Origin of the sequence: Pseudomonas sp. SWRI111, from assembly GCF_014268555.1 — a bacterium.
Taxonomy (GTDB): Bacteria; Pseudomonadota; Gammaproteobacteria; order Pseudomonadales; family Pseudomonadaceae; genus Aquipseudomonas; species Aquipseudomonas hamedanensis.
Window position 1 is genome coordinate 57,672 of the sequence record NZ_JABWQQ010000016.1, and the last position, 56,441, is coordinate 114,112.

A 56,441-nucleotide genomic window follows, 5' to 3' on the forward strand; every position below is an offset into this window, starting at 1 on the left:
CAAAGTAGGTGACGGCATCGAGAAGCCGGTCGACAACTTCGCTGAAGAAGTTGCTGCCCAGCTGGCTGCCGCCAAGCAATAAGACGGTTTTTCAACTGTCGCCCGAGAGAGGCTGCCCGCTTACGCGCGCAGCCTCTTTTCAGATGGGTTACCAATTTTTATTTGGTTTCCACCCGGAACTGACTTACAAAGCCATGTTCCGATGGCGCTGCAGCAGCGCCAAGCTAGAGTGAACGCCAGCTGTAAACAGCTCGCAAAGAATTTTTTAATACGCCGCAGGAGAGATTCGCAATGGCTCAGCAGGGCAGTGGTTATCAGGCTCGCTATAAACGCATTCTACTCAAGCTTAGCGGCGAAGCCCTGATGGGCTCGGAAGAGTTCGGGATCGATCCAAAAGTGCTGGATCGGATGGCACTGGAAGTCGGCCAACTGGTCGGCATCGGTGTGCAGGTCGGTCTGGTGATCGGCGGTGGCAACCTGTTCCGCGGCGAAGCCTTGAGCAAAGCCGGCATGGATCGGGTTACAGGCGACCACATGGGCATGCTGGCCACTGTGATGAACGCCCTGGCCATGCGCGACGCGCTGGAACGTGCCAATATCTCGGCCATCGTCATGTCGGCCATTTCCATGGTGGGTGTGACCGATCACTATGATCGCCGCAAAGCCATGCGCCACCTGAACTCCAAGGATGTGGTGATCTTCGCCGCCGGTACCGGCAATCCGTTTTTCACCACCGATTCGGCAGCGTGCCTGCGCGCAATCGAAATCGATGCCGATGTCGTGCTCAAGGCGACCAAGGTCGACGGCGTCTACACCGCTGACCCGTTCAAAGACCCGCATGCCGAGAAGTTCGATCATCTGACTTATGATGAAGTGCTGGATCGCAAGCTGGGTGTAATGGACCTGACCGCTATTTGCCTGTGCCGCGATCACAAGATGCCGCTGCGCGTATTCAACATGAACAAACCCGGCGCCCTGCTGAACATCGTACACGGCGGCGCTGAAGGGACTTTGATCGAGGAAGGCCAACAATGATCAACGAAATCAAGAAAGACGCCCAAGCGCGTATGCAGAAATCCCTGGAATCTCTGAGCCATGCATTCGGCCAGATTCGCACCGGCAAGGCTCACCCGAGCATCCTCGGCAGCGTGATGGTGCCTTACTACGGCACTGACACCCCGTTGAGCAGCGTTGCCAACGTTACCGTGAAGGATTCGCGCACCCTGCAAGTCGTGGCGTTCGAGCGCAATATGCTCGCGGCCGTCGACAAGGCGATCCAGAGCGCCGGTTTGAACCTCAACCCGACCAACCTGGGCGAGTTGCTGCTGATCCCGATGCCGGCCCTGACCGAGGAGACTCGTAAAGGTTTCACCAAGCAGGCCCGCAGCGCCGCCGAAGACGCGCGTGTTGCCGTGCGCAATATTCGTCGCGATGCCTTGGGTGAGCTGAAGAAACTGGTCAAGGACAAGGAAATCAGCGAAGACGAAGAGCGTCGTGCCATCGCCGATATCGACAAGCTGACCAAAGAATCCGAGGCCCAGATCACCAAGGCTACGGAAGAGAAAGAAAAAGACCTGATGGCCGTATAAGGGTCGAGCGTTAAATGGACAAGACCAAGCAGTCTGCGCCGTCCGCGGTGCCGCGCCATGTCGCGATCATCATGGATGGCAACAATCGCTGGGCGAAAAAACGCTTTATGCCGGGTGTCGCCGGGCATAAAGCGGGCGTGGATGCTGTGCGGGCGGTGATTGAGGTGTGTGCCGAGGCCAAGGTTGAAGTGTTGACCCTGTTCGCCTTTTCCAGTGAAAACTGGCAGCGCCCGGCCGATGAAGTCAGTGCCTTGATGGATCTGTTCTTCAAGGCCTTGCGTCGTGAGGCCAAGCGCCTCAACGACAACAACATCAGTTTGCGCATCATTGGCGATCGCTCGCGCTTTCATCCTGAGCTTCAGGCGGCAATGCGCGAGGCCGAAGCCATGACGGCCGGTGCCAATCGTTTTATCCTGCAGATCGCGGCCAACTATGGCGGTCAGTGGGATATCGCGCAGGCGGCTCAGCGTCTGGCGCGTGAGGTTCAGGCCGGGCACCTGCGTCCGGAGGACATCACGCCGGATCTGCTGCAAACCTGTCTGGCCACCGGTGACTTGCCATTGCCTGACCTGTGCATCCGCACCGGTGGCGAGCACCGCATCAGCAATTTCCTGCTGTGGCAGCTTGCCTATGCCGAGCTGTACTTCTCCGACCTGTTCTGGCCGGACTTCAAACACGAGGCCATGCGCAATGCGCTGGCTGATTTCGCTTCGCGTCAGCGTCGGTTCGGTAAAACGAGCGAGCAGATCGAAGCTGGAGCCCGGGTTTAATGCTTAAACAACGAATCATCACTGCGCTGATCCTGCTGCCGATCGCCTTGTGCGGGTTTTTCCTGCTCAAGGGCTCCGGTTTCGCCCTGTTCATTGGTCTGGTGGTGAGTCTTGGCGCCTGGGAGTGGGCGCGTCTTGCGGGCTTCACCGCGCAATCGTTCCGTGTCGGCTTTGCAGCCGTCGTCGCCCTGATGCTGTTCGTCATGTACGTGCTGCCCGGTCTCGCGCCGTGGGTGCTGGGGGCGTCGGTGCTGTGGTGGGCTGTCGCGACGTACCTGGTGCTGACCTATCCGCACTCCAGCAAGCGCTGGTCCAGTGCCGCCACCAAACTGATGATCGGCTTGCTGATTCTGCTGCCTGCGTGGCAAGGACTGGTGCAGATCAAGCAGTACCCGCTGGGCAACTGGCTGATCATGGCGGTGATGGTGCTGGTCTGGGGGGCGGACATCGGTGCGTATTTCTCCGGTCGCAAATTCGGCAAGCGCAAACTGGCGCCGCAGGTCAGCCCGGGTAAAAGCTGGGAAGGCGTTTACGGTGGTCTGGCGCTGAGTCTGGTGATCACCGCCATCGTCGGGCTGGTGCGCGACTGGACCGTCGCCGAACTGCTTAAAGGCTTGATTGGCGCCGCGCTGATCGTCTTCATCTCGGTTGTCGGCGACCTCACTGAAAGCATGTTCAAGCGCCAGTCCGGCATCAAGGACAGCAGTAACCTGCTGCCCGGTCACGGCGGTGTGCTGGATCGCATCGACAGCCTGACCGCGGCCATTCCGCTGTTTGCCGTCCTGCTGTGGATGGCTGCACCGTGACTCGACCACAACAGATTACGGTGCTCGGGGCCACTGGCTCGATCGGTCTGAGCACCCTTGATGTCATTGCCCGTCATCCTGAGCGTTATCAGGTATTCGCGCTGAGTGGTTTTACTCGCCTGAATGAATTGTTCGCCTTGTGCGTGCGTCATGTGCCGCAATTTGCCGTGGTGCCGCACATCGAGGCTGCACGCCGATTGCAGGATGATCTGCGCGCCGCCGGGCTTTCCACCCGCGTGCTGGTCGGGGAGGAGGGGTTGTGCGAGGTTGCCTCTGCTACTGAAGTCGACGCGGTGATGGCGGCGATTGTCGGCGCTGCGGGCCTGCGTCCGACGCTGGCGGCGGTCGAGGCGGGCAAGAAGATCCTGCTCGCCAACAAGGAAGCGCTGGTGATGTCCGGCGCTCTGTTCATGCAGGCAGTGCGCAAGAGCGGTTCGGTGCTGCTGCCAATCGACAGTGAGCACAATGCGATTTTTCAGTGCATGCCGCAGGATTTTGCGCGTGGCTTGAGTTCGGTAGGTGTGCGAAGGATTTTACTTACAGCTTCTGGCGGCCCCTTCCGGCAGACGCCGATGGCTGAGCTGGTGCATGTTTCACCTGAGCAGGCCTGTGCGCATCCGAACTGGTCCATGGGGCGCAAGATCTCCGTGGATTCGGCGAGCATGATGAATAAGGGGCTTGAGCTGATCGAGGCCTGCTGGCTGTTCGATGCCAAGCCTTCGCAGGTTGAAGTGGTGATCCATCCGCAGAGCGTCATTCATTCGCTGGTCGACTATGTGGATGGCTCGGTGTTGGCGCAATTGGGTAATCCCGACATGCGCACGCCGATTGCCAATGCCCTGGCGTGGCCGCAGCGTATCGACTCCGGTGTGGCACCGCTGGATCTGTTTGCCATTGCGCGACTGGATTTCGAAGCGCCGGATGAGCAGCGTTTTCCTTGTCTGCGTCTGGCGCGTCAGGCCGCCGAAGCCGGTGACAGTGCGCCAGCGATGCTTAATGCGGCCAACGAGGTGGCGGTGGCGGCGTTTCTCGACGGACGGGTTCGCTACCCGGAAATCGCGAGTATCATCGAGGAGGTCCTGAATCTCGAACCGGTGGTCGCGCTGGATGATCTCGATGCCGTGTTCACGGCGGACGCCAAGGCGCGAGTGCTGGCGGAACAATGGTTGAGTCGGCACGGCCGATAGAATCAGCAACACAATGGCTGCACGCGACACTGAACAGGATTGCGGAGAAAGTAGATGAGCGCGCTCTATATGATTGCCGGCACCCTGATCGCCTTGGGAGTGTTGGTCACTTTTCACGAATTCGGCCACTTCTGGGTCGCGCGTCGCTGTGGCGTCAAGGTCCTGCGTTTTTCCGTGGGCTTTGGCATGCCGCTGCTGCGCTGGCACGACAAGCAAGGCACCGAGTTCGTCGTGGCGGCGATCCCGCTGGGCGGCTACGTCAAGATGCTCGACGAGCGCGAAGGCGAAGTGCCGGTCGATCAGCTCGATCAGTCGTTCAATCGCAAGTCCGTGCGTCAGCGCATCGCCATTGTCGCCGCCGGTCCGATCGCCAACTTCCTTTTGGCGTTGGTGTTCTTTTGGGTGCTGGCGATGCTTGGCAGCGAGCAGGTGCGCCCGGTCATCGGGGCTGTCGAGTCCGGCAGCATCGCCGCGAAGGCGGGTTTGACCTCGGGTCAGGAAATCGTTGCCATCGATGGTGAACCGACATCCGGCTGGGCGGCGGTGAATTTGCAGCTGGTCCGTCGTCTTGGTGAAAGCGGTTCGGTGCAAGTGGTCGTGCGCGAGCAGGGTTCAACCGCTGACTCGCCCCGTGAACTGGCCCTGGATAACTGGCTCAAAGGTGCCGACGAGCCGGATCCGATTCGTTCGCTCGGCATTCGCCCATGGCGTCCGGCGTTGCCACCAGTGCTTGCTGAGCTCGATCCGAAAGGCCCGGCGCAGGCGGCCGGGCTGAAGACCGGTGATCGCTTGCTGGCCCTCGACGGTCAGGCGCTGAACGACTGGCAGCAAGTGGTCGATACTGTTCGTACGCGCCCTGATACCAAAATCATGCTGCGCATCGAGCGCGATGGTGCTCAAATCGACGTCCCGGTGACGCTGGCGGCGCGCGGTGAAAGCAAATCGCCGAGTGGTTATCTGGGCGCTGGCGTCAAAGCCATCGACTGGCCGCCGGAAATGATCCGCGAGGTCAGTTATGGCCCGTTGGCCGCGATTGGCGAGGGCGCCCGTCGCACTTGGACCATGAGCATTCTGACGCTGGATTCACTGAAGAAAATGCTCTTCGGCGAGCTCTCGGTAAAAAACTTGAGTGGACCGATAACCATTGCTAAAGTGGCGGGCGCTTCTGCCCAGTCGGGCGTCGCTGATTTCCTGAATTTCCTTGCTTATCTGAGTATTAGCCTGGGGGTTCTGAATTTGCTGCCCATCCCGGTACTGGATGGGGGGCATTTGTTGTTTTATCTGATCGAGTGGGTGCGTGGTCGCCCCTTGTCGGATCGGGTGCAAGGTTGGGGGATACAGATCGGTATCAGTTTGGTGGTCGGGGTGATGTTGCTTGCTCTGGTCAACGATCTGGGTCGTCTGTAACGCTTCGCTGAATTGCGAATCTGCCGCATTTTGCGGCAGTTTGTTTATTGCCAGTTGGAATAAGAAAGGACTTCATGAAACGTCTGCTGCTAACTGCGGTTCTCACCGTATTGATGATCGCCGAAGTTCACGCCGAGTCCTTCACTATCTCTGATATTCGCGTCAATGGCCTCCAGCGGGTCTCCGCGGGTAGCGTCTTTGGTGCCTTGCCGTTGAACGTCGGCGAGCAGGCGGATGATCGTCGCCTGGTGGAATCCACTCGTGCGTTGTTCAAAACCGGTTTCTTTCAAGATATCCAGCTGGGCCGCGAAGGCAACGTTCTGGTCATCACCGTGGTCGAGCGTCCATCGGTCGCCAGTATCGAGATCGAAGGCAACAAGGCGATCTCGACCGAAGACCTGATGAAGGGCCTCAAGCAGTCCGGTCTGGCCGAAGGCGAGATCTTCCAGCGTGCCACCCTCGAAGGCGTGCGTAACGAACTGCAACGTCAGTACGTCGCGCAAGGTCGCTACTCGGCGACCGTTGACACCGAAGTGGTGTCGCAGCCGCGTAACCGCGTCGGTCTGAAAGTGAAGATCAACGAAGGTACCGTTGCCGCCATCCAGCACATCAACGTGGTGGGCAACACGGTGTTCCCCGAGGAAGACCTGACCGACCTGTTCGAACTGAAAACCACCAACTGGCTGTCGTTCTTCAAGAACGATGACAAGTACGCCCGTGAAAAACTGTCCGGTGACCTGGAGCGTCTGCGTTCCTACTACCTGGACCGTGGCTATATCAACATGGACATCGCTTCGACCCAGGTATCGATTACCCCGGACAAGAAGCACGTCTACATCACTGTCAACGTGACGGAAGGCGAGAAGTACACCGTTCGTGACGTCAAGCTCAGCGGTGACCTGAAAGTCCCGGAAGACCAGATCAAGTCCCTGCTGCTGGTGCAGAAGGGCCAGGTGTTCTCGCGCAAGCTGATGACCACCACCTCCGAACTGATCACCCGTCGCCTGGGTAACGAGGGTTACACCTTCGCCAACGTCAACGGCGTGCCTCAGCCGCATGACGACGACCACACCGTGGACATCCTGTTCGCTGTTGATCCGGGCAAGCGTGCCTACGTCAACCGCATCAACTTCCGTGGCAACACCAAGTCCGAGGACGAAGTGCTGCGTCGTGAAATGCGTCAGATGGAAGGTGGCTGGGCTTCGACCTATTTGATCGACCAGTCCAAGACCCGTCTGGAACGTCTGGGCTTCTTCAAGGAAGTCAACGTTGAAACTCCGGCCGTGCCAGGTGTCGACGACCAGGTTGACGTGAACTACGCCGTTGAAGAACAGGCGTCCGGCTCGATCACCGCCAGCGTCGGTTTCGCCCAGAGTGCCGGTCTGATTCTGGGTGGTTCGATCACCCAGAACAACTTCCTCGGCACCGGTAACCGCGTCAGCGTAGGTCTGACCCGCAGCGAATACCAGAGCCGCTACAACTTCGGCTACGTTGACCCCTACTGGACTGCCGATGGCGTGAGCCTGGGTTACAACGCGTTCTATCGCACCACTGACTATGATGAACTCGACGCCGATATTTCGAGCTATGCGGTCGACAGTCTGGGTGCTGGCGTCAACGTCGGTTACCCGATCAGCGAGACTTCGCGTCTGACCTTCGGTCTGTCGGCCCAGCAGGACAAGATCAACACCGGTCGCTACACCGTTGACGAGATTTTCGATTTCGTTGAGAAGGAAGGCGATAACTACCTGAACTTCAAGGCGTCGGCCGGCTGGTCCGAGTCGACCTTGAACAAAGGTGTACTGCCGACCCGTGGCCGTTCCCAGAGCCTGACACTGGAATCCACTATTCCGGGCAGCGATCTGTCGTTCTTCAAGCTTGATTACCGCGGCCAGCTGTTCCAGCCGATCACTGAGAATTACACCCTGCGTCTGCACACCGAGCTGGGTTATGGCGACGGCTACGGTTCGACCGACGGCTTGCCGTTCTATGAAAACTACTATGCCGGTGGTTTCAACTCGGTACGTGGCTTCAAGGACAGTACGCTTGGCCCGCGCAGTACGCCGAGCCGGGGCACCAACCCGGGGACCATCGCGGACCCGGACCAGGATCCGCTGCCGTTCGGTGGTAACGTCCTGATCCAGGGCGGTGTTGAAGTTCTGTTCCCGCTGCCATTCGTCAAGGATCAGCGCTCCCTGCGTACTTCGGTATTCTGGGATGTCGGTAACGTGTTTGACTCGCAGTGCAAGGACACTACGAACGCGAACGGTTCCTCGTCCAACACCAAGTGCAATGACATCAGCCTGAGTAACATGGCCAGTTCCGTCGGTGTCGGCGTGACCTGGGTCACCGCGCTGGGTCCTCTGAGCTTCGCACTGGCGATGCCGATCAAGAAACCGGATGAAGCTGAAACTCAAGTGTTCCAATTCTCCCTCGGCCAGACGTTCTAAGCGTCTGACCCAAGATAACGACAATGGATTTTGTAGGAGTGCATCGTGCGTAAGTTGACTCAATTGGTTCTCCTGGCCTCCGTACTGGTGGCAGGCCCGGCGTTTGCCGACATGAAAATTGCCGTGCTGAACTATCAGATGGCCTTGCTGGAATCCGACGCGGCCAAGAAGTACGCCGTGGATGCCGAGAAGAAATTCGGCCCGCAACTGACCAAGCTGAAAACCCTGGAAAGCAGCGCCAAAGGCATTCAGGACCGTCTGATGGCCGGTGGCGACAAGATGCAGCAGGGCGAGCGTGAGCGTCTGGAGCTGGAATTCAAGCAAAAGGCCCGTGACTTCCAGTTCCAGTCCAAGGAACTGAACGAAGCCAAAGCCGTTGCCGACCGCGAAATGCTCAAGCAACTGAAGCCGAAGCTGGACAGCGCTGTGGAAGAAGTCATCAAGAAAGGTGGTTTTGACCTGGTGTTCGAGCGTGGCGCAGTGATCGATGTCAAGCCTCAGTACGACATCACGCGCCAGGTTATCGAGCGCATGAATCAGCTGAAGTAACCCATGACCGTGACTATCAAGCTCGGCCAGTTGGCCGAGTACCTCGGCGCCACCCTGCGTGGCGACCCGGAGAAGCAAATTACTGGGCTAGCCACTTTGCAAGAGGCTGGCCCAGCTCAGTTGAGCTTTCTGGCAAATCCCCAATACCGCAAATACCTGGCCGGTTCGCAGGCGGCTGCACTGCTGCTCAAGGAAGCCGACGCTGAAGGTTTTGCCGGAAATGCGTTGGTGGTGCCGGATCCTTATCTGGCTTACGCGCGTATCTCGCATTTGTTCGATCCGAAACCAAAAGCGGCTGCGGGGATACATTCGACAGCGGTGATTGCAGCGGACGCGGTAGTCGATCCAAGTGCCAGCATCGGCCCGTTCGTGGTGATCGAAGCCGGCGCGCGGATTGGCGCAAACGTGACGCTGGGCGCGCATTGCGTCGTCGGTGCTCGCAGTGAAATCGGCGAAGGTGGCTGGCTCGCGCCGCGCGTGACGCTGTATCACGATGTGCGCATCGGCAAACGCGTGGTCATCCAGTCCGGTGCGGTGCTCGGCGGCGAAGGTTTCGGTTTTGCCAATGAGAAAGGCGTCTGGCAGAAAATTGCCCAGATTGGTGGCGTGACCATCGGCGACGATGTCGAGATCGGCGTGAACACCGCCATCGACCGCGGCGCGCTGGCCGATACCGTGATTGGCAATGGCGTGAAGCTCGACAACCAGATCCAGATTGCGCACAACGTCCAGGTCGGTGATCACACCGCCATGGCCGCCTGTGTCGGCATTTCCGGCAGCACCAAAATCGGTAAGCACTGCATGCTCGCCGGTGGTGTCGGTCTGGTCGGCCACATTGACATTTGCGACAACGTTTTCCTGACCGGGATGACCATGGTGACCCACTCGATTACCGAGCCGGGCGCTTACTCATCCGGTACAGCCATGCAACCGGCGGCCGAATGGCGCAAAAGCGCGGCCCGCATTCGTCAGCTCGATGACATCGCGCGACGGTTGAAACAGCTGGAAAAGCGCGTCGGGGAAGTGACCCCTGACGGTAATGCTTCATCTGATGGCTGATACCATTTCCATATCAAGTGTGCACAGCCTCTAGACTGCCTCCTTGATTTGCTAGAGGAGTGCGCGTCAGTCGCGCTCCCAATCTTTACATAGGCTTTCCCCTGAAATGATGGACATCAACGAGATTCGCGAATACCTGCCTCACCGTTACCCGTTCCTGCTGGTGGACCGGGTGGTGGAACTGGACACTGAAGGCAAGCGCATTCGCGCCTACAAGAATGTCAGCATCAATGAGCCGTTTTTCAATGGTCACTTCCCGGCGCATCCGATCATGCCGGGCGTGCTGATCATCGAAGCGATGGCTCAGGCTGCCGGGATCCTCGGTTTCAAAATGCTCGACGTCAAACCGGCCGACGGCACCCTGTACTACTTCGTCGGTTCCGACAAGCTGCGCTTCCGCCAGCCTGTCAAACCGGGCGACCAGTTGATCCTGGAAGCGACCTTTATCAGCTGCAAGCGCAAGATCTGGAAATTCGAGTGCCAGGCTTCGGTGGATGGCAAGCCGGTCTGCTCGGCCGAGATCATCTGTGCGGAACAAAAAGTATGAGTTTGATTGACCCTCGCGCAATCATCGATCCGTCTGCCGTCCTGGCTGACGGCGTCGAGGTCGGCCCGTGGTCGATCATCGGCGCAGGTGTGGAAATCGGCGAGGGTACCGTGATCGGGCCGCATGTGATCCTCAAGGGGCCGACCCGCATTGGTAAACACAATCGCATCTACCAGTTCTCTTCGGTAGGCGAAGACACCCCGGATCTGAAGTACAAGGGCGAGGAAACCCGCCTGGTGATCGGTGACCACAACGTCATCCGCGAAGGCGTGACCATTCACCGTGGCACCGTTCAGGATCGCTCGGAAACCACGCTGGGTGATCACAACCTGATCATGGCCTATGCCCACATCGGCCACGACAGTGTCATCGGCAACCACTGCATTCTGGTCAACAACACCGCGTTGGCGGGCCATGTGCATGTTGACGACTGGGCGATCCTCTCCGGTTTTACGCTGGTACATCAGTATTGCCACATCGGCGCCCACAGCTTTTCCGGCATGGGCACGGCGATCGGCAAGGACGTTCCGGCGTTTGTCACGGTATTCGGCAACCCGGCCGAAGCCCGCAGCATGAACTTCGAAGGCATGCGCCGTCGCGGCTTCAGCGAAGATGCGATCCATGCGCTGCGTCGCGCCTATAAAACCGTCTATCGCCAAGGGCTGACGGTCGAGCAGGCGTTGGCCGAACTCGTCGAACCTTCTGCGCAGTTCCCTGAAGTCGCCGTGTTCCGCGATTCGATCCAGGCGTCGACTCGCGGCATCACCCGCTGATTATGGCCAGTCTGCGTATTGCGCTGGTGGCGGGTGAGGCTTCCGGTGACATTCTCGGTGCCGGCCTCATGCGTGCGCTCAAGGCTCAACACCCGGCGATCGAATTCATCGGCGTCGGCGGTCCGCTGATGCAGGCCGAAGGCCTGACGTCGTATTTCCCGATGGAACGCTTGTCGGTCATGGGCCTGGTGGAAGTTCTCGGTCGGCTGCGCGAGCTGCTTAAACGCCGCAAGGACCTGATCGCCACGCTGATCGCTCAGAAGCCGGACGTGTTCATTGGCATCGACGCGCCGGACTTCACCCTCAATATCGAACTCAAGCTGCGTCAGGCCGGGATCAAGACCGTGCACTACGTCAGCCCGTCGGTGTGGGCGTGGCGACAAAAGCGTGTGCTGAAGATCCGCGAAGGCTGCGACCTGATGCTCACGTTGCTGCCGTTCGAAGCCCGATTCTATGAAGAAAAAGGCGTGCCGGTGCGTTTCGTCGGCCACACCCTGGCCGATACCATTCCGCTGGAAGCCGATCGCGCCGTCGCGCGTGCCGAGCTGGGCTTGCCCGACGGGCCGCTGGTGGCCCTGATGCCGGGCAGCCGTGGCGGTGAAGTCAGTCGCCTCGGCGCGCTGTTCCTCGACACTGCCGAACGCCTGCGCGCGATGCGCCCGGGGTTGCGTTTTGTGATTCCGTGCGCCAATCCTGAGCGTCGTGAGCAAATCGAAACCCTGCTGGCCGGTCGAGATCTGCCGGTGACGCTGCTCGACGGCAAATCGCATCTGGCCTTGGCCGCCTGCAACGCCGTGTTGATCGCCTCCGGCACCGCGACCCTTGAAGCGCTGTTGTACAAGCGGCCGATGGTGGTGGCGTATCGTCTGGCGCCGCTGACGTTCTGGATCCTCAAGCGCCTGGTCAAGAGTCCGTACGTCTCGTTGCCGAACCTGCTCGCCCAGCGCTTGCTGGTGCCCGAGCTGTTGCAGGATGATGCAACGGTCGAGGCTTTGGCGCAGACCCTGTCGCCATTGATTGACGGCGGTGAGGAACAGACCCGCGGCTTCGACGAGATCCACCGCACGTTACGGCGCGATGCTTCCAATCAGGCGGCGGACGCCGTCCTTAACCTGATCGGCGATAAACGATGAGCAAGGCAAGCATGCAGATGGGCCTGGATTTCACCCTGGTCGCTGAAGTCGAAGAATTGGTCGCCGGTGTCGATGAAGTCGGCCGCGGCCCGTTGTGCGGTGCAGTCGTGACGGCGGCGGTAATCCTCGACCCGAACCGGCCGATCCTTGGTCTCGACGACTCGAAGAAACTCACCGAGGCCAAGCGCGAAAAGCTCTACGACGAGATTTGCGAAAAGGCCCTGAGCTGGTGCATTGCCCGTGCCGAGGTCGAAGAAATCGACGAGCTGAACATCCTCCACGCGACCATGCTGGCGATGCAGCGTGCGGTGGCCGGCCTGCACATCCAGCCGAAACTGGCGATGATCGACGGCAACCGCTGCCCGCAACTGCCGATGCGCGCTGAGGCGGTGATTCAGGGCGACGGCAAGGTGCCAGCGATCGCGGCGGCGTCGATTCTGGCCAAGGTCAGCCGCGACCGCGAAATGGCAGCGTTCGAATTGATCTATCCGGGCTACGGCATCGGCGGTCATAAAGGCTACCCGACCCCCGTTCATCTGGAAGCGTTGGCACGGCTCGGTCCGACGCCGATTCACCGCCGCTCGTTCGCCCCGGTACGCCTGGCTTACGAGGCGCTGGAAAGCCTGACGCAGGTTTAGTCGCAAGGCTGATGTTTTGTTCGAGGCCCGGTACAATCCGGGCCTTGTTGTTTCCATGTAACTGGACAGGATCACTATGCCGGCTTCATTCGTTCATCTACGCCTGCACACTGAATACTCCCTGGTCGACGGGCTGGTGCGAATCAAGCCGCTGGTCAAGGCGCTGACGGGCATGAACATGCCGGCGGTCGCGGTCACCGATCAGAACAACATGTGTTCGCTGGTCAAGTTCTATAAAAACGCCATGGGCGCAGGTATCAAGCCGATCTGCGGCGCCGACCTGTGGCTGGCGAACAAGGATCCGGATGCGCCGCTGAGCCGCATCAGCCTGTTGGTGATGAATGCCAAGGGCTATCGCAACCTGACCGAGTTGATCTCGCGCGGTTTCATTGAAGGCCAGCGCAACGGCATGGTCATCGTCGAGCGCGAGTGGGTCGCCGAGGCCAGCGAAGGCCTGATCATGCTGTCCGCCGCCAAAGAAGGCGAGATCGGCATGGCCATGATCGGCGGCAACCCGGCCGAGGCCGAGGCCTTGGCGCGCGAGTGGATGGCGGTGTTCCCGGATCGTTTCTATCTGGAAATCCAGCGCACCAACCGTCCCAACGACGAAGAGCAACTGCACGGCGCTGTGGCGCTGGCCGACAAGCTTGGCGCGCCGTTGGTGGCGACCAACGATGTGCGCTTCATCAAGCAGGAAGACTTCGCCGCCCACGAAACCCGCGTGTGCATCGGTGAGGGCCGTGCCCTCGACGATCCGCGGCGTTCGAAGAATTACAGCGATCAGCAGTACCTGAAAAGCGCCGAGGAAATGATCGAGCTGTTCAGCGACATTCCCGACGCTGTCGAAAACACCGTCGAGATCGCCAAACGCTGCAACATCGAAGTCAAGCTGGGCACCCACTTTTTGCCCAACTTCCCGATTCCCGATGGCATGACCATCGACGAATATTTCCGCAAGGTCTCCTTCGACGGTCTCGAAGAACGCCTCGCGGTACTGCTGCCCAAGGACACCACCGAAGATTACGAAGCCAAGCGCCAGGTCTATGTCGACCGCTTGAATTTCGAACTGGATATCATCATCCAGATGGGCTTCCCCGGTTACTTCCTGATCGTGATGGACTTTATCCAGTGGGCCAAGAACAACGGCGTGCCGGTCGGTCCTGGCCGGGGGTCGGGTGCCGGCTCGCTGGTGGCCTACGTACAGAAGATTACCGACCTCGACCCGTTGGAATATGACCTGCTGTTCGAACGTTTCCTCAACCCGGAACGGGTCTCGATGCCCGACTTCGACGTCGACTTCTGTATGGACGGTCGTGACCGGGTGATCGACTACGTGGCCGAGAAGTACGGCCGCAATGCGGTAAGCCAGATCATCACGTTCGGTTCCATGGCCGCCAAGGCTGTGGTCCGCGACGTGGCGCGGGTGCAGGGCAAGTCGTACGGCCTGGCCGATCGTCTGTCGAAGATGATTCCGTTCGAAGTCGGCATGACCCTGGAAAAAGCCTACGAGCAGGAAGAAATCCTGCGTGACTTCATCAAGGTCGATGAAGAAGCGGCGGAAATCTGGGAAATGGCGCGCAAGCTCGAGGGCGTGGTGCGTAACGTCGGTAAACACGCCGGTGGTGTGGTAATCGCACCGACCAAGCTGACCGACTTCTCGCCGATCTACTGCGACGAGGCCGGCGACGGTCTGGTGACCCAGTTCGACAAGGACGACGTTGAGGCGGCCGGCCTGGTGAAGTTCGACTTCCTCGGTCTGCGAACCCTGACGATCATCGACTGGGCGCTGAAAACCATCAACCGCGACCGCGCCAAGGTCAACGAGCCGCCACTGGATATCGCGTTTATCCCGCTGGACGACAAACCGACCTACACGCTGCTGCAAAAAGCCGAAACCACGGCGGTGTTCCAGCTTGAGTCGCGGGGCATGAAAGAGCTGATCAAAAAGCTCAAGCCCGACTGCCTGGAAGACTTGATCGCACTGGTGGCACTGTTCCGTCCAGGCCCGCTGCAATCGGGCATGGTGGACGACTTCATCAACCGTAAGCACGGTCGCGCCGAATTGGCCTACCCGCACTCGGACTACCAGTACGACGGCCTCAAGCCAGTCCTGGCACCGACTTACGGCATCATCCTGTACCAGGAACAGGTGATGCAGATTGCCCAGGTCATGGCCGGTTACACCCTCGGCGGTGCGGACATGCTGCGGCGAGCCATGGGTAAGAAAAAACCCGAAGAAATGGCCAAGCAGCGCGGCGGCTTCATTGAAGGTTGTGCGACCAACGGCATCGACGCCGATCTGGCCGGTAACATTTTCGACCTGGTGGAAAAATTCGCCGGTTACGGCTTCAACAAATCCCACTCCGCCGCCTACGGCCTGGTGTCGTATCAGACCGCCTGGCTGAAAGCCCACTATCCGGCGCCGTTCATGGCCGCGGTACTCTCGGCGGATATGCACAACACCGACAAGGTCGTGACCTTGATCGAAGAAGTGCGCACGATGAAGCTGCGCCTCGACGCGCCGGACGTGAACACCTCCGAGTTCAAGTTCACGGTGAACGACGACGGCCGCATCGTCTACGGCCTCGGCGCGATCAAAGGCGTCGGTGAAGGCCCGGTGGAAGCGATCACTGAAGCGCGTCAGGCCGGTCCGTTCAAGGATCTGTTCGATTTCTGCGCCCGCGTCGACCTCAAACGCATCAACAAGCGCACCCTCGACGGTTTGATCCGCAGCGGTGCCCTGGATCGTCTGGGCCCGTACTTCCATGACGAGCAAAAGGCCTATCAGGCCAACATCGACCGCAACCGCGCTGTGCTGCTGGCGGCGATGGAAGAGGCGATCAAGGCTGCCGAGCAGACCGCACGTACCCACGACTCCGGTCACGCCGACTTGTTTGGCGGCTTGTTCGTCGAGGAAGACGCCGATGTTTACGCCAGCCATCGCAAGGCCAAGGAGCTGACCCTGAAGGAACGCCTCAAAGGTGAAAAAGACACCTTGGGCCTGTACCTGACCGGTCACCCGATTGACGAGTACGAAGGCGAGATTCGCCGTTTCGCCCGTCAGCGCATCATCGACCTGAAACCGGCCCGCGACACCCAGACCGTGGCGGGGATGATCATTGCCCTGCGGGTGATGAAGAACAAAAAGGGCGACAAGATGGGCTTCATCACCCTCGACGACCGCTCGGGGCGGATCGAGGCGTCGCTGTTTGCCGAAGCGTTCCATTCGGCGCAATCGCTGTTGCAGACCGACGCGATGGTGGTGGTCGAAGGCGAAGTCAGCAACGACGACTTCTCCGGCGGCCTGCGCCTGCGGGTCAAGCGGGTGATGAGCATGGAGGATGCGCGCACCAATCTGGCGGAAAGCCTGCGCTTGAAGTTGCACACCCAGGATCTGAAAGGCGATCAGCTACGCTGGTTGGGCGAACTGCTCAAGCGTCATCGCGGCGCGTGCCCGGTGACCATGGAGTACACCAGTCCCGAAGCGAAGACCTTGCTGCAGTTCGGCGAGACCTGGCGCATCGACCCGGCGGATGCGTTGATTCAAGCACTGCGTGACCAGTTCGGGCGAGACAACGTCTTCCTCCAATACCGTTGACCGGCAAGTGCCATTATTGCGCTTGTGCACAACCTGAATTTTTAATCTCGACCTCAGCGCGCCTCTCCCTTAAGGTAGGGCGCGAATAGACAACCGGCCGGCCCAAGCTCATTTGGGACACGACCCAAGACGGACGCCTATGAACCCGAATTTTCTAGATTTCGAACAGCCGATCGCCGACCTGCAAGCCAAGATCGAAGAGTTGCGCTTGGTCGGTAATGACAATTCGCTGAATATCGGCGATGAGATCTCCCGCCTGCAGGACAAGAGCAGAACGCTGACCGAAGACATCTTCGGCAAGCTGACCAGCTGGCAGATCGCACGCCTGGCGCGCCACCCGAAACGCCCTTACACCCTCGATTACATCGAACACATCTTCACCGAGTTCGATGAACTGCACGGTGACCGTCACTTCTCCGACGACGCTGCCATTGTTGGCGGTATCGCCCGTCTGGAAGACCAGCCGGTGATGATCATCGGCCACCAGAAGGGCCGTGAAGTCCGCGAGAAGGTACGCCGCAACTTCGGCATGCCGCGTCCGGAAGGCTACCGCAAGGCCTGCCGTCTTATGGAAATGGCCGAGCGTTTCAAGATGCCGATCCTGACCTTCATCGACACCCCGGGCGCCTACCCTGGTATCGACGCTGAAGAGCGCAACCAGAGCGAAGCGATCGCCTGGAACCTGCGTGTGATGTCGCGTCTGAAAACCCCGATCATCGCCACTGTGATCGGTGAAGGTGGTTCCGGCGGTGCGCTGGCCATCGGTGTCTGCGATCAGTTGAACATGCTGCAATATTCCACCTACGCGGTGATCTCGCCGGAAGGTTGCGCGTCGATCCTGTGGAAAACCGCAGAAAAAGCACCGGATGCCGCCGAAGCGATGGGCATTACCGCCGAGCGTCTGAAAGGCCTGGGTATTGTCGACAAGGTGATCGGCGAGCCACTGGGCGGCGCGCATCGTGATCCGGCGGCTGCTGCGGCGTCGATCCGTGCCGAGCTGAGCTCGCAACTGGCGATGCTCAAGCAGTTCGATAACGAAGCGCTGCTCAAGCGCCGTTACGATCGCCTGATGAGCTACGGTCTCTAAGTCGAGCGCTACCCCTTGTAGGAGTGAGCCTGCTCGCGATAGCGGTGTAACATTCAACCCATGTGTTGGCTGTACACCGCTATCGCGAGCAGGCTCACTCCTACATTCGATTGGGGCAAAGAGAAAGATATGGGCCAGTCCCCGATTGATTTGCCATCCCGGCTTCTGCTGAACCTTGAGCCCTGGCGCCACGCCACCCACTGGCGCATCGCGTTTTCCGGTGGCCTCGATTCCACTGTCCTACTGCACCTGCTCGCCACCCTGGCAAAAACCGAATCCCTCCCTGCGCTAAGCGCTATCCACATCCATCACGGTCTTCAAGCTGCGGCTGATGCGTGGCCGCAACATTGCCAGGACGTTTGCGATGCTTGGGGTGTGCCGTTGCAAGTGCAGCGGGTGACGGTGCAACCGGGGGCGAGCCTTGAGCGAGCGGCGCGGGATGCGCGGTATGCGGTGTTCAGTTCGCTGACGCAGACCAATGAGGTGCTGCTGACCGGCCAGCACCGCGACGATCAAGCGGAAACGCTACTGTTTCGGCTGTTGCGCGGTGCCGGTGTGCGCGGGCTTGGCGGGATGCCGCCGCAGCGGCCAGTGGGGCAGGGCGTGTTGGTTCGTCCGTTACTGGACGCCGGCCGCGCCGAGCTGGAACGTTATGCACAGGCTCATCAGTTGCGCTGGATCGAGGACCCGTCGAATCAGGATCAGCACTTCTCACGAAACTTTCTGCGCCAGCGGATCATGCCTGCGTTGACCGAGCGCTGGCCGCAAGCGCAGGCCAGCCTGTCGCGCACGGCTGCGCATCTGCGTGACGCGCAAGGCTTGCTGGATGAACTGGCGCGGATCGACTTGGCACAGGCCGAAACTGCCCATGAATTCGACTGGCTGGGTGTGCCATCGCTGGCCCTGGCGCCGTTGGCCGCCTTGTCCGCCGCGCGCCAGCGAAACGCCCTCAGTCACTGGCTCGAACCGCTGACTCGTCTGCCCGACACTGACCATTGGTCGGGTTGGACCCATCTGCGCGACGCGGCGCAGGATGCTGCACCGGTCTGGCGACTGGCCGATGGCGAACTGCACCGCGGCGCTGGCCGCCTCTGGTGGCTCAGCGGCGACTGGCTGCAAGTTCCAGCGATCGGCGGCGAATGGCAGGCCCCGGCGTCAGCGCTACGCTTGCCGGGTAACGGTCGCGTCATGTTCTGTGGGCAGCCTCCCCAGGGGCCGCTGCGGATTGCTTACCGGCAGGGCGGCGAAGTGCTGCGGCTGACCGACCGTGGTCGGCGTGATCTCAAGCGCCTGCTCAACGAGCGCGCGGTGCCGGGTTTCTTGCGTGGCAGATTGCCGCTGCTGTTGCGTGGCGATGAATTACTCGCGGTGGCCAACCTGGCGGGCCTTGATGGCGATACGCACGACAACTGGAAATTGCATTGGCAGCCAACAGACGAACATCAAGGTTTGAGATGAAAGGGGCATTCCGGTAGACTACGCTCCCTTCTTGATACAACTTCTGTGGATTCGCCTGAATCGCAGGAGTTGCCGATTACCAAGCAGTCTTTGCTGGGCGATTCCAAAAAATGTGTAGCGAGCAACCTACCGGTGTTTCATCTGCCGGTCTGTCCCAACGCGGCGGTTTTTTTGAAAGGTGCACTGTGATTAATGCAGGTGATCGGGGGCTTCGGCCTTCCTTCGCTTTCCCCGGCGGCTCGTACCGCTTTAACGCAGACTTCTAGGGTTTTTCATGACGCGCTACATATTCGTCACGGGCGGTGTTGTTTCTTCATTGGGGAAAGGCATTGCCTCGGCTTCATTGGCGGCCATCCTGGAGGCGCGGGGGCTTAAGGTCACCATGCTTAAGCTGGATCCGTACATCAACGTCGACCCGGGCACCATGAGCCCGTTCCAGCACGGTGAAGTGTTCGTCACCCACGACGGCGCCGAGACTGACCTGGACCTGGGCCACTACGAGCGGTTCATCCGCACGACCATGACCCAGAACAACAACTTCACCACCGGCCGTGTCTACGAGCACGTGCTGCGCAAAGAGCGCCGTGGTGACTACCTGGGTGCAACCATCCAGGTGATTCCGCACATCACCGACGAAATCAAGCGCCGCATCATCAAGGGTGCCGGTGACGCCGACGTGGCAATGGTCGAAATCGGTGGCACCGTCGGTGACATCGAGTCGCAACCGTTCCTCGAAGCCATCCGTCAATTGCGTTTCGAGGTCGGCGCCAAGCGCGCGATGCTGATGCACCTGACGCTGGTGCCGTACATCGCCACCGCTGGCGAGACCAAGACCAAGCCGACCCAGCACTCCGTCAAGGAACTGCGTTCGATCGGCCTGCAGCCAGACGTGCTGGTTTGCCGCTCCGATCACCCGATCGACATCTCGTCGCGTCGCAAGATCGCGCAGTTCACCAACGTTGAAGAGCGTGCGGTCATCGCGCTGGAAGACGCCGACACCATCTACAAGATCCCGGGCATCCTGCACTCGCAGGGTCTGGACGATTTCGTCGTCGAGCGTTTCGGTCTGCAATGCGGCAGCGCCGATCTGTCCGAGTGGGAAGCGGTGGTTGATGCCAAGCTGAACCCGGAACACGAAGTGACCATCGCCATGGTCGGCAAGTACATGGAGCTGCTGGACGCTTACAAGTCGCTGATCGAAGCGATGAGCCACGCCGGTATCAGCAACCGCACCAAGGTCAATCTGCGCTACATCGATTCCGAAGACATCGAGAACCAGGGCACTGCGCTGCTCGAAGGTGTCGACGCGATTCTGGTGCCGGGTGGCTTCGGTCTGCGTGGCGTGGAAGGCAAGATTACTGCCGTTCAGTACGCTCGTGAAAACAAGGTGCCGTACCTGGGCATCTGCCTGGGCATGCAAGTGGCGGTCATTGAATTCGCCCGTAACGTGTTGGGCTGGAAAGACGCCAACTCCACCGAGTTCGATCGTGCCAGCGGCCATCCGGTTGTCGGTCTGATCACCGAGTGGGAAGATGCCACCGGCGCTGTTGAAGTGCGTACCGAATCGTCGGACCTGGGCGGCACCATGCGCCTGGGCGCGCAGGACTGCCTGCTTGAGCCGGGCTCCAAAGTGCACGACTGCTACGGCAAGGACGTGATCGTCGAACGTCACCGTCACCGTTACGAAGTGAACAACAACCTGCTGCCGCAGATCATCGAAGCCGGCCTGAAGATTTCCGGTCGCTCCGCCGATGCTGCGTTGGTCGAAGTGGTTGAAGCGCCGGATCATCCTTGGTTCGTCGCCTGCCAGTTCCACCCTGAGTTCACCTCGACACCACGTGACGGCCATCCGCTGTTCAGCGGTTTTGTCAAAGCCGCGTTGGCTCAACACCAGAAGAAGGCGTAACCCGATGGCACAGAAGATTATCCGCGTCGGCGACATCGAGATTGCCAACGACAAACCCATGGTGCTGTTCGGCGGCATGAACGTGCTGGAAAGCCGTGACATGGCCATGCAGGTTTGCGAAGAGTATGTGAAGGTCACCGAAAAACTCGGTATCCCTTACGTGTTCAAGGCCAGCTTCGACAAGGCCAACCGTTCTTCTGTGACCTCCTATCGCGGTCCTGGCCTGGAAGAGGGCATGCGCATCTTCCAGGACATCAAACAGGCCTTCGGCGTGCCGATCATCACCGACGTCCACGAGCCGGATCAGGCCGCGGTCGTCGCTGAGGTCTGCGACATCATCCAGTTGCCGGCCTTCCTGTCGCGCCAGACCGATCTGGTCGTCGCGATGGCCAAGACCAACGCCGTCATCAACATCAAGAAAGCCCAGTTCCTCGCGCCCCAGGAAATGAAACACATCCTGAACAAGTGCGTCGAAGCGGGTAACGATCAACTGATTCTCTGCGAGCGCGGTTCGAGCTTCGGCTACAACAACCTCGTGGTCGACATGCTCGGCTTCGGCATCATGAAGCAGTTCGAATACCCGGTGTTCTTCGACGTGACCCACTCGCTGCAAATGCCCGGCGGTCGTTCCGACTCCGCCGGCGGTCGCCGCGCGCAGGTCACCGATCTGGCCAAGGCCGGCATGAGCCAGTCGCTGGCGGGTCTGTTCCTCGAAGCACATCCGGATCCGGACAACGCCAAATGCGACGGCCCTTGCGCCTTGCGTCTGGACAAACTGGAGCCATTCCTGGCCCAGCTCAAGGCTTTGGACGAACTGGTGAAGAGTTTTCCGACGGTAGAAACCGCGTAACGCTCGATTCTCCGGTAAAGTACCGCACGATTTGTCGCTCATGCCCTCGGGCGTGAGCGCTGTCGTCTGCAAGTCTGCCCGCTGTACTTCGCTTGCCGACGATAAAGATTTCCTCTAGCTGCGTCGTTTTCGTCAACTTTGGAGTGTTTACAACAATGGCAAAAATCGTCGACATCAAAGGTCGTGAAGTTCTCGACTCCCGTGGCAACCCCACCGTGGAAGCGGATGTGCTTCTCGACAACGGCATCATCGGCAGCGCCTGCGCGCCGTCCGGTGCATCCACTGGCTCGCGTGAAGCACTCGAGCTGCGTGATGGCGACAAGAGCCGTTACCTGGGCAAGGGCGTGCTCAAAGCGGTAGCCAACATCAACGGTCCGATCCGCGATCTGCTGCTGGGCACCGACCCAAGCGACCAGAAAGCCCTCGACCACGCGATGATCAAGCTCGACGGTACCGAAAACAAAGCGACCCTGGGCGCCAACGCCATCCTCGCTGTATCCCTGGCCGCGGCCAAGGCGGCTGCTCAGGATCAGGACCTGCCGCTGTACGCGCACATCGCCAACCTCAACGGCACCCCGGGTGTGTACTCGATGCCGGTGCCGATGATGAACATCATCAACGGTGGCGAGCACGCCGATAACAACGTCGATATTCAGGAATTCATGGTGCAGCCAGTCGGCGCCAAGTCGTTCTCGGAAGGTCTGCGCATGGGCACCGAGATTTTCCATCACTTGAAAGCCGTGCTGAAGGCCCGTGGCCTGAGCACTGCCGTTGGCGACGAAGGCGGTTTCGCACCGAACCTGGCGTCCAACGAAGACGCGCTGAAAGTGATCTCCGAAGCCGTGGCCAACGCCGGTTACAAGCTGGGCACTGACGTGACCCTGGCGCTGGACTGCGCCGCAAGCGAATTCTACGAAGACGGCAAGTACAACCTGTCCGGCGAAGGCCAGGTGTTCACCGCTGAAGGTTTCGCCGACTACCTCAAGGGCCTGACCGAGCGCTACCCGATCATCTCCATCGAAGATGGCCTGGACGAGTCCGACTGGGCTGGCTGGAAAATCCTCACCGACAAGATCGGCGAGAAAACCCAGCTGGTCGGCGACGACCTGTTCGTGACCAACACCAAGATCCTGAAAGAAGGCATCGATAAAAAGATCGCCAACTCGATCCTGATCAAGTTCAACCAGATCGGCACCTTGACCGAAACCCTGGAAGCCATCCAGATGGCCAAGGCTGCCGGTTACACCGCAGTGATCTCGCACCGTTCCGGCGAAACCGAAGATTCGACCATTGCCGACCTGGCTGTTGGTACCTCGGCTGGCCAGATCAAGACCGGTTCGCTGTGCCGTTCCGACCGCGTTTCCAAGTACAACCAACTGCTGCGTATCGAAGAGCAGTTGAACGGCAAGGCCAAGTACAACGGTCGCGCCGAGTTCCGCGGTTAAGCGCAACCTGATCAAAGGACACCGGATTGTGTCGAAAAAGTCGTGACAGCGATGGATTTGCCACTAATCTGATGCCTTAAGCACAAGCCTGGACCTTTCCAGGCTTCGTGCTATCAGATGCTTCAAAGTTGTGGCGTGGCTGTCTTTTTTCACTGGATACCTGATATTCGATGCGCAGTCCTTACTGGTTGTTTCTCGTTTTGCTCTTGCTGCTGGCCGGTCTGCAGTACCGCCTGTGGGTGGGCAATGGCAGTCTGGCGCAGGTCGCCGAGCTGAAACAGCAGATTGCCGACCAACATGCCGAGAACGAAGGCCTGCTGGAGCGCAACCGGGTCATGGACGCCGAAGTCAGCGAACTGAAAAAGGGCATGGAGACCGTTGAAGAGCGGGCTCGCCACGAACTGGGCATGGTCAAGGACGGCGAAACCCTTTACCAGTTGGCCCAATGATCGATTTCCTGCCGGCCTTCTGGGCCGTGATTCCTGCCGCGGGCGTCGGTGCCCGGATGGCCGCGGACCGTCCCAAGCAATACCTGCAACTGGGCGGGCGCACAATTCTCGAACACAGCCTCGGCTGTTTCCTCGATCACCCAAGCCTGAAGGGGCTGGTGGTCAGTCTTGCTGTTGACGACCCTTATTGGCCGCACCTGGCGTGCGTCAACGATCCGCGGATTCAGCGTGTCGACGGCGGGGCAGAGCGTTCCGCTTCGGTACTCAATGCCTTGCTGCATCTGCATGCGCACGGTGCTGATGACGAAGATTGGGTGCTGGTGCACGATGCGGCACGGCCCAATCTGAGCCGCGATGATCTCGACAAGTTGCTCGCTGAACTGGCAGATGATCCGGTCGGCGGACTGTTGGCGGTTCCCGCGCGCGACACGCTTAAACGGGTCGACAAGACCGGCCGTGTCGTCGAAACCGTGGATCGTAGCGTGATCTGGCAGGCGTATACGCCGCAGATGTTTCGCCTCGGCGCGTTGCATCGGGCGTTGGCCGACAGTCTGGTGGCGGATGCCGTGATTACCGATGAAGCTTCGGCGATGGAGTGGGCCGGTCTGGCGCCGCGCCTCATCGAGGGGCGGGCGGATAACCTCAAGGTGACCCGGCCTGAAGATCTGGAGTGGTTGCGCCAGCGTTGGGCTAATCGCCGCTGAGTGTTATGGCGCTTAACAGATTGCCTTCGCGAGCAAGCTCGCTCCCACAGTTGACCGCGTTCGACGGCTAAATGCATTTCCCTTGTGGGAGCGAGCCTGCTCGCGAAAGCGCTCACACAGGCAGTCCATAACTCAAACCCTGTACTCCGGCCGCTCAGCCAACCCGACCTTCAAGAAATCCACCAACTTGCGCACCTTCGGCGACAGATGCCGCTGCTGCGGATACAACGCCCACACCGCCGTATTCGGCGGCTGGTGCGCCTCCAGCAAGGAAATCAACGCGCCGCTGTGCAAATGTTCGAGCACGTAATAATCCGGCAACTGACACAACCCCACCCCTTGCAGCGCCGCGTCCAGTACCGCCTGTCCGCTGTTGCAACGCCAGTTGCCCTGCACCCGCTGGGAAAATTCCCGCCCGTTCTGTTCCAGTTGCCAGATGTCCGAGCTGCCAATCAGGCAATTATGCCGACTCAGTTCCGACAAACTGTGTGGGCGACCGTAGCGTTCCAGGTAGGACGGCGATGCGCACAGGTACATTCGCCGTGGTGCCAGGCGAGTGGCGACCAGCCGCGAATCCTGCAGTCGGCCGAGGCGGATTGCCAAGTCCAGACCCTCGTGCACCAGGTCCAGTTGGCGATTGCTCAGTTCGATATCGATGCGCAGTTGCGGGTAAAGCCCCATGAATCGCGTCACCAGCGGCACGATAAACCGCTCGCCATACGCCACGGCGCAGGTCATGCGCAGCATGCCTTTCGGTTCACTGGTCAGGTCGCCGACCGCGCGCAACGCCTCTTCGCGGCCATCCTGCAAGCGCTGACAATGCTGGAGGAAGGTCTGCCCTGCCTCGGTCAGCGTCACTCGCCGGGTGCTGCGATACAGCAGGCGCGTCTGTAAACGTTCCTCCAGCCGGACGATTTGGCGACTGACGTGCGAGGACGAAACCCCGAGTCGCTCTGCCGCTGCGGTGAATTGGCTGCATTCGGCGACGGCAACGAACTCGTCGATGCCTTCCCAACGGTTTTCCGACATGAAGATTGTCCCTGTACAGCAATAATATTTTGCATTTGTCCGGATTATTAATCACTGAGCGCTGAACTACACTGTTTGTCTGTTTTATATTCATTGGATTCACTGGAGAGTCAGCATGATCAAGTCACGCGCCGCCGTTGCCTTCGAGGCCAAGAAGCCGCTGGAAATCGTAGAAGTCGATGTCGCCATGCCCAAGGCCGGTGAAGTGCTGCTGCGCGTTGTCGCTTCCGGGGTTTGCCACACCGATGCCTACACCTTGTCAGGCGCCGATCCGGAAGGCATCTTCCCGTCGATCCTCGGTCACGAAGGTGGCGCCATCGTCGAGGCCATTGGCGAAGGCGTGACCTCGGTCGCTGTTGGCGATCACGTCATTCCGCTGTACACCCCGGAATGCGGCCAGTGCAAATTCTGCAAGTCGGGCAAGACCAACCTGTGTCAGGCGATTCGTGCGACCCAGGGCAAGGGCTTGATGCCTGACGGCACGTCGCGTTTCTCCTACAAGGGTGAGACGATTTTCCACTACATGGGCACCTCGACGTTCTCGGAATACACCGTGCTGCCGGAAATCTCCGTGGCCAAGATCGCCAAGGACGCGCCACTGGAAAAGGTCTGCCTGCTCGGTTGCGGCGTGACTACCGGCATCGGCGCCGTGCTCAACACCGCCAAGGTCAAGCCCGGTGACACCGTGGCGATCTTCGGTCTCGGCGGTATCGGTTTGTCTGCCGTGATCGGTGCGGTGAAAGCCAAGGCTGCACGGATCATCGCGATCGACATCAACCCGGCCAAGTTCGAAATCGCCAAACAACTGGGTGCCACCGATTGCGTGAATCCGAAGGATTTCGATCGTCCGATCCAGGAAGTCATCGTCGACATGACCGATGGCGGCGTCGACTTCTCCTTCGAGTGCATCGGCAACGTGCAACTGATGCGCGCCGCGCTTGAATGCTGCCACAAAGGCTGGGGCGAGTCGGTGATCATCGGCGTTGCCGGCGCCGGCCAGGAAATCGCTACCCGGCCGTTCCAGTTGGTCACCGGTCGCGTCTGGCGCGGTTCGGCATTCGGCGGTGTGCGTGGCCGCAGCGAATTGCCGAGCTACGTCGATATGGCCCAGAGCGGCGAAATCCCGCTGGACACTTTCATCACCCACACCATGGGTCTGGAAGACATCAACAAGGCTTTCGACCTGATGCACGAAGGCAAGAGCATCCGCACTGTCATTCATTTCTAAGGAGCAGCGACAAGCTACAAGCCATAAGCTGCAAGCAGGCGCAACGCCCTCTTGCAGCTTGAAGCTCGCAGCTTGCGGCTGAAGTGCTATGAATCTGGAAAACATTTCCTGTCAGAAGAGTTTCGGCGGTTGGCACAAGCGCTATCGCCATCGCTCCGAGGTGCTTGATTGCGACATGGTGTTCGCCGTGTACCTGCCGCCGCAGGCAGAGCAGGGCGGCAAGCTGCCGGTGCTGTACTGGTTGTCGGGTTTGACCTGCACCGATGAGAATTTCATGCAAAAGGCCGGTGCGATGCGCATGGCCGCCGAGCTTGGTTTGATCATCGTCGCACCGGACACCAGCCCGCGTGGCCCGGATGTCCCGGACGATGCGGACAAGGCTTGGGATTTTGGTCTCGGCGCCGGGTTTTATCTGAATGCCACGCAGGAACCCTGGGCACGCCACTATCGGATGCATGACTACGTCGTGCAGGAATTGCCTTCACTGGTTGAAGCGCATTTCCCCGCTTCCGACAAACGCAGCATCAGCGGCCACTCCATGGGCGGTCACGGTGCTTTAGTGTGTGCATTGCGCAATCCAGGGCGTTACCAGTCGGTTTCGGCGTTTTCGCCGATTACCCATCCGATTGATTGCCCTTGGGGTCAGAAAGCCTTCTCTCATTACCTGGGCGAAGACCGTTCCAAGTGGAAAGAGTGGGACGCCTGTGCGCTGATCGCGGAGGCCTCGGAGAAGCTGCCGTTACTGGTCGATCAAGGTGATCGCGACGATTTCCTCGCGACCCAGCTCAAACCCGAAGCCCTGCAACAAGCGGCAAAACAGGCGGGCCACCCGCTGACGTTGCGCCTGCAACCGGGCTATGACCATAGCTATTTCTTCATCTCAAGCTTTATTGACGACCACTTGCAGCATCACGCGCGCGCTCTAGGCGCCTAATGTCTGACAAAGCAGGTAGAATCACGCCCTGACAAAAATCGGGGCGTTTTTTTATGCGTATTGGCCACGGCTATGATGTGCACCGTTTCGCTGAAGGCGATTTCATTACTCTGGGCGGCGTGCAGATTGCACACAGCTTCGGGCTCCTCGCTCATTCCGACGGTGACGTCCTGCTGCACGCCTTGAGCGATGCCTTGCTTGGCGCAGCGGCGCTGGGTGATATCGGCAAACACTTCCCGGACACCGACCCGCAATTCAAGGGCGCCGACAGTCGAATACTGCTGCGTCATGTGGTCAGCCTGATCCATGCCAAGGGCTGGAAGGTCGGTAACGTCGATAACACCATTGTTGCCCAGGCGCCGAAGATGGCTCCGCATATCGAATCGATGCGCGCGCTGATCGCTGCGGATCTTCAAGTAGAGTTGGATCAAGTGAACGTGAAAGCTACCACCACCGAAAAGCTCGGCTTTGTCGGTCGCGAAGAAGGCATCGCCGTGCATTCCGTTGCCTTGTTGCTGCGCGCATGAATGAACTGCAATTGCTCGGCCCACGGGCTTACGGTGAACCCCTCGGCACAGCGGTACTGAAAGCCATTGCCGAAGATTTTCAGGTCGATGAAGTTCTCGATATCCCGTTCAGTGGCGACGGCGAACATCTGTGGATCTGGGTGGAAAAGCGTGGCTTGAATACCGAAGAAGCCGCACGGCGAATCGCCAAGGCCGCCGGCGTGCCCTTGCGCACTGTCAGCTATGCCGGCCTCAAGGATCGTCAGGCCCTGACCCGCCAGTGGTTCAGCGTGCAGTTGCCGGGCAAGGCCGATCCGGACCTGTCGGCGGCGGAAAACGACACGCTGAAAATTCTCAAGATCACGCGTCACAAGCGCAAGCTGCAACGCGGCGCGCACTCGGCCAATGGCTTCACCTTGCGCCTGACTCAGTTCGCCGGCGATGAGGCTGCGCTGGAACAGCGCCTGCAACTGATCGCCAAACAAGGTATCCCCAATTATTTCGGCGCCCAGCGTTTCGGTCATGACGGCGGTAACGTCGTCGATGCGCGGGCGTGGGCGGCGCGCAAGGCCTTGCCGGAACAGCGCAACGTACGTTCGCGTTTGCTGTCGACGGCGCGCAGCTTTCTGTTCAATCAGGTGCTGGCGGCACGTGTCGCCGATGGCACCTGGCAGCGTGCGCTGGTCGGCGATCTGCTCGCGTTCACTGACAGCCGCAGCTTTTTCCCGGCCGGTGAAGCCGAGTGCAGCGACCCGCGACTGGCGATTCTTGATTTGCATCCGACCGGTCCGCAGTGGGGGGCAGGTGACTCTCCGGCCACAGGAACAGTCCATGATCTGGAGCAGGGGATCGCCGCGCGTGAAGCGGATCTGCGTGATTGGTTGATTCACGCCGGCATGAGCCACGAACGTCGCATCCTGCGACTGCCCATTGGCGGGTTGACGTGGCATTATCCCCAGCCTGACATTCTGCAACTGGAATTCGTCCTCCCGGCCGGATGCTTCGCCACCGTATTGGTGCGCGAACTCGTTGATCTGGTGCCGGTGGGGCAGACGGACAGCCCATGCGTATTCTGATTTCTAACGACGATGGGGTAACCGCACCCGGTCTCGCCGCGCTTTATGCTGCGCTGGCGGATTACACCGAGTGCGTGGTTATCGCCCCCGAGCAGGACAAAAGCGGCGCCAGCAGTTCGCTGACGCTCGACCGTCCGTTGCACCCGCAATACCTGGCCAATGGCTTCATCAGCCTCAATGGCACGCCGACCGACTGTGTGCACCTGGGCCTTAACGGTCTGCTGGAGCGCGAAGCGGACATGGTGGTTTCCGGCATCAACCTCGGCGCCAACCTTGGCGATGATGTGCTGTATTCCGGGACGGTGGCGGCGGCCCTGGAGGGACGTTTCCTCGAACGTCCCTCGTTTGCCTTTTCGCTGGTCTCGCGTCAGGTGGATAACCTGCCGACGGCGGCCTACTTTGCGCGCAAACTGGTCGAGGCCCATGCCGGGCTCGATTTGCCGCCGCGTACGGTGCTCAATGTGAATATTCCCAATCTGCCGATCGATCACATCCGTGGCATCCAGCTGACCCGACTCGGCCATCGCGCCCGGGCGGCGGCGCCGATGAAAGTGGTCGACCCCCGTGGCAAGGCCGGTTACTGGATTGCAGCGGCCGGCGATGCCGAAGACGGCGGCCCGGGGACGGACTTCCATGCAGTGATGCAAGGCTACGTTTCCATCACCCCGTTGCAGCTCGATCGCACCTTCAACGATGCCTTCAGAAGTCTTGACGGTTGGCTGGGAGGACTCGGCTGATGGCGCGTGAACACGAAGATCGCCTGCGCAGCGGCATCGGCATGACGTCCCAACGCACACGCGAGCGCCTGATCCAGCGCCTGTATGAAGAAGGCGTGAGCAACGCCAAGGTGCTGGAGGTTATTCGGCGAACGCCGCGTCACCTGTTCGTCGATGAAGCGCTGGCCCATCGCGCTTATGAAGACACCGCATTGCCGATTGGCAACAACCAGACCATTTCCCAGCCTTATATGGTGGCGCGCATGAGCGAGCTGCTGCTGGAAGCGGGGCCGCTGGATAAAGTACTGGAAATCGGTACCGGCTCCGGTTATCAGACGGCGGTGCTGTCGCAACTGGTCGAGCGGGTGTTTTCGGTCGAGCGGATCAAGGTGCTGCAGGATCGCGCCAAGGAACGTCTGGTCGAATTGAATCTGCGCAACGTGGTGTTTCGCTGGGGCGATGGCTGGGAAGGCTGGCCGGCGCTGGCACCTTACAACGGCATTATCGTCACGGCGGTCGCAACCGATGTACCGCAAGCCTTGCTCGATCAACTGGCGCCTGGCGGGCGCATGGTGATTCCGGTCGGGTCGGGCGAGGTGCAACAACTGATGCTGATCGTGCGCGAAGAACACGGCTTTTCCCGCCACGTTCTGGGCGCTGTGCGCTTCGTGCCTTTGCTCAACGGGCCACTGGCCTGAGCATTTGTTTGCCGCTGTTGAATTCCTTTCAACGGCCTCGGTCTTACAGCGGCAATGTCGGATTAAACGTAGCGTATTGCCAGCTGGCAAACGTGTGCGCACAGCGATTTCGCTTCATTAAGGGTAAAGCCGGTTCTGCCCGTTATACTTGCGACATTTGATGCCGGGTACCGGTATCACACATTTTTCAGCCACCACAAAGGGAGCGGCGGGTGAGTCTCAGAGTCATTGCGCAGCGTATGGGTAACACGAGCTTTCAGCGCCTGGTGACTGGCCTTGTCTTGAGCACCCTGCTGGTCGGTTGCTCCAGCACCAAATCGAGCAACGTGAGTGTCGTCGATCGCAACAAGGCAGTGGCCCAGCGGCCGACCGTAACGACCGGGCAGTATGTAGTCCGTCCGGGCGACACGCTGTTTTCGATCGCGTTTCGCTACGGCTGGGACTACAAAGCCCTCGCTGCGCGGAACAATATTCCTACGCCGTATACGATCCACCCGGGTCAGACAATTCGCTTTGACGGGCGTAGCGGATCAACGTCGACAGCCGTGGTGAGAAACACCAGTTCTTCGCCTTCTTCGTCGAGCAAAACCACAGTAATCCGGCGCCAGGCCAATGGCACGACGACCACCACAACCACCGGTTCTGCCGGGGCTGTACCGTCCGTCGCGAACAAGCCAACCCCTGCACCATTGCCTCCGGCAGGGCCGGCCCCGACCGGCTGGGGATGGCCATCTAATGGCATTCTTATTGGAAAATTCTCTTCAAACGGTAGTTTGAATAAAGGAATTGATATCGCCGGAGATTTGGGACAGCCTGTTTTAGCTGCGTCTGATGGGACGGTCGTATACGCCGGGAGTGGCTTAAGGGGCTACGGCGAATTGGTCATCATCAAACACAGCGAAACCTACGTCAGTGCCTACGGTCACAACCGCAGGCTGTTGGTTCGGGAGGGACAGCAGGTCAAGGTCGGACAGACAATTGCCGAAATGGGGTCAACGGGTACGGACCGGGTGAAACTGCACTTTGAGATTCGCCGCCAAGGTAAACCTGTGGATCCACTGCAGTTCCTGCCAAGACGTTGATTTGTAAGCCAGCCTGTTCCGTCGCGTAGAGGGGACAGGCTCCAGCGCTGCCAAGGATAAAGGCGTCGCTTGAGCTTGGGGTCGAACTCACCAAAGGACTATAACAATGGCTCTCAGTAAAGAAGTGCCGGAGTTTGACATCGACGATGAGGTTCTCCTTATGGAGACCGGCATCGATTCGGATTCGATGTTGAATGATGAAGGGGCTGCTCCACCTTCCGTTCGTTCCAGATCCAAACACTCCGCTTCACTTAAACAACACAAGTATATCGACTACACGCGTGCACTTGATGCCACGCAGTTGTATCTCAACGAAATCGGCTTTTCCCCACTGCTCTCCCCGGAGGAAGAAGTTCATTTTGCGCGCTTGTCGCAAAGTGGCGATCCGGCCGGGCGCAAGCGCATGATTGAAAGTAACCTGCGGCTGGTGGTCAAAATCGCCCGGCGTTACGTCAATCGGGGGCTGTCGTTGCTGGATCTGATCGAAGAGGGCAACCTCGGACTGATCCGCGCGGTGGAAAAGTTCGATCCCGAGCGCGGTTTCCGCTTCTCGACCTACGCGACCTGGTGGATTCGTCAGACCATCGAGCGCGCCATCATGAATCAGACCCGGACCATCCGGTTGCCGATCCATGTGGTCAAGGAGCTCAACGTGTACCTGCGGGCCGCACGGGAGCTGACACAAAAGCTCGACCACGAACCTTCACCCGAAGAAATCGCCAACCTGCTGGAAAAACCGGTAGGCGAGGTCAAGCGTATGCTCGGCCTGAACGAACGGGTTTCTTCGGTCGACGTCTCGCTGGGTCCGGATTCGGATAAAACCCTGCTGGACACCCTCACCGACGATCGTCCGACCGATCCCTGCGAACTGCTGCAGGACGACGATCTGTCCCAGAGCATCGATCAGTGGCTGTCCGAGCTGACCGACAAACAGCGCGAGGTGGTGATACGCCGCTTCGGCCTGCGCGGTCATGAAAGCAGCACGCTGGAGGATGTAGGCCTGGAGATTGGCCTGACCCGGGAACGGGTCCGGCAGATCCAGGTAGAAGGCCTCAAGCGTCTTCGCGAAATTCTCGAGAAGAATGGCCTGTCGAGCGAGTCGCTGTTCCAATAAGCACTTGAGCGACCGCCCGCGAAAAGCCCCGCCTGGTTCGACCAGTCGGGGCTTTTTGTTTTTGCGTTGAGGAAAAGACCGACCCGGCACGAGCGAGGCACCGGACAAGCGGTCGGCACTTTCTGCGTTTGTAGTCTCCTGCTGTAAGCCATTGCTTACTGTGTCGTAAGTGTTCGTTATTTTTACACAGTGGCAGACGTCTATCGCGGCTGTCGGTATGGCTTAACCTATTGATTGTAATGGCTATTTTTTTAATGTTAAAGGCTGATGACACCGCAGTCGCGCGCTCAGCGCCGATTGCTCCCGCCGGGGAACTCTCTAATATCTGAGTTGTGTCGACGGACAGACACGCCCTTTAAGGATGAAGGGAACGGACATCGCAGGACGCGATTCATCAGGACGATGAAAAGGAATACAGGGAATAGGGAAAAAATGTGGGCGGGTCATACCGCCCCTTTTTTCGTCTGCAGAAAAGTAGAACCTTCAAAAAGCAAAAAGGCCCGCAAGGGGCCTTTTCATTCGAGCGCGGTCAGATCAGCGTTCGAGTTGTTCGATCTTGTTTGGCTTGCCATCCCACTCGGCAGAATCCGGCAATGGATCCTTGCGTTCGGTGATGTTGGGCCAGATATCCGCCAGCTCGGCATTGAGCTCAATGAAGTTTTCCATGCCGGCCGGAATCTCGTCTTCCGAGAAGATCGCCACGGCAGGGCACTCTGGTTCACACAGCGCGCAGTCGATGCACTCATCCGGGTGAATCACCAGGAAGTTCGGGCCTTCGTAAAAGCAGTCCACCGGACAGACTTCTACGCAGTCGGTGTACTTGCACTTGATGCAGTTGTCGGTGACGACGAAGGTCATTTCTAATTCTCTCCTCAGGCGGCGGCAGCGTTGCCCCTTCACGGTTGGGGTCGCCAGGTTCGGGAGCGATACCTGCCAGCCAGGCTATTAGCCGGCAGCATCCCAAACCGCGCGAGATTCTAACAGCTTGAAGCCGTTTGCGTTATATCCGCTTCTTTAGTGCTTATATCCGGTTCTTCAGTGCATAGAGCATTTCGAGCGCACGGCGGGGCGTCATGTCGTCCAGATCCACTTTTGCCAGTTCGTCGAGTACCGGGTGCGGCAGGCTGGCGAACATGTCGCTTTGCTGCGGTGTCGACGGTTTGCCTTTGGCGGCCGGTTTCGGCGCCTCATGAGGCAGGGCGGTGTCTTCCAGACGGCTCAAATGCTCACGGGCGCGCACGATGACTTCGCTGGGTACGCCGGCCAGTTGTGCCACCGCCAAGCCATAGCTCTGGCTGGCCGGTCCGGGCAGGACGTGATGCAGAAACACGATGCGCTCGTTGTGCTCGGTTGCATTGAGATGCACGTTGGCTACCAGAGGTTCGGCCTCCGGCAGTACCGTCAGTTCAAAGTAGTGCGTGGCGAACAGCGTATACGCGCGCAGATGCGCCAGGCGCTCAGCCGCCGCCCACGCCAGCGAAAGACCGTCGAAGGTGCTGGTGCCGCGTCCGACTTCGTCCATCAGCACCAGGCTGCGCTCGGTGGCATTGTGCAGGATGTTGGCGGTTTCGCTCATTTCCACCATAAAGGTCGAGCGTCCGCCGGCGAGGTCATCACTGGAGCCGATTCGGGTGAAGATGCGGTCGACCAGCGACAATTCACAGCTGGCTGCCGGGACAAAACTGCCGATGTGCGCCAGCAGCACGATGAGTGCGGTCTGCCGCATATAAGTGGATTTACCGCCCATGTTCGGCCCGGTGATCACCAGCATCCGCGTGTTGTCATCAAGGCTCAGGTCGTTGGCCACGAACGGCGTCGTCAGCACTTGCTCGACCACCGGGTGACGACCCTGAGTAATGCGCATGCACGGTTCGCTGACAAAACGCGGGCAGTTCAAGTCAAGATTCAGCGCCCGTTCGGCGAGGTTGCTCAGCACGTCCAGTTCGGCCAGTGCTCCAGCGGTGTCCTGCAGCGGTGGTAGCTGACTGATCAGGTCTTCAAGCAGCGCCTCGTAGAGCATTTTCTCGCGCGCCAGCGCCCGGCTCTTGGCCGACAGCGCTTTGTCTTCGAACTCTTTCAATTCCGGGGTGATAAAACGCTCGGCGCCCTTGAGGGTCTGGCGCCGGATGTAATCCGCCGGTGCCGATTCCGCCTGCTTGCTCGGCAGTTCAATGAAGTAGCCATGAATACGGTTATAACCGACCTTTAGATTCGCCAGACCGGTGCGGGCTTTCTCGCGGGACTCCAGATCAATCAGGAACTGGCCGGCGTTTTCGCTCAGCGATTGCAGTTCGTCGAGTTCGCTGTCGTACCCGGTTTTTAACACGCCGCCGTCGCGGATGACCGCCGGCGGGTTGTCGATAATGGCTTTTTCCAGCAGCGCGGCGAGGTCCGGGTAGGTGCTGGTGATCGTTGCCAGCGATTGCAGGTGCGGCGCTTCCAGGTCAGCCATTGCTACTTGCAGCTCAGGCAGGGCGCCGAGGGCATCGCGTAAACGGGCAAGGTCCCGGGGGCGCGCATTGCGCAAACCGATTCGCGCGAGAATTCGCTCGATGTCGCCAATTTCCTTGAGCTGCGGCTGCAGTTTTTCGAATCGATAGCCGTCGAGCAGGCAACGGATCGAACTCTGCCGCGCCAGCAGCACGGTGAGATCGCGCAGCGGGCGGTTCAGCCAGCGGGTCAGCAAGCGGCTACCCATGGCGGTCTGACAGCGATCCACCACCGATTGCAGGGTGTTGTCGCGACCGCCGGCCAGGTTGGTGTCGAGTTCCAGATTGCGTCGGCTGGCGCCGTCGAGCACCACGGTGTCATCAAGGCGTTCGTGACGCAGGCTGCGCAAATGGGGCAGGGCGGTGCGCTGGGTTTCCTTGGCGTAAGCCAACAGGCAACCGGCGGCGCCGATGGCCAGGGTCAGGTTCTCGCAACCGAAACCCTTCAGGTCCTGGGTGGAGAATTGCTGGCAAAGACTTTTCAACGCCGAATCACGTTCGAAATCCCACGGCGCGCGACGACGGACCCCGCGACGTTTTTCCGCCGGCAGGTCTTTCGGCCAGTCATCGGGAATCAGCAGTTCCACCGGGTTGACCCGCTCCAGTTCCGCCAGCAGGTTTTCCCAGCCCTTGATCTCAAGCACGCTGAAGTTGCCGCTGGTGATGTCCAGCACCGCCAGGCCGAACAGGCGCTCGTCGCCAAGCACCGCCGCGATCAGGTTGTCGCGACGCTCGTCGAGCAGCGCTTCATCGCTGACCGTGCCCGGCGTAATGATCCGCACCACCTGACGTTCCACCGGACCCTTGCTGGTGGCCGGGTCGCCGACTTGCTCACAAATCACCACCGACTCGCCGAGCTTGACCAGTTTCGCCAGGTAACCTTCCGCTGCGTGGTAAGGAATCCCACACATCGGAATCGCCTGACCCGCCGACTGCCCGCGCGCGGTCAGGGTGATGTCGAGCAATTTGGCCGCCTTCTTTGCGTCTTCGTAGAAGATCTCGTAGAAGTCGCCCATGCGGTAGAACATCAGCTGATCCGGGTGCTGGTTCTTCAGGCGCCAGTATTGCTGCATCATCGGAGTGTGGGAGGACAGGTCAGAGACGGCTTTATTCATCGGATTGTCAGGCAACTCGTTAAAAGATGTAGGGCAAAAGCAAGGGCAACGGCCGGGCTTTTCCGTGATGGAGGCAAGGTTACCATGGGCAGTCGGCGGGACGCAGGCATGACGGTCGGGTGACAGCTTTCTGCTTGAAAATGATGATTTATGCATCTTTTATGCAAATCAGCATTTGTCTTCCGCAAAAACTTCAAGCACTATGCGCGTTATGCAAAAACGCAACGTATCCTCCGTATTAAGAGCACTGCTCGATCAACACGGGATCTCCCCCACGGAGCTTCACCGTCGTACCGGCGTGCCGCAATCCACGCTCTCGCGAATTCTCAGCGGGAAGATCGTCGATCCTTCGGATAAACATATTTCGAAGATCGCCGAATACTTCAATGTAAGCACCGATCAGTTGCGCGGGCGCGCAGACGTCGCTCAGTCGGCGGCTGGCGCGCGCGATGACATGCATGCAGAACTCAAGGACATAAGCCTGTGGGACGACGATACCCCTGTCGATGATGACGAGGTGTCGGTGCCCTTTCTACGTGAGGTTGAATTGGCTGCTGGATCAGGAAGATTCGTTATCGAAGAGAGCGAACGCTCTAGCCTGCGCTTCGGCAAGCGCAGCCTGCGCCATAACGGCGTGCAGTTCGACCAGGCCAAATGCGTGACGGTGCGCGGCAACAGCATGTTGCCGGTGTTGCGCGATGGCGCCACGGTCGGCGTAAATGCGGGTAAATGCGGGATCGGCGACATCATCGATGGTGATCTTTACGCGATCAATCACAACGGCCAACTGCGCGTGAAGCAGCTCTACCGTCTGCCCACCGGCATTCGTCTGCGCAGCTTCAATCGGGATGAGCATCCGGATGAGGACTACAGCTTCCAGGAAATCCAGGAAGAACAGATTGTGATCCTCGGTCACGTCTTCTGGTGGGGCATGTACGCCCGCTAACCTTGGCGATTCAACTGAAACCTGCCGCCCGGCAGGTTTTTTTTCGCCTGCACAAAACCCTCCAACCCTTGCCCAACGCGGCCTTCATGCGCCAGCGCATTTATTTCGTATAAATAAATGCATTTACGCATTGACTGTATATGCATCCATGCATATTCTTGCCACCAAGCCGCTCGACAAAGCGGCTGGCAAGACAAGCTCTTTAGTTCCACAAGAACAGGCAGCGATGAACCGGCCTCAACGGTTCAGAGGGTTGGCAACTGACCCGGGTGTGCAGCGTAAAGCACCAGAAGCAGTTATCCGGCGGGCAGGGACCGCGGTCGGAAAAACAATTTGAATAGACTCGTACCGCGCCAGTAGCGCCGAAAAGTCAGCTTCCTTCTTGAACACAGGATTTGAAGGAAGGCGAAGGAGCGCATTACTGAAAAGCCCGGCGTGCAAGCGCCGGGCTTTTTGGAATGCCTGCCGGATCAAACGCGACATCCATATTGAAAAGAACCTCATAACAAGGAATGCCCATGAATCTCTATGCATTGGTTGAATACAACAGAGTCGTCCAACTGAAAGAAAGTGAAGTCATGCCCGAAGCTCCGGCTTCGCCAACATCGATCTGGGTTGACGTCACCGGTAGCACGGATATGCGGGTGGGCTGGGGGGCGACGTTCAACGGCATCTGGACCTTCTCGGCACCCACCGATGAAGAGCTGCGAAACGAAGCCGAACAACAAAAATGGCAACTTCTGAATGTCGCCGCCCACTGGCTGTTGATGAACTCATTGCAGTTCAAGGTTGATCTGGCCGTGGCCAGCGCAGAAGAGCAAGCCCGATTGCTGGCTCACAAGCAGTACTGCATTGCGCTGAGCGACGTCGATAAGCAGTCGGGTTACCCAACAAACATCATGTGGCCGGTTGCTCCTTACTGACGCATCCAGTCTGCCGTGAAAAAGCAGACCCATCGCTCAGCCTGGCTCTCTGAGCCAGACGACCCAATACACTTTTCCAAACCTGATCACGGATGAAAAACAAATGTTGAACAAGAAAATCGCTGCGCTTCTCGCTACCTTTGCACTGCTTGGCAGTACCAACGCACTGGCAGCCAATCTGCTTGTGAACGGCAGTTTCGAACAGTCAACCTGCGGTGCCGGCTGCATTCTGGACACTCCGGCAAAAGCCGATGCAATTACAGGCTGGACTACCTTTTTGTCGGGGGCCGAATACTTCAATATGCCCAACGCGATCGGCGGCTCTGTTGCAGCAGATGGCGTCATGATTGTTGATCTCGCCAACTACGTTTACGGCAATGGCGGCGGGATCCAGCAAAACTTTGCAACCACCGTAGGCGCTAAATATCGGTTGACCTTCAGCGCGGGCAACTCTCGGTTTGCCAGTCGTGCCGGGGATGGCGTCGTCCAGGTAAAAGTGGCCGGTCAAACAGCGACCTTCAATACGCCGACAGCGAAAGGTGTTGCCGTGGAGTGGGCCACCATCACCTACGATTTCACCGCAACCACCACGCAGACCACACTGGCATTTTCCAATGAACAAAACCCGAATGCCAACTTCGCCTTTATTGACAATGTCATTGTCGAGAGGCTTTGAGCTTCGAACATCGAGTCGTTTCGGTGACCTCTCGGAACATGACGGTGGCACCTGTGCGGTGGCATTCCCCATCCTGCTTACATCATCACATCCAGGAGGCGTGACATGACAAACGAGCAACAAGCGTTGGCAGACATGCCGATCTGGCTGGTCATCCTCCTTGCCGTGATCGGCGGGGTGTCCGGCGAAATGTGGCGCGCCGACAAGGAGGGCGCCCGCGGCTGGTCACTGCTGCGGCGTCTGGCCCTGCGCTCCGGCGCCTGCATGATTTGCGGCGTCTCGGCGATCATGCTGCTGTATGCCGCCGGCTTGTCGATCTGGGCCGCCGGCGCGTTCGGCTGTCTGACAGCGATGGCCGGTGCCGATGTAGCCATCGGCCTATATGAACGCTGGGCCGCCAAGCGCATCGGCGTCTGCGACGTTCCACCGCGCGATCCCCAGTAACTCTCTCACCTCCACGTCTCGCTGCATTAAACGCGGCGGGATCTCGTGTGCACCTTAAAAAAAGGAGGTCCTGCATGGCCGCACCGATCCAGCAGCCTTCGCAGCTGTACAACGCGATGGCGACAACCTTGCGTAACACGGCTGGCCTCTCTGTTCAGGTCGGTCATCCCGAAGATTTCATGGGTGCCGGTGCGCAAGCCTGGGCATTGATTGATTTCGACCGCAACGCACCGGGAGCACGTGCCGCTGACGGGCGTATCGCCCATGTCATGACGGTCTCAGTGCAGGTCATTCCGGCGACCGCCGCCAGCGCTTTTGCCGCCTGCGATCTGATCGCCGTGCTGAAAAATCTGATCACCGACAACCGCTGGGGCTTGCCCGGTGACCAATGCGATGTGCCGGTGGCTCTCGATGGTCTGCCATCGCTTCTTATGCGCGGCGATCAATCCTGGAAAGCCTGGACCCTGACGTTCACCCAAACGCTCTACCTCGGCCCGACCCTGCTCGACGACCCGCTCGGCATCCCGAAATTCGCCCGCACTTGGGAAGTCAGCGACATTGATGACCCCGACCAATACACCGCGCTGGAGGCCTGAGCCATGTTCGACGCATTACTGCGCATGCAGCTCGGTCCGATCATCGAGCGCCTGGCGGAAATGGAAGCGGAAATCGAAGACCTGCACCGCCGCGCCGAGAGCTTCTGCCGCATCGGTATCTGTCAGACCGTCGACGCGGCCAGCAACACCTGCCAGGTCAGCCACAGCGGTTTGCTCACGCCGGCGATCAAGTTTTTCAATCCCAGTGCTGGTGCACAAAGCGAGTCGCGGATTCCGTCGGTGGGCGAGCAATGCCTGCTGTTCAACTACGGCAGCGGCGAAAGCGGTGCGCAGAGCGTGGCGTTGTTTGGCTTGAACAGTGACCGCTTTCCACCCGCCGCCACAGTGCCGACGCTGACCCGTCGGGTCCATCAGGATGGCAGCGAAAGCGGTTACGACGACGCCGCGCACACCCTGCACTGGCTCAACGGCCCGGCCGCGTTCAGTGGTTCGCGCCAAGCGCTGGAGCTGAGCCTCGGCCCGGCGCGACTGGCGCTGACGCCACAACTGATCAGCCTGCAACTGGGCGCCGTCGGCCTGACCATCGACGCCTCGGGCGTGCACTTCAGCGGCCCGCTGGTCGATCACCAGGGCCGCGTCATAAGCCCCTGATTTGTGAGCCTTTCATGATTGGAATCGATAGAGACAGCGGGGCCACGGTCGACGACTGGCTGCAGTTTGTGCAGCGCGCGACCCGAGCCCTGACCACACCGCTGGGTACCCGGCAAAAACGGCCTTTGTATGGCTCGCTGATCCCCACACTGCTGGGGCAGAACCTCGGTGACGACGTTCTGCTTCTGGCGCAGAGCCATGCCGCGCAAGCGTTCTACAACCCGCAAAACGGTATCGATGATTTTCAGCCGCAAGTGATTGTCGCCACTCGTCAGGGCGCTGGCCTGCTGCTGCGTTTCGCCGGCACTTGGAAAAACCGTCAACAAACCTTCGAGGTCGTGACATGAGCATGTTGATCCCCGGTCAGAACCAACTGGCCGAACCCGCGCTGATCACGGTTGATGCGTTCGAGGACTTGCTCGCCGAGTTCAAGGCTTTCGTCGTTGAATACGTCGGTGCACGCTCGCCGGCCAGCGCTGCGAAACTCAACGCCAGCCTGGAAAACGAGAGCGAGCTGCTGACCCTGGCGCTGGAAGCATTCTGTGTGCGCCTGCAAACCCACGAACGCAAATACAACGCGCGCATCAAGCAGATGCTGGCGTGGTGGGCGACCGGCAGCAATCTGGATGCACGGCTGGCGGACATGGGCCTGGAGCGACAATTACTCGATCCCGGCGACCCGGCAGCCTTCCCGCCGGTACCCGCCATTTATGAAAGCGACGACGACGCCCGTCTGCGTTATTACCTGGCACCCCATGCGCCGGCCGCCGGCTCGCGTATGCAATATCGCCGCGAGGTGTTCACCCTCGGTGAGCGGCCAACGGTGAAGGTTGAGTCCAGCGATGCCGGTGTGGTGAATGTCACCTATACCTTCAACCCGGACGGCCTCGCTGCGCAGGTCAAGGATGGCAACGGGCGCCGCACGGCGCCGGGCGAAGTGCAGGTCACAGTGCTTGCCCGCGAAGGCGATGGCACACCTTCCGAAGCACTGCTGGAGGGCGTGCGCCAACACTTCGCTCGACCCGACGTGCGCCCTGAGACCGACCTCGTCACCGTCAAGGCCGCTGACATTCAGCGCTACAAAATCCGCGTCGTTGCGAAGATCAATTCGGGTCCCGATTCGGGCCTGACGCAAGTCGCTGCGCAAGCGCAATTGCAGGCCTACGCCGACAGTTGCCATCGCCTCGAAGGCCGGGTCGATCCGAGCTGGATCGACTACACGCTGCACAGCGCCGGCGCCGTGCAACTGCAGATTATCGAACCGCTGGCGCCGATCATCACCAATGCCTTTCAGGCACCGTACTGCACAGCGGTCGAAGTCGAGGTGCTGACGCTATGAGCGAAAAAACTCAGCGGCCAACCTTGTTGCCGGCCAACAGCTCGCCACTCGAGCGCGCTCTGGATCTGGGATTCGGCGCCTTGCTTGACCGCATCGCACCGCCATTCCCCGAACTGATGAACCCCAGTGAAACGCCGGTCGCTTTTCTACCGTATCTGGCCGCCGATCGTGGTGTCGCCGAATGGAGCAGCGATGCGCCGGAAGCGGAAAAACGTCTGACCGTCGAACTGGCCTGGCCCACCGCGCGCCAGGCCGGTACTCGTAAGGCACTGGAAAACGCCGCTAAGGGTTTGCAACTGCGCCCGGAAATCCGCGCCTGGTACGAACAGACAACGCCCGGCGCGCCCTACAGCTTTTCGGTGCGCGCCTTCACTGAACAACCCTACAGCGAAGCCATCGACGCCCGTCTCGACCGACGCCTGGCCGATGCGAAAAGCGAACGGGACGTGCTGTCGGTCTCGGTCGGCCTTAGCGCGTTCGGCAATCACGTCATCGCTGCCGCGACGTTCTGCGGCGAACTGACCACGGTTTATCCGGTGTTCATCGAAGGGCTTGAAGCCTCAGGTGAAGCGTTCATGGCGGCGGCGCTGTACACCGTCGAAACATCCACTATTTATCCTCAGGGGGCCTGAATGGCTGACTACTACACCCTGCTCACCAACGCAGGGATTGCCTACGAAACGGCGTGCAAGGCCGCGGGCGTGCCGATCAAGCTGACACAGATTTCCGTCGGAGACGGCGGCGAGGGCGGGGTCTACAACCCGGCCGCAACCGCCACCGCGCTGAAACGCGAAGTCTGGCGCGGACCGCTCAATGCACTGTTCCAGGATGAGAAGAATCCGAGCTGGCTGCTCGCCGAAGTCACCATTCCGCCGGATGTCGGTGGCTGGTATGTGCGAGAGGCGGGGCTTTGGACTGATACCGGGATTCTTTACGCCATCGTCAAATATCCGGAGTCGTTCAAACCGGTTCTGGCCAGTTCCGGTTCGGGTAAAGAGTTCTACATTCGCTCGATTTTCGAGACGAGCAATGCGTCGCTGGTGACGTTGTTGATTGATGACTCGGTGGTGAAAGCGACTCGAGCGTGGGTGACGGATTTTGTCGCCGAGGAGCTTGCCAAAATTGATGGCAAACAATCCGTACGAGTGGCCACTACAACAAACATTGTTCTGGCGTCCGCGCAAACTATTGATGGCGTCGCGGTCGTCGCAGGTGACCGTGTACTGGTGAAGAACCAGGCACTGCCAAAAGACAATGGATTGTATGTTGCTGCCAATGAAGCTTGGATTCGGACAAAGGATGCCGACTCGAACCTGAAGGTCACCTCTGGCCTGAACGTTTTTGTTGAGCAAGGCAAATCCCAGGCTGACACGGTGTGGCAGCTCATTACCGATGAGACCATTTCGCTTGGCAGTACATCTTTGGTTTTCCAAAACGTTACTTTCGGTTTTGCGCCACTGAATTCACCTAATTTTTCTGGAACTCCCAAAGCGCCAACGGTGAATTTATTCAGTGACGATGATTCGGTAGCAACCACGAAATTTGTTCAGCGAGCATTAGGCAGTTATGCGGGACAGACCAATTACGCGGTGAACACGGAACTGACGGTTGCCGACGTTGGGAAACTATCGATTTTCACTGAACCCAATTTGACCGCAACACTTCCTGGCTGGGAAAGCGTGCCCGCTGGCGCACTCATCACGATAAATAGCACTGCTGGTGTGAGGATTCGGGCAAAAAATCTGGAATCCATTGGTACCCAGCTTGGAGCAGTCGGGCCCTTTGTTATACCGGCCGGATCGCGCGCTGTATTCCGTCGATTGTTACTGGGAGGCGGTTGGAGTTTTGAAGACGGAGACGCCTTACTGAAATACTCGCCGCTGTTTTCAACCAACGGGGCAGTGACTGGATATATGAAACATCCGGGTGGGGCTATTGAGCAGTGGGGACAAGGCATGACCGATGCGTCAGGCAACGTTTACATCACATATCCACTCGCTTTCCCCAACGGGATGCGCGCTATTAACTGCACTCATACAGGTACATTGGCGCTGATGAGCTGCCTCGTATACGGCTCAGATGAGAAGTCGGGATGCACGCTTCGTATTCAAAACGGAAGCAATACGACTCTGGCCGGCTGGGCAATCTACTGGCGAGCTATAGGAATCTGAGCATGACCGACATTATTTATTTCAGCCCCAGTACATGCGGTGCCTATCTCCCAAGCGTCCACGAAGCCGACATTCCTGATGATGTCGTTGTCGTTTCCGTGCGCGACTGGGAGTCGTTGCTGGAGGCGTTGGCGAAAACACCAAAACGAATCGGTGCGGGGCCGGGCGGGCAGCCTGTTCTGCTTGCACCCGCGCCTGTTGAAAAAGAAGCGTTGGCGGCGAACGAAATCAATTGGCGAAACGCTCAACTATCGGTCTCTGACGGCTTGGTCGCACGGCATCGAGATGAACAAGAGAGCAGCACTGTGACAACGCTTACCACTGCACAGTATTCAGATTTGCAAAGTTATCGTCGACAGCTGCGCGATTGGCCGCAAGATGACGATTTTCCCTCGACTGAACATCGACCTCAAGCACCAGTCTGGTTGGTCGATTCGATCCGCTGATCGCCCACGACTCCGGGCATCTTCTTGCGCGTTAATACTATTTGACACCCGCCAAAGCCCCTCCCTTCCGAGGGGCTTTCCCGTTTATGGAGAAACGAAAAAATGGCAACCCGCCAAACCTACACCGTCCTCGTCCCGTTCCCCACAGGCCGTGGGCACTGGTCGAGCGTCGGTCAAGAACTTGATCTGCTCGACGTCGAGGCCAGCGCCTTGCACAGCGCTGGTCGACTTGCACTGAAAACCCCCATCACCCAGGCCAAAAAGGCCGCTGCCAAGAAGGCTGACTGAACATGGCTGAGGTTCTTAACTTCGAGCACAACGGCATTACCGTCAATGCCACCGAATCCCCCGAGGCCATGGGTGGCCTGGGTGACAACGTCATCGGTCTGGTCGGCACCGCGCCGAACGCCGATCCGCTGATTCCACGCAACGCGCCGTTTCGCATCAACAGCTTTACCACCCACGCGCTGCTCGATCCGAGCGGGGCGGAGGAGGGCACGCTGTACCACGCGGTGTACCAGATCCTCAAAGTGGTCAAGGTGCCGGTGTACGTGGTCATCGTCGAAGCAGGCGCGACTCCGGCTGACACCGTCAATGCGGTGATTGGCGGCGTCGAGCCGGCGACCGGTCGCAAGCTCGGTCTGGCTGCGCTGGGCAGCGTCCCGGAAGACTTGACCATCATCGGCGCGCCGGGCTTTACCGGCAGCAAAGCGGTGGCCGGTGAATTCGCCTCGTTCGGCAAGCGCATCAAGGCCCGTGTGGTGCTGGATGGTAAGGACGTTTCGGTGGCCGATCAGGTTCTGTACAGCCAGGAACTCGGTGGCGCCGAGCTTGGTTTCGACCGTTGCCTGGTGGTGCACAACATGCCAGCGGTGTACTCGAAAGCGGCGAAGAAAAATGTCTTCCTTGCACCGTCCAGTCTGGCGATTGCCGCGCTGGCCAAGGTCAAGCAATGGGAAAGCCCGGGCAACCAGGTGACCTTCGCCGAAGATGTTTCGCGGGTCGTCGAATACAACATCCTCGACACCTCCACCGAAGGCGATCTGCTCAACCGCTACGGCGTCAGCTACTACGCCCGCACCGTGCTTGGCGGCTTCTCGCTGCTGGGTAACCGCTCGATCACCGGCAAGTTCATCAGCTACGTCGGCCTCGAAGATGCGATCAGCCGCAAGTTGGTGAAGGCTGGTCAGAAAGCCATGGCCAAGAACCTGACCAAGTCGTTCATGGATCAGGAGGTCAAGCGCATCAACGACTGGCTGCAAACCCTGGTCGCCGACGAAACCATCCCTGGCGGCAGCGTGTATCTGCACCCGGAACTCAACAGCGTCGAGAAATACAAGAACGGCACCTGGTACGTGGTCATCGACTACGGCCGCTACGCGCCGAACGAACACATGGTTTATCAACTCAACGCCCGCGATGAAATCATCGAGCAGTTCCTGGAGGACGTTCTCTAATGTTTACCAACCGCGTAAGACAGGCCATCGCGGCCACCCTGCAAGGCCTGCCGTTGTCGGCGACCGTTGAGGAATTTACTCCGCCGAAAATCGAATTCGAGATGGAGAACATGACGGGTGGCCGTTTCATCATCGAAGAAATGGCCAAGAGCGCCAAAGCTTTGGGCGCCACACTCAAGCTGCAAGGCATGGGCGCCGAAGTCATGCTCGCGCTGGGCGTGAAGCTGGGCGACGACATCCTGCTGAACGTGCGTGAAGCCGGTCAGGATCAGGACGGCAACACCTGGTTCACCTACCACACCGTTGGCGGCAAGCTGAAATCGCTGGCTGAAGACGCCGTGAAAATGGGCGGCAAAGCCATCACCACGCTTGAGCTGTCCTGCCGCACCTACAACCGCCTGGAAAACGGCGTGCCGGTGATCGACATCGACGTGCGCACGCAGAAGTTCGTGCTCAACGGCGTCGACATCCTCGGTGATGCACGGCGTGCGGTGTTGATGCCGTAATCATCGGTTTACAGGCAATCACATAACCCTGTGGGAGCGAGCCTGCTCGCGAAAGCGGGCGTTCAGTCACATCACTATCGAATGTGCCAAAGCCTTCGCGAGCAGGCTCGCTCCCACAGTGGATCTAAACGAATCACCAAGGAATTCATTCATGTCGTGGATGCCACCCAAACACGAACTGCTGTCGCCGATCACCGGCGACGACGGTTCGCAGATCGAAACGATCCAGCTCAAACCGCTGCTCTACGCTGCACAAAAGGACGCACTGGAGCGCGCCGGCGACGATGAAGAAGATCAGTTTTTTGAACTGGCGCTGCTCGCCACCGGCCTCTCGGCCAAGGAACTCGATCAACTCAAACGTCCGGACTACGTGAGCATCGCCCAGTACGTCCACGAGATGTCGACCCGGCCGAGTTCGTACTTTCTCGAGCAGATCGAAGACGCCGAAAAGTCCGCCGACCCCGACCAGGTCCAACTGCTGCAGCCGCTCGCCGTGACGGGCCACACCGTGAGCTCGCTGAGCCTGGAAATGCCCGCACTGCGCGCCACCAAAGTGATGAAGAAACTGAAAACGGCCAAGGAACGCGCCGAGTTCATCACCGCCCATTGCACCGGCCTGATGATCCCTGATCTGGCCCAGTTGACCGTCCCCGACTGGACGCAGTTGCAGGTGCGCATCGACGATTTTTTAAACCAGCCGGCGGCCTACTTTCGGAACGCGACATCGAAGTAATCCTCGATATCGTCCCGCTCATTTACCCGGTAAGTGAAGCGGAGATTCTGGAATGGGACGCCGAAAAGGCGTTGCGCCGCTACGACATAGCGATCACTCGCCTTGGCGCGAAACAGGAGTAGAGCGGCATGGCAGAGAGTCAATATGCGCTCAGGCTGACCGATATCAATGGCAGCACCGGGTTCATCGACACGGGCCTGGACAGTGGGCAACCGGCAAGCGAAACGCTCGCCAAACCGCTGGCAGAGTTGAAACTGGCAATCGTGAATGTGGGTCAAGACATCCGGCTGCTGATCAAGGAGCAGATCAAGCTTCGGGAGGTGCTGGCCGCACAGCAGTCGCTTTCAAAGTACAGTGCACCGGCATCCGCGGCCGCGAGCGAACCGACTTCCAAGCCAAAGGCAGAGATGGAGCAACGGCCGCTTCCCGGTTTTCTCCAGTCTTCCGCGGCGCTGCAATCGGCCATGGCGCAACTGCGGCAAATCCCGGGTATTGGTAGCGACCTCAAGGACATGGAGCAGTCCAATCTCGGGTTGGCCGCTGAAAAATCGGTAGCGGCCAGTGGGGCCACTGTTGTCGATCTGGCAAACGTCGAATATGCCGCAGCAAGATCCGGTGTGGCGGCCAATCTCACCGGTGATGCGAAACAACAGGCACTGCTGGACTTCGGTCGTGACGCGGCAGTCAACGCGACGGCCTTCGGGATTGGGCTCAAAGACGCAGGAGAGATGCTGGCGGCCTGGCGCACCTCGCTGAAACTGGACCGCGAGCGAAGCCGCAATCTGGCTGACGCGACCAGTCATCTGGGCAAAAACTCCCTCAAAGCCACGGCGGCCGATATCGGCTCGGTGCTGCAAAACTCCGGTGAGGCCGGCATCACGGCAGGCATTGCTCCCGAGCAACTGGCGGCCCTTGCGGCAGCGTTGCTCAATGCCGATGCGGATAAGAACGCCGCCGGCAACTCGGTCAACACCCTCAGTGCAGCGCTGGCCAAAGGCGCCAAGGGATCCGCCGCCGAGCGAGCTGCCTGGAAGTCACTTGGATTGCAGCCAGACACCCTCACTGACGACGTGCCGCAAGCCCTGGCCACGGCGCTGCAAGCGCTGAAGAAAAAACCGGCCAGTCAGCAATCAGCGTTGCTCAAAACCTTGTTCAACGGTGATGAGGGCGTGCGCAAACTGCTGGAAAAACCGGAGGAGGTCGAAAAGGCATTTTCGATGATCACCGCCACAAAACCTGTCGATAGCCAGTCAGCACTGCTGAAGTCGCTGTCCTATGGCAGGGAAGGCGTGCGGTCGCTGATGAACGTGTCGGGCGACACGCAGGCGGCACCTTCACCGTTGCCTCTTCAAGGGCCGACCCACAGCCTCGAGCCGCAATACAAAGGTTCGGTGCAACGCTCGGCAAGTGAGGCGCAGGACACCACTCAATCGAGTGGGAACGCCTTGAACGCCAGTCTCAATCGTTTGGCGATAGCCGTGGCGCCGAATGCCGGCGCGAGCATGGACTTCATCACCGATAAGATTAATGGTGTGGCCGAGGTGGCCGAAGCCAACCCCAAAACGGCTTCGGTTCTGGCGGCGGCAGCGGCTGGGCTTAGCGCAATTGTTGCACTCTTGCTGGCAAAAGCTGCCGATAACTTCAGTGGCATGGTGCTCAAGAGTGCGGCGGCCAGGCTACCAGCAGGCCTTGGCAAATGGATTGCCGATTTGCCCAAGGCCGAACCGGCTGACGGATCGAATGATGAGTCGCAAAAGGGCTCTCCAACCAAGGAAAAGTCTGCAGGCCAGGGGTCTCGTGTAGCAGGTACAAAGCCGCGGACTGGACGCAAGGGCCGTGGCCGAGCCGCTGCCACGCGCGGCAATGACCTCACCCGTGCGCCTGAAGTCGCGTCTCCCTTGCTGCCTGGCAGCGGATCGATGCCCGGCGGCCTGATGTCATTCAGCGGCTCATCGGGTTTGCGTCCGCCAGTTGCGGCTCCGTTGTCCGGGTCGTATGCCAAGGCTGGTTCATTGCTCGCCAAAAGAGCGCCACCTCTGCGCTTGCTCAGTGCTGGTTATGAGTTGGTGAACGGCGTCATGCAGGGCGATACCCGCGCAGTGGTTTCCTCGGGTGCATCGTTGGCCGGATCGTCGGCTGGCGCCGCCGTCGGTGCAGCGCTGGGCACTTTGATCCTGCCAGGCGTGGGGACAGCAATTGGTGGCTGGCTGGGAAGCATGGCAGGTGGTGCGATAGGCGAATCACTGGGCGACAAGCTGGGAACGCAAGTCGACCGGCTGGGCTCTCCCGAGCAGGTCAGTAAAGAGCTGACGGGGAATCCGTTGTCACCTGCCAGCGAAACCGCCAATCAGCCTGTCACCTTCAATTCTACCATCAATATCAGTGGCCAGGATCTGGCCAGCGCCCAGGCACTCGCCAATCTGGTGGTGCAAACAACGATGGGGCAATTGGGCCAGATCATGCCGTCCAACCTCCTTGCCACCCGCCGCGACGCAGCCCTCACCGATGGAGCCGCCACATGAAACAACAAATGGTACTGGGCAGTTTCATCTTCGGCCTGTCGCGCGGCTTTGCGTATCACTCGTTTGCGCGCAAATCGGACGGCGGTTGGACCGAAATCCAGATCCTCACCAGCAAACCCAAGTCCAGTCAGACCGGACAAAAACCGCAAACACTGACCATCACCGGCAAATCGATGTACGCCGTGGCCATGGACCGGCTCGATGAATTGCGCGCCTTGCAGGCACTGCGCGTGCCGTTGCCGCTGATCGATGGTATCGGGCGCAACTGGGGCTTGTGGCGAATCAGCAATATTTCGGAAACCCAGAGCCAGATCATCGATGACGGCACGGCAATGGTGGTCGATTGGGTCGTCGAACTGGCGGAGTTCAACAATGCGTAAGGTACGAAGCGTGGCCGGTGATTCGGTGAATCTGTTGCTCTACCGGGAAACCGGGCGCAGCGATGATGCCGCCGAAGACGCACTGTGGAAGCTCAACCCGACCCTTGCCGAATACGGACCGATTCTGCCTGCGGGCGTCTGGGTCGTGCTGCCGGAACTGGATGTGAAACCCGCCGTGATCAAAGCGGCATCGGCCTGGGATTAAGGAGGTGGCATGGCACTGGGATTTACACCGGCGGTCAACATTTACGGGGACAACTCAGCGTTGATCAATCAGCGTCTGATCAGTTGGGAGCACATCGACGCCGCCGGTTTCGAGTCCGATCAACTGACGCTGACCATTGATCTGGAAGGGCTTGAAGGGTTGCCGAGTCTGGGCGGGAAAATCGGCCTGCAAGTTGGCTATCGGGAAAGCGCAATGGTCGATAAGGGCCTGTTCAAAGTGACGCGCCTGACGCCGACACTGTTTCCGTTTCGCCTGACCCTGGTCGCCACTGCGGCGCCGTTCAGCGCCGCAGACGAGACCGGCTTCAAAGAACGGCGCACTTCCAGTCATGGGCCGACCACACTGGGTGGACTGTTTCGTGGACTGGTCGAGCGGCACGGCTTTTCGCCGCGTGTCGCACCGGAAGTTTCGTTGATCAGGATCGCCCACGTCGACCAGTCCAACGAGACCGACATGGGCTTTCTGACGCGCCTGGCAAAGAAGTACAACGTGGTCGCCAAACCCTACGGCGACGTCTATGTGCTGGCGCGTCCGGGCCAGACCAAATCGCTGTCGGGGCAAGTGCTGCCCGACGTGCGTTTGTCGGTCACCCACAACAATCGGCCCGGCGACGCGGCGTTCATCAGCGCCACTTTGGAAGAGTCTGCCCGTGAGCAGGCCAAGGGTTGCAAGACGTGTTTCTGGGATGCGGCGGCCGGGTTGTTGCGCTGGGTCGAAACGGGAATTGCGCCGTTCAAGATCTTGCGCCAGAAGCAGCCCAGCGAAGCCGATGCCATCGCGGTCGGTGAGGGCGAAGTGCGCAAGATGCTGCGCCAGAAGTACAAGGTGAAAATCACCTGTCCGGGCGATCCGCGACTGGCAGCCGAAGGCCTGATATTGCTCGATGACACCTGGCCGGACTTCATGCGTGGGCGCTGGTCGATCGACAAGGTCACCGCCAGCGGCAATCGCGAGAGCAGCTATTGCTGTTTGATTGATGCTTCGTGCCTGGATTCGAAGGCTGAACAGTAATCCTGAACCGAATGCAGATTTCTGTGGGAGCGAGCCTGCTCGCGAAAGGGGCGGCAGCTTCAGCATCGATGTGACTGATCTACCGCTTTCGCGAGCAGGCTCGCTCCCACAGGGGCTGCTGCGTCCTCTGTAATTTCTCTTATTCCGGAACACCCCATGAAGATCACCCCGATCCTCACGCAATTGCGTGGGCAATGCCCTGGGCTTGCCAATCATATTTCGGTGGGTGTCGATCTGGCGTTGCTGCAAGGCAACCCGGATCTGCCGACACCCTCGGCCCATGTGCTGCCACTGGCCGACCTGGCCAGTGGCAGTGCCGCTCAAAACCTCATCACCCAACCGATCCGCGAGCGCTTTGAAATCGTCCTCGTGCTTGACGCAACCGACGCGACAAAAGCGCTGGATCTGTTGCACGAGCTGCGCGCCGAGCTGTGGCGCGCACTGGTGGGGTTCAAAGCGGATTCCGACTACAGCGCCATCGTTTATGACGGCGGTGAGCTGGTGTCGATCAACAGCAGCCGCGTCTTCTACCGGCTGCGCTTTTATGCCGAGTTCCAGCTCGGCCGCAATCTGCCGAGCCAGCCTGCGGAGAGTTGGCATGAACGCGAACTGGACGGTTTGTCGTCCTTTACCGGGGCCACGGTGCGGGTCGATGCGATCGATCCGGCCGACCCCAACCTGAAACGCCCGGGCCCTGATGGACGGGTGGAAATGACTTTCTCTGGAGACGTAACCCCATGAGCAACCGCATCACCGTACTGCCGGCCGCCGGCCGTGTTGTGCCTGACCCGGAGGCGGGCGATCTGCTGCCTGCCGAGGGCCGTGAAGTGCTGGACAGCGCCTGGTGGCGCCGGCGTCTGGCCGACGGCGATATCACCATTAAAACCGCGAAAGCGGCTAAACCACAGGGAGCCAAATAATGGCGATCGGATTCAGCAACATCCCCGCGGACATTCGTGTTCCGCTGTTCTATGCCGAGATGGACAACTCGGCCGCCAATAGCGCGACCTCGGCCATGCGCCGTCTGATCGTCGCCCAGGTCAACGACAACATCGCCCCGAGCGAAGTCGGCAAACTGGTGCTGGTGTCCAGCGTGGCGCTGGCGAAAAGCATCGGCGGCCAAGGCTCGATGCTCGCATCGATGTACGAGACCTTCCGCAAGGCCGACCCGATCGGCGAAATCTGGTGCCTGCCGCTGCATAACAGCGAAGGGGCGATCGCCAAGGGTGTGCTGACCCTGACCGGCACTGCGACTCAGGCCGGCGTGCTCAATCTGTATGTTGGCGGCGTGCGTGTGCAGGCCACCGTGGTTAACGGTGCCACCGCTGCACAAGCGGCCACTGCACTGGCGCAGAAAATCAACGCCACCGCCGACCTGCCGGTCAGCGCTGCCGCTGCTGAAGGTGTGGTCACGCTGACGGCCAAATGGACTGGCGACAGCGGCAACGACATCAGCCTGCAATTCAATCGCCTGGGCAAGAGCAACGGCGAAGACACCCCGGCTGGCCTGACCACCGCGATCACCGCCATGACCGGCGGCGCCGGCGTGCCGGATCAGATGGCCGCCGTTGCGGCACTGGGCGATGAGCCGTTCGAATTCATCGCTTTGCCGTGGTCTGACCTGGCAACCCTGAACACCTGGCAAGCGGTCATGGACGACAGCACCGGTCGCTGGTCGTGGGCCAAGCAATTGTTCGGTCACGTCTACAGTGCCAAGCGCGGCACCGTCGGCACGCTGGTTGCCGCCGGGCAAGCACGCAACGACCAACACATGACCATTCAGGCGCTGGAGCCGGGCGTGCCGCAACCGTTCTGGGTCCAGGCCGCCGCACTGGCGGCGCGCACTGCGGTGTTCATCTCCGCCGATGCCAGCCGTCCGACCCAAAGCGGCAGCCTGCCGGGCGTCGATCCGGCACCGGCCAGCGAGCGCTTCACCCTGACCGAGCGTCAGTCGCTGCTCAACTACGGCATTGCCACCGCGTACTACGAAGGCGGTTACGTGCGCATTCAGCGTTCGATCACCACGTACCAGAAGAACGCTTACGGCCAGGCCGACAACTCGTATCTGGACAGCGAAACCATGCACCAGTCGGCGTTCATCGTGCGTCGTCTGCAAAGCGTGATCACCAGCAAATACGGCCGGCACAAGCTGGCTTCTGACGGCACCCGTTTCGGCGCCGGTCAACCGATCGTCACGCCGGCGACCATTCGCGGTGAGCTGATCGCGCAGTACGCCAAGCTCGAACTGGAAGGCCACGTCGAGAACGCCGAGCTGTTCGCCGAGCACCTGATCGTCGAGCGCGACGTGCAGGACCCGAGCCGCGTGAACGTGCTGTTCCCGCCGGATTACATCAACGGTCTGCGCGTGTTCGCACTGCTCAACCAATTCCGTCTGCAGTACGACGACGCCGCCTGATAAGGCGCCTCTGGCGTTAAGCATTCAGCCCACCTCGCGTGGGCTTTTTATTTGAAGGGAGAAACACCATGGGTCAACTGATTGCAGGCACCTGCTACGTCAAGGTCGACGGCGCGCAACTGACCATCAATGGCGGCTGCGAAGCCCCGCTGATGGCGGTCAAACGCGAAACCGTCGTGCCCGGCTTCTACAAGGAAACCGACATTGCGCCGTCGTTCAAAGTGACTGCGCTGCACACCGCCGACTTCCCGCTGAAGAAGCTGATCGAAGGCACCGACATCACCGTCACCTGCGAATTCAGCAACGGCAAAGTCTACGTGCTGGCCGGTGCGTACCTGGTTGAAGAGCCAGTCTCCAAAGGCGATGACGCCACCATCGAGCTGAAATTCGAAGGCATCAAGGGGACCTGGCAATGAGCGGCGCCGTGAAGCTTCAGGTTGCGATCGAAGCTCACGGCGAGCCTTTGACCGAACTCGTCCTGCGCCGTCCGACGGTGCAGGAAGTGCGAGCGATCAAGGCGCTGCCGTACAAGATCGACAAGAGCGAAGAAGTCAGCCTCGACATGGACGTGGCGGCCAAATACATCGCCGTGTGCGCCGGCATTCCGCCGTCGTCGGTCAACCAACTGGACCTGGCTGACCTCAACGCGCTGAGCTGGGCCGTTGCGAGTTTTTTCATGAGTGCGGCGTCGGCGCCATCACCGACCTGATCGCAGTCGCCTATGACCTGGCCTGGTTCTGGAAGGTTGACCCCGAACAGATGATGGCCAGGCCACTGGATGTGCTCCGCGAATCGCTGGAGCACGCGCAACGGATCAATGCGATGCAGCAGGTGCAGTGATGGCAGACGAAGAAAGCAAAGTGAAAACGCCGGTGCTGATCACGGGCATCGATGAACTGTCGCCCAAACTCGGCGCCCTGCGAGTAAAGGTCGAGAGCTTCAAGAAAAACCTCGAGCAGACCGGCCTCGGCAAGCTGGACATCAGCGGTCTGTTCAAGGGCGGCAGCGTGATCACGCCGTTTGTCGACGGCGTCAAGTCAGCGGCCGCGTTCCAGGGCAAATTGACCGAGGTCAGCGAGACGGCGAAGACCGTCGACCTGCCCGCCGCGCCAACGGCAGCCACGCAGAACATGAACGTGTTCAGTGCGTCGATGCAGAAGGTCTCGGCGGCAGTCGACGCCGCGCTGGTGCCAGCGGTGGGGGCGTTGGTGGTCGGGCTTGAGCCGGTGCTGACCCAGGTCGGCGGCTTGCTTGCCGACAATCCGAAACTGGTCGAAGGCCTGGCGGCCGGGGCCATTGCCTTCTCGGCGATGCAAACCGCAGTGACGGGCGCCACGCAAGTGTTTGACGTGATGAGCATGGTGCTCAAGACCAACCCGATCATGCTGATCGCCATGGGCATTGCCGTGGCGGCCGGTTTGATCGTGGCCAACTGGACACCCATCAGCGCGTTCTTCACCGGGCTGTGGGAGGGCGTGAAAAATGCCGGTGCGAGTGCGATGGCGACGTTGCGCTCGATACTCGATTGGCGACCGCTGGCGGCACTGGCGGCGCTGTGGGAACCGGTCACGGGGTTTTTCTCGGGGATCTGGGACAAGGTCAAGGCCGTGACGGCGCCGGTGATCGACTTCTTCAAGTCGGTTTTCTCGTGGTCGCCTGCTGGCATGATCATGGAAAACTGGGCGCCGCTGACCGGCCTGTTCTCGGCAATCTGGGAACTGCTCAAGGCCTTGAGTGTGCCGGTAATGGCGTTCCTCAAAGGTTTGTTCGACTGGACGCCGCTGGGCATGATCATCAGCAACTGGGGCGCAATCAGCGGATTCTTCGCGTCGATCTGGGCCGCGTTGCAACCGGCCGCGCAGGTCATCAAAGACTTTTTCCGCACGTTGTTCGACTTTTCCCCGTTGGGGATGGTCGTCAACAACTGGGGCAGCATCGTGACTTTTTTCGAACCGCTCTGGGCTGCGCTGCAAGCCTCGGCACAGCGGATCAAAAGCTTCTTTCAGGGCCTGTTCGAATGGTCGCCGCTGGAACAGATCGCGCTGTACTGGCAGCCAATTGGCGAGGTGTTTTCGGCACTGTGGGGCGTGGTGCAAGCCATGGCCGCGCCGGTTCTGGATTTTCTGCACACCATGTTCGAATCGACGCCGTTGGGGCAGATCGTCAAGAACTGGGGACCGATCACCGAGTGGTTTGGCGAGCTATGGCAAAAGCTGCAAACCGTCATCGCGCCGATCAAAGAGTTGTTCGAGGGCGGCTTTGCCGGCTTGATCGCCAAGGTCACCGGCAAGGTTGAAACGCTGACCCAAGCGCAACGCCAGACCAACGCCGAAGGCAAGGGAGAACTCGCGCCGGCGTTCTTCGGCGCCAGCCCGACGTCTGCCGGTAATGGCACTTTGCAAAGTGGCTCGTTACCGCAAACCTCAGGTGCCCTCATTCAACAAAGCGCAATCAACAACCGCACGCAGCTCGAAGGCGGCCTGACCGTACGCTTCGAAAATGCGCCGGCCGGGTTGCGCACCGATCCCCCACAAACCAATCAACCGGGCCTGGCGCTGTCGTCGCGCATAGGCTATCGCTCGCTGTCGGCAGGAGGTTCCAATGAACTGGCGTGACCGTTTGTTGCCGGCGTCCTTTCGCGGCGT

At 59.7% G+C, this 56,441-nt stretch carries 59 protein-coding genes (2 of these 59 cut by a window edge); 56 read left to right on the forward strand and 3 right to left on the reverse strand.

What is annotated here, in order from left to right; translation table 11 throughout:
• The 22 genes from tsf to ispD all read left to right on the forward strand — a co-directional run.
• On the forward strand, window positions 1-82 hold the final stretch of the coding sequence (gene tsf / locus HU755_RS18520) for a translation elongation factor Ts (RefSeq protein WP_186533160.1). It extends 782 nt beyond the left edge of the window; 82 of the gene's 864 nt are visible here — the last part of the coding sequence; its start codon lies beyond the left edge, outside the window; it ends in the stop codon at window positions 80-82.
• Window positions 83-291: 209 nt separating this feature from the next.
• The gene (gene pyrH, locus HU755_RS18525) at window positions 292-1,035 is read left to right on the forward strand and encodes a UMP kinase (RefSeq protein ID WP_003222124.1); all 744 of its coding nucleotides are present in this window, start codon (window positions 292-294) and stop codon (window positions 1,033-1,035) included.
• Window positions 1,032-1,589: a ribosome recycling factor gene (gene frr / locus HU755_RS18530; RefSeq protein WP_186635248.1), complete on the forward strand. Its 558-nt coding sequence runs from the start codon at window positions 1,032-1,034 to the stop codon at window positions 1,587-1,589. Before pyrH ends, frr begins: the two co-directional genes overlap by 4 nt.
• 14 nt (window positions 1,590-1,603) lie before the next feature.
• The gene (uppS, locus tag HU755_RS18535; RefSeq protein ID WP_186550176.1) at window positions 1,604-2,359 is read left to right on the forward strand and encodes a polyprenyl diphosphate synthase; all 756 of its coding nucleotides are present in this window, start codon (window positions 1,604-1,606) and stop codon (window positions 2,357-2,359) included.
• A complete protein-coding gene (locus HU755_RS18540; protein ID WP_186550178.1) occupies window positions 2,359-3,165 on the forward strand; it encodes a phosphatidate cytidylyltransferase in 807 nt (268 codons plus the stop codon). Before uppS ends, HU755_RS18540 begins: the two co-directional genes overlap by 1 nt.
• Window positions 3,162-4,352: a 1-deoxy-D-xylulose-5-phosphate reductoisomerase gene (gene ispC, locus HU755_RS18545; RefSeq protein ID WP_186635251.1), complete on the forward strand. Its 1,191-nt coding sequence runs from the start codon at window positions 3,162-3,164 to the stop codon at window positions 4,350-4,352. Before HU755_RS18540 ends, ispC begins: the two co-directional genes overlap by 4 nt.
• Window positions 4,353-4,406: 54 nt before the next feature.
• Entirely contained in the window at window positions 4,407-5,759 is a 1,353-nt protein-coding gene (gene rseP, locus HU755_RS18550; protein ID WP_186635254.1) for a sigma E protease regulator RseP, read from the forward strand.
• A 74-nt stretch (window positions 5,760-5,833) separates the two neighbouring features.
• Entirely contained in the window at window positions 5,834-8,209 is a 2,376-nt protein-coding gene (bamA, locus tag HU755_RS18555; protein ID WP_186550184.1) for an outer membrane protein assembly factor BamA, read from the forward strand.
• Window positions 8,210-8,254: 45 nt separating this feature from the next.
• Window positions 8,255-8,758 (forward strand): OmpH family outer membrane protein, encoded by a 504-nt coding sequence (locus tag HU755_RS18560; RefSeq protein WP_003222140.1) that lies wholly within the window; start codon window positions 8,255-8,257, stop codon window positions 8,756-8,758.
• 3 nt (window positions 8,759-8,761) lie between these two features.
• A complete protein-coding gene (gene lpxD / locus HU755_RS18565; RefSeq protein ID WP_186635257.1) occupies window positions 8,762-9,817 on the forward strand; it encodes a UDP-3-O-(3-hydroxymyristoyl)glucosamine N-acyltransferase in 1,056 nt (351 codons plus the stop codon).
• A gap of 106 nt (window positions 9,818-9,923) precedes the next feature.
• A complete protein-coding gene (fabZ, locus tag HU755_RS18570; RefSeq protein ID WP_016771469.1) occupies window positions 9,924-10,364 on the forward strand; it encodes a 3-hydroxyacyl-ACP dehydratase FabZ in 441 nt (146 codons plus the stop codon).
• Window positions 10,361-11,137: an acyl-ACP--UDP-N-acetylglucosamine O-acyltransferase gene (lpxA, locus tag HU755_RS18575; protein WP_064364255.1), complete on the forward strand. Its 777-nt coding sequence runs from the start codon at window positions 10,361-10,363 to the stop codon at window positions 11,135-11,137. Before fabZ ends, lpxA begins: the two co-directional genes overlap by 4 nt.
• The gene (lpxB, locus tag HU755_RS18580; RefSeq protein WP_186635412.1) at window positions 11,137-12,270 is read left to right on the forward strand and encodes a lipid-A-disaccharide synthase; all 1,134 of its coding nucleotides are present in this window, start codon (window positions 11,137-11,139) and stop codon (window positions 12,268-12,270) included. The genes lpxA and lpxB overlap by 1 nt, the downstream gene beginning before the upstream one ends.
• Before the next feature lie 11 nt (window positions 12,271-12,281).
• Window positions 12,282-12,908: a ribonuclease HII gene (gene rnhB / locus HU755_RS18585; protein ID WP_186550332.1), complete on the forward strand. Its 627-nt coding sequence runs from the start codon at window positions 12,282-12,284 to the stop codon at window positions 12,906-12,908.
• Window positions 12,909-12,984: 76 nt separating this feature from the next.
• Window positions 12,985-16,506, forward strand: coding sequence for a DNA polymerase III subunit alpha (gene dnaE, locus HU755_RS18590; RefSeq protein ID WP_186635260.1), 3,522 nt, complete (start codon window positions 12,985-12,987; stop codon window positions 16,504-16,506).
• A 139-nt stretch (window positions 16,507-16,645) separates the two neighbouring features.
• A complete protein-coding gene (locus tag HU755_RS18595; protein ID WP_186620934.1) occupies window positions 16,646-17,593 on the forward strand; it encodes an acetyl-CoA carboxylase carboxyltransferase subunit alpha in 948 nt (315 codons plus the stop codon).
• A gap of 129 nt (window positions 17,594-17,722) precedes the next feature.
• A complete protein-coding gene (tilS, locus tag HU755_RS18600; protein WP_186635263.1) occupies window positions 17,723-19,051 on the forward strand; it encodes a tRNA lysidine(34) synthetase TilS in 1,329 nt (442 codons plus the stop codon).
• A 274-nt stretch (window positions 19,052-19,325) separates the two neighbouring features.
• The gene (locus tag HU755_RS18605; protein ID WP_186550194.1) at window positions 19,326-20,957 is read left to right on the forward strand and encodes a CTP synthase; all 1,632 of its coding nucleotides are present in this window, start codon (window positions 19,326-19,328) and stop codon (window positions 20,955-20,957) included.
• Window positions 20,958-20,961: 4 nt separating this feature from the next.
• Window positions 20,962-21,807, forward strand: coding sequence for a 3-deoxy-8-phosphooctulonate synthase (kdsA, locus tag HU755_RS18610; protein ID WP_007954807.1), 846 nt, complete (start codon window positions 20,962-20,964; stop codon window positions 21,805-21,807).
• A 155-nt stretch (window positions 21,808-21,962) separates the two neighbouring features.
• Window positions 21,963-23,252 (forward strand): phosphopyruvate hydratase, encoded by a 1,290-nt coding sequence (gene eno / locus HU755_RS18615; protein ID WP_016771461.1) that lies wholly within the window; start codon window positions 21,963-21,965, stop codon window positions 23,250-23,252.
• Between the two features lie 170 nt (window positions 23,253-23,422).
• A complete protein-coding gene (gene ftsB, locus HU755_RS18620; protein ID WP_007964293.1) occupies window positions 23,423-23,701 on the forward strand; it encodes a cell division protein FtsB in 279 nt (92 codons plus the stop codon).
• On the forward strand, window positions 23,698-24,405 hold the full coding sequence (gene ispD / locus HU755_RS18625) for a 2-C-methyl-D-erythritol 4-phosphate cytidylyltransferase (protein ID WP_186635266.1): 708 nt from the start codon (window positions 23,698-23,700) through the stop codon (window positions 24,403-24,405). Before ftsB ends, ispD begins: the two co-directional genes overlap by 4 nt.
• A gap of 132 nt (window positions 24,406-24,537) precedes the next feature.
• Here ispD and HU755_RS18630 read toward each other — a convergent pair whose 3' ends face one another.
• Entirely contained in the window at window positions 24,538-25,434 is an 897-nt protein-coding gene (locus HU755_RS18630; RefSeq protein WP_186635269.1) for a LysR substrate-binding domain-containing protein, read from the reverse strand.
• A gap of 115 nt (window positions 25,435-25,549) precedes the next feature.
• On the opposite strand from HU755_RS18630, the gene HU755_RS18635 reads away from it, so the two are divergent.
• The 8 genes from HU755_RS18635 (at window position 25,550) to rpoS (ending at window position 32,788) form a co-directional block, all read left to right on the forward strand.
• Complete coding sequence (locus HU755_RS18635) at window positions 25,550-26,662, forward strand: S-(hydroxymethyl)glutathione dehydrogenase/class III alcohol dehydrogenase (protein WP_042557895.1); 1,113 nt, start codon at window positions 25,550-25,552, stop codon at window positions 26,660-26,662.
• Between the two features lie 88 nt (window positions 26,663-26,750).
• Complete coding sequence (fghA, locus tag HU755_RS18640) at window positions 26,751-27,596, forward strand: S-formylglutathione hydrolase (RefSeq protein ID WP_186635272.1); 846 nt, start codon at window positions 26,751-26,753, stop codon at window positions 27,594-27,596.
• A 53-nt stretch (window positions 27,597-27,649) separates the two neighbouring features.
• Window positions 27,650-28,123, forward strand: coding sequence for a 2-C-methyl-D-erythritol 2,4-cyclodiphosphate synthase (gene ispF, locus HU755_RS18645; RefSeq protein ID WP_186550205.1), 474 nt, complete (start codon window positions 27,650-27,652; stop codon window positions 28,121-28,123).
• Window positions 28,120-29,178 (forward strand): tRNA pseudouridine(13) synthase TruD, encoded by a 1,059-nt coding sequence (truD, locus tag HU755_RS18650; RefSeq protein ID WP_186635275.1) that lies wholly within the window; start codon window positions 28,120-28,122, stop codon window positions 29,176-29,178. The genes ispF and truD overlap by 4 nt, the downstream gene beginning before the upstream one ends.
• Window positions 29,166-29,915: a 5'/3'-nucleotidase SurE gene (surE, locus tag HU755_RS18655; protein WP_186550209.1), complete on the forward strand. Its 750-nt coding sequence runs from the start codon at window positions 29,166-29,168 to the stop codon at window positions 29,913-29,915. Before truD ends, surE begins: the two co-directional genes overlap by 13 nt.
• 41 nt (window positions 29,916-29,956) lie before the next feature.
• Entirely contained in the window at window positions 29,957-30,592 is a 636-nt protein-coding gene (locus HU755_RS18660; protein WP_160768345.1) for a protein-L-isoaspartate(D-aspartate) O-methyltransferase, read from the forward strand.
• A gap of 212 nt (window positions 30,593-30,804) precedes the next feature.
• Window positions 30,805-31,674 carry a peptidoglycan DD-metalloendopeptidase family protein gene (locus HU755_RS18665; protein ID WP_186620924.1) on the forward strand — a complete coding sequence of 290 codons (870 nt, stop codon included), beginning with the start codon at window positions 30,805-30,807 and terminating at the stop codon, window positions 31,672-31,674.
• A gap of 106 nt (window positions 31,675-31,780) precedes the next feature.
• Entirely contained in the window at window positions 31,781-32,788 is a 1,008-nt protein-coding gene (gene rpoS, locus HU755_RS18670) for an RNA polymerase sigma factor RpoS (RefSeq protein ID WP_186620923.1), read from the forward strand.
• 534 nt (window positions 32,789-33,322) lie between these two features.
• Here the strand turns inward: rpoS and fdxA are convergent.
• Window positions 33,323-33,646: a ferredoxin FdxA gene (gene fdxA, locus HU755_RS18675; RefSeq protein ID WP_186635278.1), complete on the reverse strand. Its 324-nt coding sequence runs from the start codon at window positions 33,644-33,646 to the stop codon at window positions 33,323-33,325.
• Between the two features lie 163 nt (window positions 33,647-33,809).
• A complete protein-coding gene (gene mutS, locus HU755_RS18680) occupies window positions 33,810-36,392 on the reverse strand; it encodes a DNA mismatch repair protein MutS (RefSeq protein ID WP_186635281.1) in 2,583 nt (860 codons plus the stop codon).
• Window positions 36,393-36,603: 211 nt separating this feature from the next.
• On the opposite strand from mutS, the gene HU755_RS18685 reads away from it, so the two are divergent.
• The 26 genes from HU755_RS18685 to HU755_RS18810 all read left to right on the forward strand — a co-directional run.
• Window positions 36,604-37,338: an XRE family transcriptional regulator gene (locus HU755_RS18685; protein WP_186550220.1), complete on the forward strand. Its 735-nt coding sequence runs from the start codon at window positions 36,604-36,606 to the stop codon at window positions 37,336-37,338.
• A gap of 518 nt (window positions 37,339-37,856) precedes the next feature.
• The gene (locus HU755_RS18690; RefSeq protein WP_186635284.1) at window positions 37,857-38,261 is read left to right on the forward strand and encodes a tail fiber assembly protein; all 405 of its coding nucleotides are present in this window, start codon (window positions 37,857-37,859) and stop codon (window positions 38,259-38,261) included.
• Window positions 38,262-38,364: 103 nt separating this feature from the next.
• Window positions 38,365-38,937 carry a DUF642 domain-containing protein gene (locus HU755_RS18695; RefSeq protein WP_186635288.1) on the forward strand — a complete coding sequence of 191 codons (573 nt, stop codon included), beginning with the start codon at window positions 38,365-38,367 and terminating at the stop codon, window positions 38,935-38,937.
• A gap of 105 nt (window positions 38,938-39,042) precedes the next feature.
• Entirely contained in the window at window positions 39,043-39,381 is a 339-nt protein-coding gene (locus HU755_RS18700; protein ID WP_186620914.1) for a phage holin family protein, read from the forward strand.
• Between the two features lie 74 nt (window positions 39,382-39,455).
• Complete coding sequence (locus HU755_RS18705; RefSeq protein WP_186635291.1) at window positions 39,456-39,977, forward strand: hypothetical protein; 522 nt, start codon at window positions 39,456-39,458, stop codon at window positions 39,975-39,977.
• A gap of 3 nt (window positions 39,978-39,980) precedes the next feature.
• Entirely contained in the window at window positions 39,981-40,589 is a 609-nt protein-coding gene (locus tag HU755_RS18710) for a phage baseplate assembly protein V (protein WP_186635294.1), read from the forward strand.
• 14 nt (window positions 40,590-40,603) lie between these two features.
• Entirely contained in the window at window positions 40,604-40,936 is a 333-nt protein-coding gene (locus tag HU755_RS18715; protein WP_186620908.1) for a phage baseplate protein, read from the forward strand.
• Window positions 40,933-41,928 (forward strand): baseplate J/gp47 family protein, encoded by a 996-nt coding sequence (locus HU755_RS18720; protein ID WP_186620906.1) that lies wholly within the window; start codon window positions 40,933-40,935, stop codon window positions 41,926-41,928. Before HU755_RS18715 ends, HU755_RS18720 begins: the two co-directional genes overlap by 4 nt.
• Window positions 41,925-42,560 (forward strand): phage tail protein I, encoded by a 636-nt coding sequence (locus tag HU755_RS18725; RefSeq protein ID WP_186635297.1) that lies wholly within the window; start codon window positions 41,925-41,927, stop codon window positions 42,558-42,560. The genes HU755_RS18720 and HU755_RS18725 overlap by 4 nt, the downstream gene beginning before the upstream one ends.
• Window positions 42,561-44,099: a phage tail protein gene (locus HU755_RS18730; RefSeq protein WP_186635300.1), complete on the forward strand. Its 1,539-nt coding sequence runs from the start codon at window positions 42,561-42,563 to the stop codon at window positions 44,097-44,099.
• A gap of 2 nt (window positions 44,100-44,101) precedes the next feature.
• Entirely contained in the window at window positions 44,102-44,545 is a 444-nt protein-coding gene (locus HU755_RS18735) for a phage tail assembly chaperone (protein ID WP_186635304.1), read from the forward strand.
• A 102-nt stretch (window positions 44,546-44,647) separates the two neighbouring features.
• Window positions 44,648-44,833, forward strand: a complete 186-nt coding sequence (locus HU755_RS18740) for a hypothetical protein (RefSeq protein WP_186620898.1) — start codon at window positions 44,648-44,650, stop codon at window positions 44,831-44,833.
• Window positions 44,834-44,835: 2 nt separating this feature from the next.
• Window positions 44,836-46,002, forward strand: a complete 1,167-nt coding sequence (locus tag HU755_RS18745; RefSeq protein WP_090282035.1) for a phage tail protein — start codon at window positions 44,836-44,838, stop codon at window positions 46,000-46,002.
• Window positions 46,002-46,508, forward strand: coding sequence for a phage major tail tube protein (locus tag HU755_RS18750; RefSeq protein ID WP_186550242.1), 507 nt, complete (start codon window positions 46,002-46,004; stop codon window positions 46,506-46,508). The genes HU755_RS18745 and HU755_RS18750 overlap by 1 nt, the downstream gene beginning before the upstream one ends.
• Window positions 46,509-46,659: 151 nt before the next feature.
• Entirely contained in the window at window positions 46,660-47,241 is a 582-nt protein-coding gene (locus tag HU755_RS18755; RefSeq protein ID WP_186635307.1) for a phage tail assembly protein, read from the forward strand.
• Between the two features lie 128 nt (window positions 47,242-47,369).
• Complete coding sequence (locus tag HU755_RS18760) at window positions 47,370-49,763, forward strand: phage tail tape measure protein (protein ID WP_186635311.1); 2,394 nt, start codon at window positions 47,370-47,372, stop codon at window positions 49,761-49,763.
• Window positions 49,760-50,143: a phage tail protein gene (locus tag HU755_RS18765; protein ID WP_186635315.1), complete on the forward strand. Its 384-nt coding sequence runs from the start codon at window positions 49,760-49,762 to the stop codon at window positions 50,141-50,143. The genes HU755_RS18760 and HU755_RS18765 overlap by 4 nt, the downstream gene beginning before the upstream one ends.
• Window positions 50,136-50,348, forward strand: a complete 213-nt coding sequence (locus HU755_RS18770) for a tail protein X (RefSeq protein ID WP_186635318.1) — start codon at window positions 50,136-50,138, stop codon at window positions 50,346-50,348. Before HU755_RS18765 ends, HU755_RS18770 begins: the two co-directional genes overlap by 8 nt.
• 9 nt (window positions 50,349-50,357) lie before the next feature.
• The gene (locus tag HU755_RS18775; RefSeq protein WP_186635320.1) at window positions 50,358-51,380 is read left to right on the forward strand and encodes a phage late control D family protein; all 1,023 of its coding nucleotides are present in this window, start codon (window positions 50,358-50,360) and stop codon (window positions 51,378-51,380) included.
• A gap of 156 nt (window positions 51,381-51,536) precedes the next feature.
• Window positions 51,537-52,121 carry a hypothetical protein gene (locus HU755_RS18780; protein ID WP_186635323.1) on the forward strand — a complete coding sequence of 195 codons (585 nt, stop codon included), beginning with the start codon at window positions 51,537-51,539 and terminating at the stop codon, window positions 52,119-52,121.
• A complete protein-coding gene (locus tag HU755_RS18785) occupies window positions 52,118-52,300 on the forward strand; it encodes a DUF2635 domain-containing protein (protein ID WP_186550257.1) in 183 nt (60 codons plus the stop codon). The genes HU755_RS18780 and HU755_RS18785 overlap by 4 nt, the downstream gene beginning before the upstream one ends.
• Window positions 52,300-53,796, forward strand: a complete 1,497-nt coding sequence (locus HU755_RS18790) for a phage tail sheath subtilisin-like domain-containing protein (RefSeq protein ID WP_186635326.1) — start codon at window positions 52,300-52,302, stop codon at window positions 53,794-53,796. Before HU755_RS18785 ends, HU755_RS18790 begins: the two co-directional genes overlap by 1 nt.
• A gap of 68 nt (window positions 53,797-53,864) precedes the next feature.
• Entirely contained in the window at window positions 53,865-54,212 is a 348-nt protein-coding gene (locus HU755_RS18795) for a phage tail tube protein (protein ID WP_007908779.1), read from the forward strand.
• Window positions 54,209-54,505: a phage tail assembly protein gene (locus tag HU755_RS18800; RefSeq protein ID WP_007908778.1), complete on the forward strand. Its 297-nt coding sequence runs from the start codon at window positions 54,209-54,211 to the stop codon at window positions 54,503-54,505. The genes HU755_RS18795 and HU755_RS18800 overlap by 4 nt, the downstream gene beginning before the upstream one ends.
• Before the next feature lie 130 nt (window positions 54,506-54,635).
• Complete coding sequence (locus HU755_RS18805) at window positions 54,636-56,411, forward strand: phage tail protein (RefSeq protein WP_186635329.1); 1,776 nt, start codon at window positions 54,636-54,638, stop codon at window positions 56,409-56,411.
• A protein-coding gene (locus HU755_RS18810) for a DNA circularization protein (protein ID WP_186620880.1) crosses the window boundary here: on the forward strand, window positions 56,398-56,441 show its 5' portion. The gene runs 1,195 nt beyond the window's last position; the window shows 44 of its 1,239 coding nt (coding positions 1-44); the start codon lies at window positions 56,398-56,400; its stop codon lies off the right edge, out of view. The genes HU755_RS18805 and HU755_RS18810 overlap by 14 nt, the downstream gene beginning before the upstream one ends.

What these genes read in the sequence shown, in the direction of transcription:
- pyrH (WP_003222124.1), top strand. Translation starts at nt 292, where the DNA reads ATGGCTCAGCAGGGCAGTGGTTATCAGGCTCGCTATAAACGCATTCTA.
- frr (WP_186635248.1), top strand. Translation starts at nt 1,032, where the DNA reads ATGATCAACGAAATCAAGAAAGACGCCCAAGCGCGTATGCAGAAATCC.
- uppS (WP_186550176.1), top strand. Translation starts at nt 1,604, where the DNA reads ATGGACAAGACCAAGCAGTCTGCGCCGTCCGCGGTGCCGCGCCATGTC.
- HU755_RS18540 (WP_186550178.1), top strand. Translation starts at nt 2,359, where the DNA reads ATGCTTAAACAACGAATCATCACTGCGCTGATCCTGCTGCCGATCGCC.
- rseP (WP_186635254.1), top strand. Translation starts at nt 4,407, where the DNA reads ATGAGCGCGCTCTATATGATTGCCGGCACCCTGATCGCCTTGGGAGTG.
- bamA (WP_186550184.1), top strand. Translation starts at nt 5,834, where the DNA reads ATGAAACGTCTGCTGCTAACTGCGGTTCTCACCGTATTGATGATCGCC.
- lpxD (WP_186635257.1), top strand. Translation starts at nt 8,762, where the DNA reads ATGACCGTGACTATCAAGCTCGGCCAGTTGGCCGAGTACCTCGGCGCC.
- fabZ (WP_016771469.1), top strand. Translation starts at nt 9,924, where the DNA reads ATGATGGACATCAACGAGATTCGCGAATACCTGCCTCACCGTTACCCG.
- lpxA (WP_064364255.1), top strand. Translation starts at nt 10,361, where the DNA reads ATGAGTTTGATTGACCCTCGCGCAATCATCGATCCGTCTGCCGTCCTG.
- rnhB (WP_186550332.1), top strand. Translation starts at nt 12,282, where the DNA reads ATGCAGATGGGCCTGGATTTCACCCTGGTCGCTGAAGTCGAAGAATTG.
- dnaE (WP_186635260.1), top strand. Translation starts at nt 12,985, where the DNA reads ATGCCGGCTTCATTCGTTCATCTACGCCTGCACACTGAATACTCCCTG.
- HU755_RS18595 (WP_186620934.1), top strand. Translation starts at nt 16,646, where the DNA reads ATGAACCCGAATTTTCTAGATTTCGAACAGCCGATCGCCGACCTGCAA.
- tilS (WP_186635263.1), top strand. Translation starts at nt 17,723, where the DNA reads ATGGGCCAGTCCCCGATTGATTTGCCATCCCGGCTTCTGCTGAACCTT.
- HU755_RS18605 (WP_186550194.1), top strand. Translation starts at nt 19,326, where the DNA reads ATGACGCGCTACATATTCGTCACGGGCGGTGTTGTTTCTTCATTGGGG.
- kdsA (WP_007954807.1), top strand. Translation starts at nt 20,962, where the DNA reads ATGGCACAGAAGATTATCCGCGTCGGCGACATCGAGATTGCCAACGAC.
- eno (WP_016771461.1), top strand. Translation starts at nt 21,963, where the DNA reads ATGGCAAAAATCGTCGACATCAAAGGTCGTGAAGTTCTCGACTCCCGT.
- ftsB (WP_007964293.1), top strand. Translation starts at nt 23,423, where the DNA reads ATGCGCAGTCCTTACTGGTTGTTTCTCGTTTTGCTCTTGCTGCTGGCC.
- ispD (WP_186635266.1), top strand. Translation starts at nt 23,698, where the DNA reads ATGATCGATTTCCTGCCGGCCTTCTGGGCCGTGATTCCTGCCGCGGGC.
- HU755_RS18630 (WP_186635269.1), bottom strand. Translation starts at nt 25,434, where the DNA reads ATGTCGGAAAACCGTTGGGAAGGCATCGACGAGTTCGTTGCCGTCGCC.
- HU755_RS18635 (WP_042557895.1), top strand. Translation starts at nt 25,550, where the DNA reads ATGATCAAGTCACGCGCCGCCGTTGCCTTCGAGGCCAAGAAGCCGCTG.
- fghA (WP_186635272.1), top strand. Translation starts at nt 26,751, where the DNA reads ATGAATCTGGAAAACATTTCCTGTCAGAAGAGTTTCGGCGGTTGGCAC.
- ispF (WP_186550205.1), top strand. Translation starts at nt 27,650, where the DNA reads ATGCGTATTGGCCACGGCTATGATGTGCACCGTTTCGCTGAAGGCGAT.
- truD (WP_186635275.1), top strand. Translation starts at nt 28,120, where the DNA reads ATGAATGAACTGCAATTGCTCGGCCCACGGGCTTACGGTGAACCCCTC.
- surE (WP_186550209.1), top strand. Translation starts at nt 29,166, where the DNA reads ATGCGTATTCTGATTTCTAACGACGATGGGGTAACCGCACCCGGTCTC.
- HU755_RS18660 (WP_160768345.1), top strand. Translation starts at nt 29,957, where the DNA reads ATGACGTCCCAACGCACACGCGAGCGCCTGATCCAGCGCCTGTATGAA.
- rpoS (WP_186620923.1), top strand. Translation starts at nt 31,781, where the DNA reads ATGGCTCTCAGTAAAGAAGTGCCGGAGTTTGACATCGACGATGAGGTT.
- fdxA (WP_186635278.1), bottom strand. Translation starts at nt 33,646, where the DNA reads ATGACCTTCGTCGTCACCGACAACTGCATCAAGTGCAAGTACACCGAC.
- mutS (WP_186635281.1), bottom strand. Translation starts at nt 36,392, where the DNA reads ATGAATAAAGCCGTCTCTGACCTGTCCTCCCACACTCCGATGATGCAG.
- HU755_RS18685 (WP_186550220.1), top strand. Translation starts at nt 36,604, where the DNA reads ATGCAAAAACGCAACGTATCCTCCGTATTAAGAGCACTGCTCGATCAA.
- HU755_RS18690 (WP_186635284.1), top strand. Translation starts at nt 37,857, where the DNA reads ATGAATCTCTATGCATTGGTTGAATACAACAGAGTCGTCCAACTGAAA.
- HU755_RS18695 (WP_186635288.1), top strand. Translation starts at nt 38,365, where the DNA reads ATGTTGAACAAGAAAATCGCTGCGCTTCTCGCTACCTTTGCACTGCTT.
- HU755_RS18700 (WP_186620914.1), top strand. Translation starts at nt 39,043, where the DNA reads ATGACAAACGAGCAACAAGCGTTGGCAGACATGCCGATCTGGCTGGTC.
- HU755_RS18705 (WP_186635291.1), top strand. Translation starts at nt 39,456, where the DNA reads ATGGCCGCACCGATCCAGCAGCCTTCGCAGCTGTACAACGCGATGGCG.
- HU755_RS18710 (WP_186635294.1), top strand. Translation starts at nt 39,981, where the DNA reads ATGTTCGACGCATTACTGCGCATGCAGCTCGGTCCGATCATCGAGCGC.
- HU755_RS18715 (WP_186620908.1), top strand. Translation starts at nt 40,604, where the DNA reads ATGATTGGAATCGATAGAGACAGCGGGGCCACGGTCGACGACTGGCTG.
- HU755_RS18720 (WP_186620906.1), top strand. Translation starts at nt 40,933, where the DNA reads ATGAGCATGTTGATCCCCGGTCAGAACCAACTGGCCGAACCCGCGCTG.
- HU755_RS18725 (WP_186635297.1), top strand. Translation starts at nt 41,925, where the DNA reads ATGAGCGAAAAAACTCAGCGGCCAACCTTGTTGCCGGCCAACAGCTCG.
- HU755_RS18730 (WP_186635300.1), top strand. Translation starts at nt 42,561, where the DNA reads ATGGCTGACTACTACACCCTGCTCACCAACGCAGGGATTGCCTACGAA.
- HU755_RS18735 (WP_186635304.1), top strand. Translation starts at nt 44,102, where the DNA reads ATGACCGACATTATTTATTTCAGCCCCAGTACATGCGGTGCCTATCTC.
- HU755_RS18740 (WP_186620898.1), top strand. Translation starts at nt 44,648, where the DNA reads ATGGCAACCCGCCAAACCTACACCGTCCTCGTCCCGTTCCCCACAGGC.
- HU755_RS18745 (WP_090282035.1), top strand. Translation starts at nt 44,836, where the DNA reads ATGGCTGAGGTTCTTAACTTCGAGCACAACGGCATTACCGTCAATGCC.
- HU755_RS18750 (WP_186550242.1), top strand. Translation starts at nt 46,002, where the DNA reads ATGTTTACCAACCGCGTAAGACAGGCCATCGCGGCCACCCTGCAAGGC.
- HU755_RS18755 (WP_186635307.1), top strand. Translation starts at nt 46,660, where the DNA reads ATGTCGTGGATGCCACCCAAACACGAACTGCTGTCGCCGATCACCGGC.
- HU755_RS18760 (WP_186635311.1), top strand. Translation starts at nt 47,370, where the DNA reads ATGGCAGAGAGTCAATATGCGCTCAGGCTGACCGATATCAATGGCAGC.
- HU755_RS18765 (WP_186635315.1), top strand. Translation starts at nt 49,760, where the DNA reads ATGAAACAACAAATGGTACTGGGCAGTTTCATCTTCGGCCTGTCGCGC.
- HU755_RS18770 (WP_186635318.1), top strand. Translation starts at nt 50,136, where the DNA reads ATGCGTAAGGTACGAAGCGTGGCCGGTGATTCGGTGAATCTGTTGCTC.
- HU755_RS18775 (WP_186635320.1), top strand. Translation starts at nt 50,358, where the DNA reads ATGGCACTGGGATTTACACCGGCGGTCAACATTTACGGGGACAACTCA.
- HU755_RS18780 (WP_186635323.1), top strand. Translation starts at nt 51,537, where the DNA reads ATGAAGATCACCCCGATCCTCACGCAATTGCGTGGGCAATGCCCTGGG.
- HU755_RS18785 (WP_186550257.1), top strand. Translation starts at nt 52,118, where the DNA reads ATGAGCAACCGCATCACCGTACTGCCGGCCGCCGGCCGTGTTGTGCCT.
- HU755_RS18790 (WP_186635326.1), top strand. Translation starts at nt 52,300, where the DNA reads ATGGCGATCGGATTCAGCAACATCCCCGCGGACATTCGTGTTCCGCTG.
- HU755_RS18795 (WP_007908779.1), top strand. Translation starts at nt 53,865, where the DNA reads ATGGGTCAACTGATTGCAGGCACCTGCTACGTCAAGGTCGACGGCGCG.
- HU755_RS18800 (WP_007908778.1), top strand. Translation starts at nt 54,209, where the DNA reads ATGAGCGGCGCCGTGAAGCTTCAGGTTGCGATCGAAGCTCACGGCGAG.
- HU755_RS18805 (WP_186635329.1), top strand. Translation starts at nt 54,636, where the DNA reads ATGGCAGACGAAGAAAGCAAAGTGAAAACGCCGGTGCTGATCACGGGC.